The organism is Marinilactibacillus sp. 15R, assembly GCF_001895285.1.
Taxonomy (GTDB): Bacteria; Bacillota; Bacilli; order Lactobacillales; family Carnobacteriaceae_A; genus Marinilactibacillus; species Marinilactibacillus piezotolerans.
In genome coordinates this window covers 807,402-865,072 of the sequence record NZ_CP017761.1, presented here as the reverse complement: position 1 = coordinate 865,072, position 57,671 = coordinate 807,402, and the positions used below count along the sequence as shown (strand labels likewise).

Below are 57,671 nucleotides of genomic sequence, written 5' to 3'. Positions count from 1 at the left end.
TTATTCTATTTTTTCTACTTCATACACTCTTGCTTCATAAGGTTGTAACTTTAAAATAGTCCCGGATTGTTCTTTTTCAGAATAATTAGACAGTAATTTTTCACCTAACTTCCATTCATCAGGTAAATTAAATGTTGTTTCTTCTGCAAATAAATTAACCATTATCAAAAATTGTTTGCTCTGATCTTCTCTTATATAAGCAAAAACTTGCGGATGCTGTGCTTCTAATAACGTATAAGTTCCATATATAAGTGTTTCTTCTTTTTTTCTTAATTGAATCATTGAACGATAATAGTGATAGATAGAATCCGGGTCTTCCCTGGATTCCTCAACATTGATTTCTCTATAATTAGGATTCACTTTCATCCAAGGTTCGTTATCTGAAAAGCCAGCATATGCTGCATCACTCCATTGCATCGGTGTACGTGAATTATCACGACCACTAGACCAGATATAAGTCATGACTTCTTCATATGCTCTGCCTTTAGCCACCTCACCTTGGTAATAATTTCTAGATGCAACATCACGGTAGTCGTCTATAGTTTCATACTTCACATTCGTCATCCCAATTTCTTGCCCCTGATAAATAAATGGGGTTCCCTGCATGAAGAAATAAACAGTTGCCAATGCTTTGGCAGATTTTTTTCGGTAAGTTGTATCGTTTCCCCATACCGAAACAACTCTTGCTAAATCATGATTCTCAATAAATAAAGCATTCCACCCTTTCGCATCCAACGCATTCTGCCATCTGGACAGAGTAGTTTTCAGTCGGCTTAAATCTAACCCCGTTCCCTTAGATCCCCAAAGATCAACATGCTCAAACTGAAAAATCATATTAAAATAGCCTGTATCTTCATTAGCCCAGTCTTCTGCATCTTCAACTGTCACCCCATTTGCTTCACCGACTGTCAGCGCATCAAACTTCTTGATCGTATTTTCTACAAATTCATTTAGAAATTGATCAATTCCTTTCTGATTGAGATGACCATCAAATGATTCTACAAATGCTTCTCCTTTTGGATTAGGTAAATCAGGTAAGCCTTCTTTCTTTTTAATGTGCGAGATTGCATCAATTCTAAAACCGTCGATTCCTTTATCCAGCCACCAGTTGACCATAGCATATAACCTGTCTCTTACTTCTTTATTCTCCCAATTTAAATCCGGTTGTTTTTTAGAAAAAATATGCAAGTAATATTCATTTGTATCTGAATCATGTTCCCATGCAGAACCGCCGAATATAGAGGCCCAGTTATTAGGAGGAAGCCCCTTGTCAGCTCCTTCTTTCCAGATATAAAAATCTCTATATTCATTGTCTTTAGAAGATTTAGACTCAATAAACCACTCATGTTCATCAGAGGTATGATTGATGACCAGGTCCATGATCAACTTCATTCCCCGTTTATGAACGGCTGACAGTAATTCTTCAAAATCTTCCATGGTTCCAAAGTCAGACAAAATAGCTTTGTAGTCGCTAATATCATATCCATTATCATCATTAGGAGACTGATAAATTGGACAAACCCAAATAATATCAATCCCAAGCTCTTGTAAATAATCTAATTTTTCAATAATTCCTTGTATATCCCCTATACCATCTCCATTTGAATCTTTAAAACTTCTTGGATAAATTTCATATGCAACGGCTTCTTTCCACCACTTTCGCTTCTCCATTTTATTCTCCTTTTATTCACACCTGATGTAAGTGCATTCATTTTAATTATTGCTAAATACTTTAATTTATTTTACCTAATATTCATATGAATAAACAACAAGGACCCTTCATTATCGAAAAGGATCCTTATATAATAATTTTACTATTATTAAGTTTTACTGATAATAATATTTTAACTCGCTAATCATATCACTAAGCAATGCTTCTTGATAGGCCGGTTTTTTCCTATCTCTCATTTCATCTTTTAGGCAAGCAAAAATATCCAATGCAAATTGATTTAGTTTTTTCATATCATTTTGATTAATCACTTCTTCGTCAGAACGTGCATTAAGATAAGAAGGGATATCCATTTTCCATGGTTGAGAATTCTCTGGATATCGCATCAATATTCGCTCAGCTCTTCTGATCCCGTCTGGTGTGATATCGCCAGCATACTTAATATTACATTCTTCTTCTACTAATCTATCGAGTAACTCTAATGTAGCTAAGTTAAATTCTCCATGTGTACAAATCATAGGTACATTAGGAACTTCATCTAGAATACTGGAAAAAACGACAGGATTCTCAACAATCCATACCGTCTGATCTTCATTAGCAGGGTAAGCTGTTACGATATTGATCAGTTCCCGCATGGGTACATTCATTACACTGTGTGAATGTGCCGCAGATTCCCACATCGGATGATAACCTTCAATCGTCTCTGCATAAACATTAACGACTGTTGCATAATTAGTTATATCATCTCTTAAAATATTAAATTTCAGGAGCAGGCGATTGATCGCTTCATTGCTTTCAGGTAATTTAACGGGTTCAATTGCATGAAACCTTGTATCTTCAGCAAAAACATGCAGCAGAAGTTTACCTAATGTCGTATGTCGATCAAAAGCATGGGTTTCTCCTACGACAATTTGACTGAATAGAGACAATCGAAGTGGCCTATCAGGTAGCAGCCTTACTGCTTCTGAAAGGTGTAATACATAATCTTCAAAAATAGTTGGCGATTCAGAGACCAACTGATAGATCCACTGACTATCAGATGTTCCTCTTTTCAGATACTGAAACCATCCTGTTAGCAATGCATACTCTTTTTCTAAATATTCAAAGAAATTTTTCATATCTTGATGTGGATAAATAGATTCTTCACTATCAATTTTTAATATATTATGAAAATAAGCTGTTAGGAAATCAGAAAGTGACATATCTAAACCGAAAGTCGTCTGCAGTTTTTCCTCAAACTCACTCAATTCAATAAATTTATTTTCAGCAAAAATAGAAGGATCCATTTCTAAAAATGTTACTACAGGATTTAACTCTTCATCTGTAAACTCAGATACATCTATACGGTCACTTTGTTTTTTAGAAAAATCAAAATTATTTTTAAATAATAGAAATAAGTGAAAAAAAAAATTATTTTCTTTAAAATAATATAGTGCCTTTTCAATTGGGGTACGATTTTTCATTAGATTTTACTTCCTTTTTATATTAATTAATGTTTACTTTAGCTATAAGTGACTATGGATTTAATTCTCTATTTTTATTTTACACTTGATATTTGTATTTAAATTATCAGGAAAGTCGCTCAAGAGCGTTCGAATATTAACAAAATTTGACAACTGATTAAAAAATTCATAAAACAGAGGGATTTCTCTCTAATATTATAACACGTCTATGATAAGATACTTTTATCAGTTATATATTTATATCAAAATTTTTAATTGCTTACCTTATTTTGTATTCTAAAGGAGATTTATTATTGAAGAAATCACTACTTAAATTCGGATCGCTATTCTTACTTTCCTTACTTGTATTCACCTTTGTTTTTCCTTCTTCTACTATATTAGCACAAGAAGAATCTAGAGATGAAGAAGAAATGGTCGATATCATCGTTAGATACAATGAGACAGTTCCTGACGAAAATGAATTAGATCCTGCTTATAAAAACGTACGATCATTAGATATTCTCCCTATCCAGACTATGAGCGTTCCAAAATCTGCAGTTAAAGAAATTAGTAGTCAGGAAAATGTTAAACGAGTTAGCTTCGATCAAGAAATGACAACCTCTGAAACCAACAGATCCCTTTCTGAATATGACTGGAACAATGATTTAATTCATTCTTTTGATGCTTGGGATGATAATCTTACTGGTACTGGAGTTTCTGTTGCAGTAATTGACACAGGCTTTTATCAACATTCAGATATTTCCTTTGCTGGTGGTTATAGTATATTCGGTGATGAAGATCCTTGGACTAGTGATACTAATGGGCATGGTACTCATGTAGCCGGTGTAATAGCGGCTTCTCAACAATCCCCAGCTCGCGGTATAGCTCCTGGAGTCTCTTTGTATGGTGTTAAAGTTTATCCTAGCGGTAAAGCCGGAGAAGATACCCCTACTAGCACCAGCAATCTATTGCTCGGGCTTCAATGGGCTATCAATGATGCTAATGAAGGTCAAGGGGTCGACATCATAAATATTAGCTCAGGATATGAAACATCTAATCAAGACATTTATGATGCTATCTTAGAAGCGGTAGATGCAGGTATACTGGTTGTTGCTGCAAGCGGAAATAGGCAAGATGGCAATAATACTATTGATTACCCAGCTGCTCATGATGAAGTTGTTGCCGTTTCTAGCGTTGATAGCAACTCTGTAATCGCTAGTGATTCAATGATTTCTGCAAAAAACGAGCTTGCCGCTCCTGGAGTAAACATATATGGATTAGCCACTTCTGGAGGATATGAAAATCATTCCGGCACTTCCCAAGCGACACCTCATGTGACTGGAATCGCTGCAATCATGATGCAAAAATCTAAAGGTTCATTGACTGCGAGTCAGATCAGAAGTCAACTACAGAAAGAAGCGCTTGATCTCGGTGTTGAAGGTCGTGATGAAAATTACGGATACGGTCTAGTCCAATATGTCTCTGAAGGAGATTCACAGGACTCTGATGATTCCCAAACTGATAACTCCGGAAATGAATCAGAAGAGCCGAGTGAAACTGATAAAGGCAGTGAGGAAGAAGAACCCGCATCAGATACTCCAGATGATAATGCAGAGAACGAAAATAATAACGAAGAACCTGAAACTGAGAAACCTAGCGAAGAAGAACCCGATAAAGATGACGAGTCTGAAGGTTCTTCAGAAACTGAAGAACCCGCTGATGATTCCGACTCTAGTGATGATCAAGAAGTTGATGTTTCTGAGAATGCCGTGTGGATCCGTCCAGACGTAAATGGAAAGTCTGCTATCTTCACGATTGAAGACCTTGAGTCTGTTGCGGATAATGGTGTTCTGGCTGTTTCATTTGATTATGCGATGGATGACATAGAACAACTAGACTTATCAAAAGAGCAGATCAGCCAGATCAGAGAACGCAACATCAGCATACTGATTGCTAGACCAGATATCGAATGGTTAATTCCAGCTAATAATTTCCAGCAAGGATACGGTAGTGTTCGCTTTACAAAATCACTTGCTACAAAGCCAGCTCAACAAGATCTGGCTAAAAGTGAGCTATATCAATTTGAACTGCTTATCAACGACCAACCCGTTCAGGATTTCGAAGAAGCAATGACTTATCGATTTTTCTCAGATCTAGCAGAAGTTGATCAAGATATGTTGTATCTCTGGAACACAGAAAAAGAGGAATGGACTGAACTTGGAGATACTTATGCAAACGGTGCTTTAGTTGGTAAAATGAGCCAAGTAGGTATACTAGGAGTATTTAGCCCTTCTGCTTTCGATGGCAGTACTAAAGATGAAGAAAAAGAGGAAGAAGAAGAAAATTCTGAAGAAAAAGAAGAAATCACCGCTACGGAATCAGAATCTGATCCAAGTGGAAGTTCAGATGATCAGGAACAAGAAGTAGATTCTACGCAAGCTGGTCTTTCAGAAACTTCAGACGTCCCTTCTCCACTGATTGTGGGAGCTGTCGTTGTTTTACTTTCATTCGGCGGAGGATTTTACTACTTTGGTGGAAAATCAAAACCTTAATAACGTGAAAAAAGCCTTCCAAGAAATATATTTCTTGGAAGACTTTTTTCTATATGGTATTCATTATCTAAAATTATAAGAATTTCTACGTTTCTTTTTATTTCTAAGGAAAAATACAATTGGGTTCAATATACTCAATACAAGAATAGCGAGATAAATATAAAACGTAATCGAATCTCCTTTTAAAGAGAACTCTTCCAAAAACCAATTTTCTGTTACAAGTAATGAACTTGCGAATACTAAATGTGTAACTGAAATCATCAAGATTAAAAACATATTTATTTTTGAATCTCTTCCTCTAGGAATCAGTGACAGAATCAAAAATAGCACTAAAAACCCTAAAATAATATAAAAAATCGGACGTAATTGTGTAAAGACTTCTATATTCGTACCCATTTTCCAGCTCCTTCATTCTTTCAATATTTCCATATTCTCTATTTTACAGAGGAGCGGCAGGAAACACAACATACGTTTCGTACTCTTAAGTTATTAGAGTACAAACCATTCAACTTTATTGTTCTGAACTTGTCCCGCTAGTACTTTGGAACCCTAAATTCCATTCCGGAAAAACTTCTGAAGGATGGATAATTGTGTCAGGGAATTTATTTGATGCTTTATCTGCCTCTTCTCTATTAATATAGAACGTTTCAAGGTAATTTGTGGACTGAGAAGTAAACCCAAGTTCTTCAAATTTTGGATCAACTAGTCTAAAAGACGCTCCCGCCAAGCGACTGGGACCTTCTGTGAATTCTACCTCACCGGTATATCGAAAAGCATATTTATCCCCAATAGCGAAATAATGATTATTCCCTGTTGATCCTAGGTAACGATTTCCGATTTCCTGACTGATTTCTTGTCTTTCATACATATCCAGCTTTTCAAAATCCTCAAGTAAATTCATTCCACGGTATGACTTAACCAATTCTGGGTCTTCCATTATATCTGATCCAAAGATTACCGTTCGATCTCTTATACCTGGATTGATTACCCCAGACTGAGTGATCCAGGATGCATACATAGTATGCTGAAAATATGAGTATCCAAATATGCCTAACATTAAAATAAGGGTGGTAGACAATCCGATTTTTCTATTTTTACTTTTTTTGTCTGTATAGTAAAACACAAAAATCATACTTGTGAATATGAGTAATGCCAGCACCACAAGAATCAGTAAAACCATTGTATAAAATCGTTCACCACTTATCCAAAAATCATACATTGCTTCTTCTCCTATCTAATTCTTGGCTGATAACTTTTCCTTCCAATAATTAGTCAATAATCTACTTCTACGTATTGCTTTGTATCTTCTTCTTTCAAATCTGCAAATAATAACTTTAGATTAACAAATCTATTTACTACCACTTCTTGTATGTAGGAGTTCCTGTAAAAGAAGATGGAACTGTTCCACTTTGAAGATAGATTATCTTCAAACATCTGTCGTTCGCAAGCGTTTCTCTTTCCAGCTGAACGATATCTACTTCATTTAACCCTTGGGTATTTAGCAGAATAAAGAGCAAGCAAAACAACAGATACAACCATATATAATCAATTCTTCTTACTACACTACCTATATTTTGATTTTTTCAATTATCAGTTCTTTTATCATTCAAAGGAATCTTTCGATCAACTAAATGGAAAAATTCCCAATCAATTTATAATTACTACATATTTCTGATAATTTTTATTTTTTTCCTTCTTTCTTAACAATATTCGAGGAGCTTTAATGATTAAATTGTATGACTATTCTGATAGTTTTTTTAATAACCAAGTGTTACAAGCACTATGTTCCGTTCCTTCCAGTGGCTGATTTATTTTGTTAAATCCATATTTCATATAAAGTTTATTTGCTTTATCTAATGATGCAAAAGTTTCAATATACAGCTTCTCATAGTATTGTTTAGCGAATTCCAATGCCTTTTCCATAATTAAATGCGCATATCCATGGCCCTGCTCCGATTCTATAATATACAGCTTTTGTAATTCTCCAATATTTTTATCAGAAGCGAATGGGCCAACCCCACCTCCACCAATGACTTTCCCGTCTTTTTCAAGTACCCAATAGCAAGCATTCGGCTTTTGGTAGACCTCAAATAGATCAAACAAGTAAGGATCATAATAGGCGGTCCCTTTAACTGCTAGACCTTTAGATTCCAAACTCGCTTGCACGATCTCTCCCACTATCTGATTATCTTTCTTTTCAATTTTTCTGATTTTTACTGACATTGTCACCCACTCCTTTAATTAATGATTATAGGCGACTAATTTTACATGCTCAAGACATATTTTTATAGATAAATGTCTCGCTTTGATATACTAATGAATAACAATAACTATCCGGTAACTCCCAATAATCTATGAAAAATTATGTTTCCCAAATTTCTCGTTGCTCGTATGATGATTTCTGTCGATGAAGGTAATATAATCCAATCATTGTCTGGATTAAACAGCTTTATAACAGATCCAGTAAAGCAACGAGAAGTATAAGAAGGCATGTTTAAAAAACTTCGTTTTTTTGAAGTTTTTCGAGATATGTAAAATCACTTCTACAGTATTAGTCCGTGTACTGTAGAACACTGTTCCCGAAAGATAATAAACGGATCCACTTGTCGGGCATTGTTTTTGCATCATCATGGACGAATGGAATCCTCACAGGAACTTCGCCATCTAATGACTGATGTGGACGTAGAAAGTTGAAGCAGGCAGTAAAGCAAGCGACATGAGCACGTGCACCATTTTGAGATTTAAATCCATGGGTACCACGGTAATTGCCTTTGTAAGTCCGGTTCAATCGTTCGATGATTTGTTTAAGGGGCCTATATTGTCTAGATACTTCGTCCTCGTTGGTTAAACCAATGACTTGAGTGATATCGAAGTTCAGGCCGTGTTGGGCCAGGAAATGTTGTGCCAGTTTGTAAATGGGGTTTCCGTCAACGATGAGGTTTAAATCCTCAGGGATTTCGCTAGCTATATAGTGGTCGAGCACATCGTGAATGGCCCTGATTGCTAATTCAGTATTGCGTTTTTCAGACACTCTTTGGGATAAGATGATTTTATTCTTTGCATCGAAGAAGTAACAGATATAGTGCCATTTTTTCCCGACACGGATGTAGGTCTCGTCTCCACAGATCTGATCAGAAAGATCATAGGGGTAGTGTTGAGTAAGGGTGTAAAGTTGAGCCCCTGCTGCTGCCGCGTAGTTTAATATCGTCTGTCTACCAATCTTTACTCCGTGTATGTCGTAGATTAATGCGGCAACCTTAGGTGCAGGAAGGCCGTAATTAACGTGGTAGGTCAAAATCTCACCTAATAATCGAGGTGAGGCATGAATGCGACTTAAGTCAACTGGCGATTCAATCAGTCCATAGGACTTGATGTCCTCGAGTTTTAAATTAAACTGACGATAGACGTATCGTAGCTTTAAGTAGTATGGTGCGACAGTATAGAGTTCCTTTTGCTCCTCACTCAACTGGTTTAACGCCTGAATATAATAAGGACAAGTGTCGTTTTTACACTTGTAGATGTCGAATTCAGACCGTTGTTTAATCTTCTCAAGACACTTCTCACAGTGAGGACATTTGAGAATGACATCTTTAGAGTAATGATTCTTCGAATTAAATAAAGCACAACAGACTTTGCACTGATATTGTCCGTGCACACCATTATTCTTATAGAGATAGTTATGGGGCGCATGACACTTAGCGCAACGTACATTTTCAGGAACTTCAGAAGATGACTTGTGGCGACGAACAGGTTTGATCGGTTTACCTGCTTCCACGGCCTGTTTTAGAAGGTATTTATAGTCCGCCCGTTCAAGCTTTACAACTTTCGGTGGGTCATCAAGGGTCAATTTGTTGTAATCAAGCTTTGTGATATCGGTCCCTTTAGGTGGTCGATCACCCGCATCTTCAAGCCAAGTAATATAATCGTTTAAAAGTTGAATTAAACTGTTTTGCCACTTGATTTTATTAACTAAATACATGATAATCTGAAGTAGATTAGGCATCTCTTTTCACTCCTTAAGTGATGAATGTTTGTTTTAGTGAACTTCATTTTATCAGATTAAGGGGGGGAAGAGGTGCCTTTTTGTATTTTAATTGATAGAGCAACGATAGTTGCATTAAAACAACACGAAAAAACAAAAAAATTGGTAATTACTAACTATCCTACGGGAGGATAAAGATGATTAAATTCGAAAAAGTTTATAAGCGTTATGACGATAAAGCAGTCGTTTCAGACTTTACTTTAGACATTAAAGAAGGTGAATTCTTTGTACTGATTGGCCCTAGCGGCAGCGGAAAAACTACTACATTAAAAATGATCAATCAACTGATTGACTTGTCCGAAGGTTACATACGAATCCAAGGGAAACCGATAAGTGATTTCGATTTACAAGAATTAAGATGGAATATCGGATATGTTTTACAACAAATTGCACTTTTTCCTAATATGACCGTTGAAGAAAACATTTTAATTGTTCCAGAAATGAAAAAGTGGACAAAAGAAGATATGGAAAATCGAGTTGTAGAATTACTGGAAAGTGTAAATATGGATCCAGATAAATACCGGCACAGACATATTTCGGAACTATCCGGAGGGGAACAACAGCGAATTGGTGTTATTCGTGCGTTGGCTGCTGACCCTGACATTATCCTGATGGACGAGCCTTTTAGTGCATTAGATCCTATTACTAGAAATAATCTTCAAAAAGATGTACTTAAACTACAACAAAAACTGAAAAAAACTGTCGTTTTTGTTACTCACGACATGCAGGAAGCAATCAGCCTAGGAGACCGAATTTGCCTGATGAATAATGGAAAAATTGAACAAGTCGGCACAGCTGATGAAATTCTCAAAAACCCAGCAAACGATTTTGTTCGTCAATTCTTGCAAACTGGACTTCCTCATTATCAAGAGAAAAAGATAGTTCAGCATTTAATTGAAGAAAACTATTATAGCACTGAAGATATTGTTACTACAGGTATAATTTCTGCATCAGACCCTGTAAATGATTTGATTATTTTGCTTTCAAAACAGGATGCAGTACATGTAGAAACCTCTAATAAACACGCAAAAATTATAATCACCAAAAATAATTTACTCGACTTTCTTGCTTCCGAAGCAGCTTCTTCAAAGGAGGTTGAGGCATAATGAATAATCTGATAGAAACTTTTCAACAGCGTAGTGGTGATTTCTGGACTGCATTAATCGAACATATGCAGCTTTCATTCATTTCCTTGTTAATTGCAGTACTAATCGCAGTTCCTCTAGGAATCGTACTGATTGAACATAAGAGATTAGCAGAACCGATCATTCAAGTTACAGCTATTTTCCAGACAATTCCTTCTCTGGCATTACTGGGCTTGCTAATTCCATTGCTCGGAATTGGAACCGTCCCAGCAGTCATAGCTTTAGTCGTCTACGCTTTGTTGCCCATTTTAAGAAATACGTATACAGGGCTAGTTGAAATTGATCCTGCACTGAACGAAGCAGCAGATGCTATGGGAATGAGTCGCTTCAAAAAACTTCGTAAGGTTCAGATCCCAATTGCTCTACCTGTTATTATGGCAGGAATCAGAACAGGCATGGTACTTATTATTGGTACAGCTACAGTAGCTGCTCTAATTGGTGCTGGTGGATTAGGTAGTTTGATTCTTTTAGGAATCGACCGTGGAAATAACGCATTAATTATTTTAGGGGCGGTTCCAGCAGCTTTATTAGCAGTCTTTTTTGACTGGTTACTCAGTTATCTTCAAAAAACATCTTTCAAAAAGACAATTATTTTACTAAGTTCTGCCCTCTTGATTTTTTCTGGCATTGTATTTATTCCAATGCTGCTTAATGAAGAAGAGGATATTGTGGTTGCCGGAAAATTAGGACCTGAACCCGAAATTTTAATGAATATGTATAAATTATTGATAGAAGATCAGTCTGATTTAAACGTTAGAGTAGAACCGAACTTTGGTAAAACAACTTTTGTATTTAATGCTCTTCAATCTGATGAAATCGATATTTATCCTGAATTCACTGGAACTGTCTTAGCTACTTTCCTTGATGAAATCCCAGAACCCGGTACTACAGAAGAAGATGTGTATGAAAAAGCGAGGGTTGGGCTTGATGAAGAATATGATATGCGATTTTTAGAACCGATGGAATATAATAACACTTATGCTTTAGCTGTTCCAAGAGAATTTGCTGAAGAAAATAATTTAGAAACCATTTCCGATCTGGCTCCGATAGCAGATGAAATGAATGCTGGATTTACGATAGAATTTAATGACCGTGAAGATGGATACCAAGGAATACAGGATCTATATGGTCTATCGTTTGGCAATGTACAAACTATGGAACCGCAATTACGTTATACCGCTATCGAACGTGGCGACATAAACGTTATTGATGCGTATAGTACAGATAGTGAACTTGAGCAGTTTGATTTAACCGTACTTGAAGATGATCAGGATCTGTTCCCACCTTATCAAGGTGCACCTCTAATGAAAAACAGCTTATTAGAACAACACCCTGAAGTTGAAGACATGCTCTCCGTTTTAAGTGGTCAAATTACTGATGATCAGATGCGTTCTATGAATTATCAAGTAAACGTTGAAGACCGAACAGCTGAAGATGTGGCTAGAGAGTTTCTGGTTGAAGAAGGATTATTAGAAGAATAAAAGAGAGAACCTTCAATATCAAACCTAGTGTTGGCGAATATACGTCCCACTAGGTTTTTCCTTTTTATTAGCCAACTTATATCGATCACTTAACCATAAATGAATCTTAATAGATTTCTTCAAAAAACAAGACTGTTCTTTTCGTAAATATATACAATTCAAGAATTATTATTTTAGCTTAAAAAAATATATCAAAAATTTCACAAACAAATCTGGACTTGAATATATAAAAGATGTATCATGTTAAAATAAGATTAGATAAATTAGAATAGGAAGTGTTTAACATGAGGATACATTATAAATCATTAGTTTCAATGAGTGCAGTATTTCTATTAAGTGCCTGCGGCGGAAATGATGAATCTGCAAATTCATCAAATAGTGATTCAGAAGGAGATACACCTTCTGAACAGGTCGTTCATTATACTGCTCCAACAGAGTTATCTACAATGGATACGGTAATGATTACTGATATTAATAGCTCAAACTATTTAGGACAGGTAGTTGAAGGATTATTAAAAATTGATGAAGAAGGAGATCCTGTCCCAGCTATTGCTGCTGATGAAGGAACTGTTTCTGAAGATGGGCTTACTTATACATATACACTTCGTGACGATGTTGTATGGTCTAATGGTGATCCTGTTACGGCTAACGATTTCGTTTTCGCAATGCAGAAGCTTGTCAATCCAGAAACTGGGGCATCATATAGTTATTTAGCAGAAACGATTGAAAACGCGCCAGAAATCATGGCTGGAGAAAAAGACGTCAGTGAATTAGGTGTTACAGCCAATGGTGATCATGAGATCACTTTCAAGCTGACTCAGCCTACTCCTTACTTTAAATATCTATTAGCCTTTACCGCTTTCTTCCCTCAGAATCAAACTTTTGTTGAAGAACAAGGTGATAGATATGGAACTTCTAGCGATACAGTACTAGCAAATGGACCATTTACATTAGAAAACTGGGATGGAACTGGTTTAACTTGGGACTTAGAAAAGAACGAAGATTATTATGCAGCTGATGAAATAATGTTAGACACGATTAATGTCCAAGTTATTAAAGAAACCAGCACGGCAGTTAACTTATTTGAAGCTGGTGAAGTTGATAACGCTCAGCTGACTGGTGATATTGTACAACAGTATGCTGATGATGAAAATGTTGTCGTCCAGAAGAAAGCGAGAACTTCTTATCTAGAATTTAACTGGGACAATGAATATCTTCAAAACGATAAACTAAGAGAAGCAATAGGATTAGTAATCAATACAGATGATTTAGTTAATACTTTATTGGGTGATGGCTCAACTGAAATCGGCGGATTCTTACCAGCTGACTTTGTAACAAATCCATCTACTGGTGAAGATTTCTCTGAAGAAGCAGGATCTTTCCTATCCTATGATCCTGAACGCGCTAAGGAGTTATGGGAAGAAGCAAAATCAGAACTAGGTGTTGACAGCATTTCTCTTTCTTTCCTAGGAGACGATGATGAAAAAAGCAAGAAACTAAGCCAATATATTCAAGGTCAAATCCAAAATAATTTATCAGGTGTTTCTGTTGAATTACGAAATGTACCAAAGAAAAATCGCCTTGAAATATCAGATAATGGAGATTTCGATCTTCTGTTAACTGGCTGGGGAGCTGATTTCTCTGATGCAATTAACTTTATGGATCTAAAGTATAGTGATTCTCCGTACAATAGAGGTAGATATGCAAACTCAGAGTTTGATGCTTTGATTGATAAAGCAAAAACAACAGATGCTAATGATGAGGATAAACGTTGGGAAGATCTTCAACAAGCTCATCAAATTTTGACAGATGACTTTGCCTTTGTTCCTTTGTATCAAGAAGCTGAAACACAACTACGTAACCCCGCTGTTGAAGGAATTATCTTCAACTCAGTTGGTGTCGAGTTTGACCTAAGTCGCGCAAGTATTAAAGACTAATAAACTAAAAAAGATTACAGAAAGTTTCCTTATAAGGAAATTTCTCTGTAATCTTTTTTAATGGTTCACCTATAAATTTTCTACTTAGCAAATTATTAAAGTTCAATCCAATATTTTCCATAAGATTTCTGTTCTTTTTTTCCTGTTTCATAAAGTTTTCCACCACATGAAAGAATCGTTTTGACACTTCCTTGGTTCTCATCGTCGGCCGTAAGCATTACTCTATCAAAGTTTTTTTCTCGGTAACTATCCAATACTAATCTTAACATTGTGGTTGCTATACCTTGGTTTCTGTAATTAGGAGATACACCGTATCCGATATGCCCACCGATTTCTCTCAGATGTTCATTTAGGGCATATCGACAATTGATTGCACCAGCTATTTCTCCATTTTTCATAAATAGAAAATAGGTTTCGGAAGGAACTCTTCCGTTGTTTTCAATTTCATCGGATTTCAACTTTTTCAAAAAGTCATTAAATGCTTTTCCTTTATTATCAGAAGATGTGGGAACGATTTTTTCAGTTTTCCAGCTTTTTATATACTCAATATAGTTAGCTTCCTCTGTTTTTTCTAGTTTCCTAAGTTCCAATTAACCACCTCAAATACTTTGATTAAATTCATCTTTTACAGCTTCCAATAAAGTTGAATCAGTAATTAAATCAATAGCTGTTTGCGTGAAAGCCGCGATGGTTTTTTCCATACCTTCATATGCTTCTTCAGTTTTTGTGCATTCTCTAAATTCTACAGTATGCGCTGATACAGTTTTCCCATTTGTAATTTCAAAATACGGATTGATAGCCGGAACGACTTGGCTTACATTTCCCATATCCATAGAGCCCATTGAGTCCCGCTCTTCTTCTTGCATTTCAACTCCCAGCAGTTTCATATTCTGATTATACCGCTTGGAAAGTGTCTCATTCGTGATCATATTATGGTAGCTTGCCTCGTAGTGGCCCCACTCCATTGTACAGCCTGCAGCCATTGCACCAGCTTCTGCACACTTAATGACTTTTTCTCTTAGTTCATTCAGATAGGGCATATCCATTGCCCGGACATAAAACTCTGCTCTAGTATAGTCAGGAATGATGTTCGCTGCTTCCCCTCCATCCTTAATGACGCCGTGAACACGTGCTGAGGGGTGCATCTGTTGTCTAAATGAGTTGATATTATTAAACGTATTCAAACAAGCATCTAGTGCATTTTTGCCTTCGAATGGAGCAGCTGCTGCATGAGCGGTTTTTCCATAAAAACGAAATTCGATTGCTTCCATTGCCATAGATGTACCACTAGTATAGTACCCGTCTGAAGGATGTGTACAGAATGCCACGTCAATATCATCAAATGTATCTGCTGCTGCCATTGTTACTTTATCTCCATTGGTTTCTTCAGCAGGCGTCCCTAAAACAACAACTGTTCCGCCAATTTCATCCACTAATTTAGATAAAGCAATTCCTGCTCCCGTATCAGTAGATCCTAATAAGTTGTGCCCGCATCCATGACCAATGCCAGGAAGCGCATCGTATTCAGAAAGATATGCAATGGCCGGTCCTTCTTTTTCTCCTTTATAGATAGCTCTAAAGGCTGTCTCTACTCCTAAATAAGGGTATTCGACTTCAAATCCATGATTTTTCAGAAGTTCTACATGGGCTTTTGATGAAAGGAATTCTTCATGACCCAACTCTGGATGTTCATATATGTATTCACTTAATTCTTGTAGTTCTGGTCGTAAATCCCTAATTATATTTTGAATTTTTTCTGTATATTTTTCAGCCATTTGATCCACACCGTTTCCTATAATTTATTAATCATTCTAGACTTAACAAACCTAATAGTCAATATACAATTATTCTATCTTTAACCTATATTGAAAATTTATACAATTTTTAATCAGAAAACAAATAGATATAGCGATACTAGAAAAATCTGCAGAAATATTATCAAAAATCCAGTAACAATGATCATACCTACTGTTGCATCATGATTCAGTGGTTTAAAGGTCTTGTTACTAAAGAAATAAAATGTTCCGATTGTAGCGGGCCAAGTCGTAATGACTTGTAACAGAAATTTCATCATTTCAAAACTTCCCATCAACTGAGCAACAATCGTTCTGATAACGATCCATAATGTAAATAGTACAAGAGCCAGCCATAACGTGAACTTTATATTTTTTATTACCTTAATCCTCTTAAAAAATTTTATACCATTACTGATTACTATGTTTTTATTATAAAAACCACTATACTGAATATCGCATTAATTTATATTGTTTCTAGAAACTCGCCCACCGTAAGTTACTTAGAATGAATTATGCACTTTAAACTAGCACTTTAATTTCTTAATAAGTTTTTGCTTTTTCATCATTATAATTAAAACTTACCATAAATGGATATAATTGTTAATCAAGTCTATTCAAGGTTATTATGTATATTGCATAGTAATTCATTTATTTTCAATTCATTATTTTCGTATTTAATACTAAAGTTATTAACAAAAAGTACAGCGACCCAGCTGCTGCTTTTGGATCACTGTACTTCATTATATTTTATTATCAGTTAAAACTCGTCTTCTTCATCTATTTCCAAATCATCTTCTTCATCTTTCAAAGACCATTCTATAGTACTTTGTTTACTAGTATCTAATATTGCAGTTATGGCACTTTCAATTGAGGAATCAATCATTTTCTGATTAATGGCTTCCAGCAACATTGGTAAATTAACACCGGTTATAATCGTGGTTTTATTTTGAATTTCTATTGGTAAAGAGCGAATTGCAAGTGTAGATTGATTATACGGACTCGCTCCAAATAAGTCAGTAAAAATAATCACACCTTCATTTTTATTTACCTTATTAATTCCTTTTGTTATCTTCTCTTGTAGTATTGAAACGTCATCTTGTTGTTCTAGACTTATAGGTACTATATCATCAGTACCCCCTATTATCAGTTCTGCAGCATCTATTATCCCTTTACTCATTTTTCCATGCGCAGCCACAACTATTCCAATCATAAATAATTACCTCCTTATTATTTTTTCTAAAAAATCAAATGCCATATTCATATTCGCTTCATTTATTTCTTTCTGTTTTAGACTATCTCTTTCTAACTGAAAAGATTGATCATTTTTTTTCATACTGGTTAAAATCAGTACATTTTTAACATCAGTAATCTTTTTCTCAACTTGAATAATAGGACTATCTAAAACAAATAATTGTTTATTCTTACTGATCTGATACATTGGTTGGTCTGCTCCTACACTGTCTAATAAATAGATCTCTCCTTGGCAGTTTTGAATTAATTCATCTAATCCTGCTTGATTATATGTGCCTGAATCTAATAGAGCGAAAGCCATTTCTTTAGTATGGTACTGATTCATAAACTGAAGTAATAACAGCAGTGACGAGGTATTTCTAACTGAATTATTTTTTTCCGGCCAACCTGTTGATATTTTTTTTAAAATAATAAAGTAAAAAGCGTAAAATAAAGTAGTGAGTATAGAAGGTAATGATACAAAGTTATAGACTTGATAAATTGGTATTCCCACAAAAAGCGTAAATAATAGACCAATTCCTAAAAAAATAATCGATTGAATCGCTATTGATTTCACTGTATTTTTTTTATTCAACTTATATTCATTTAAATGATAGGATTTGTGTTGTGATATGGGCGTATCATAATAGGTACAAATTATTTTTTTTGCTTTTTTTATATTCCCAACATATATATTCTTCCCATAATTATTTTGTCCAAATGGATGTACATACGCTTTTTTGCCTAACTTTTCTAAGTCAAACAATATACTATCTATAAATTTCCCTTTTTGTTTGTCCGTTTGTCTTGTACCTAATATATAGTTGTATCTGATAAACCAATCTTTCTGTAGCTCTTCACTCTCCATATACAATCACCCTTTTTTACATCTTTATATACCAAATTTTGCTAATACATCTTTTAAACTAGTTTTTGGAGAAGAAGGCGTTGCTTGAAAATAAATATTTTCAACTCCATACTCTTCATTCAATTCCTTTAGTTTTAATGCGTCTTCTTTATTTAAATAAACAGATTTAGTTACTAAAATATCTTTTTCAGGGTTCTTTTGTGCAATTCCACCGATATTTATTTCTTTCATCGGAATTCCGTATTTAACTAGTTCATACATTGTGTTTACTGTTTTAGCTATTAAAATACTACTATATTCTTTAAACTCGAATTCATCCCAGTAATATTTACATTTTTCTAAAGTCATTACCACTGTTTTTTGTCCCGTTCGACTTCCAGCACTTTTGTATAGGCTTTTCATAAATTTATCTTTTGCGACAACATCATCTACTACAAATATTGAATTTACATTGTTCCTTTTTGAAAGTGTCACCATCACCTGTCCATGAATCAAACGTTCATCTACTCTTGCTAAATTTACTTCTCCCATAATTCTCTCCCATCCTCTTTCATAATATAGTTACTTTTTACAAAATACCGACTGCAGCCAGTACAATCAAAATTCCTGTTAGCCATAGTAACGCACGAGTAACCTTCAATCCTTTTTTACTGTAATAATAGTAAACACCCAAGACTACAACCAGCGGTAACAACCCTGGGACTATAGAATCTAAAGTTTCTTGTAAAACAAAAGGCCTTCCAGAAATTTCAAATGATAATGAAGAGGAGACTTGTACATAGTTTCCAGCAAGTATCCCCATCATAAATAATCCGAGAATAGATAACAATTCGATAGCATTCTGAACTCCAGCACTTTCCATCAAACTGGTAGCATTTCTACCTGTTGAGAAGCCTTGTCGTGCAAAAAATAACCCAATCAGAACTTGATACAATGCAAACCCAATAAAGGGGAATAATGAACCAAGGGGATTCCCATTTTGTGCCCAGGGAATAGCAATAGCAATAAAAATATACTGAATTGTCCCTGAATCGATCGAATCTCCTATACCTGCTAAAGCCCCCATCAACCCAGCTTTAGTGTTATACATCAAGTCATCTGTCATCGTAATTTCTTTATGCTCATGTTCTTGTTTTGCCCGTTCCTGCTCCATCGAAGACATTAATCCAGTAATAATGCCTCCACCCCAAGTTAACTGAGTATTAAAGAAGAGTAATTGTCTTTCATAAGCATCTCTCAATTTGTCGTCATCTTTATATAATTTTCTTAAAACAGGCATCATCGCCCATAATAGCGATGGTGCCAAATATCTTTCGAAAGAATGTGGGATTTCATTAGCGAAATGCCAGCGTAAATAGGCTTTTGATACATCTTTATGTGTAATTTCTTCGGGATTGTTTGTAGTGTTTGATAATGTAGATTGATTATTATCCATTTTTTCCATCCTCTCTTAGATAATATTAAAAGTCATCGTCGTCTTCGTCGTCATCAAATTCATTTGTCACAGGGGTATTTGTAGTAGTAGCTGCACTTGTATTGCTTTTTGCTAAAACAAATATAGCCGCTATTAATGTTCCAATAATTGCATAAGTAACCATTGTAACGCCTAAATCTTGAAAAATAACACTCATAAAGTAAGCAGCTAAAAAGAAAACAATGTACTCTTTACGCCCAATGACATATATAGTTGTTGCAATACCAATGGCAGCTAGTCCTCCTCCAACAACTTCTAGAATGTGTAATATAACTGTCCCTTCTAAAGCGGCTATGACGTCAGCAATAACTGGCGCGCCCCAAAATAGTGCGATAAAAACTAAAGGTACAAATAATAAAAGTGATGCAATCGTTGGATAAATTATAACGCTTCTCGTTATTCCTGAATGATCTAGCTGCGCAACTGCTCTGTCTGTTCTTTTTCCAAGGAATGTATTGATAAAAAATCTAAACTGATATAGATAGGTTCCCAATAATCCTACCGGCACTGCAATAGCAATGGCTGCTTCAGGCTGTAAATTCCCGAGTAATGCTACTGGTACTGCAATTGCCGCTGCAATTGATGGCTCTGAAGGCATGGTACCCCCTGGAGAAAATACTCCCATATAAATTAACTGAATAGCTGCAGTGACTATCATAGCATCTGCCACATTTCCCATTACGATACCCACAACTAAACCAGTCATTAATGGAGAAAATCGCAGCATTAATGTCGCTCCGCCTAAAAAGGAACGAGACATTACAGCTCCTACCCATAGAGCAATTATTAAGCTTTGCCAAACTGTTAGCGTTTCCATAATTGTTTATCTCCTCACTTGTTAATATAATTTTCTAATTCGTTCAATGCCTTGCTTAATTTTTCTTCATTTATTTCAATTGGAAGTAAATGTACTTTTTTCTTTTTATTAATTAAGTAAATAATTTCTTTCTGTTTTTCTTTTGATAAAGGGTAAACATTCATTTCAGTTAAACTCTTCGGTAAATTCAAACTGGTATAAAAGGGAATCAACTCATCAATCACTTCCCATTCCCCTTCAAGAGCTAATTGAAACAAGATACCATATGCTACTTTTTCTCCATGTAAAAAATCATGTAATTCAGGTAAAGAAGCAGACAACGCGTCATGCATCGAATGCGCTACAGTGTTTCTTGCATATTTGCCTCCTAACCCTCCTACCAGTCCAGCAATTCCTATCACTATTTCAGATACATGTAAGAATTCTTTTGATGCTACTCCATTTTTCATATCTAAAATAGCTGTATTTGCTTCTGATAATATTTTATTTTTACACATTAAAGCAGCATACCTAGCCATATCTGCAAAAGGTTCCTCAATAAATTTTTGTTGTTCTAAAATCATATCTGATTCATACCATTTAGCAAGGGTATCTGCAATTCCAGCTATAAAATAATTTACAGGTGCATCAATAACTAGCTTGGGATTAATCAGTAAAAAAACTGCTTGTCTATTTACATGTTCAGTTTTACCTTCTGCTAGTCCATTTTCTTTATACATAACAGATAACGGAGTCCAAGATGCACAATTGCTAGCAAGTGTAGGAATAACTCCAAAAGGCACATTAGCTAAATGACAGGTATATAAAGTTAAATCAGCCAATTTGCCTCCGCCTACTCCTATTACAAAATCAATATTTTTTGAATTAATTATGTTCGCTAATCGTTCACCTTCTGAGTAACTACATTCCCCACTATATTCTTGATAGTATAATTCATACTGATCAGGAAAAACTTTTTTTAAAAAAGGTTGAGCTTTTGTCCATGAAATAGTCCCGTGAATAATGAGTATTCGTCTAGGTTTATATTCATTTAAAATATTTGGAATAAATTCAAAAGCATCTTCATTATATCTATAAAATTGAGGCCCAACTTTTACACTCAAATCTATACTCATATCACACTACTCCATTCAAAATTCCATTCTCTTTCTGTACAGCACAATAAGGTAATTGATTGTTCAAGATATCCTCACAATCATTCACACACTTTGTTCCCATACCTTCGAGACACTCCAATGTATAAGCGGAAGTATGCGGAGTGACGATAACGTTTTCAAATTTTAAGTAAGCATGGTTAGATCTTCCAGGTTCAACCTCTAATACATCTGTTGCAAACCCTGCTATTTTTTTAGATTTTATTGCTTCTACTAGGGCCTGTTCATTAATTAATGCTCCCCTGGCAGTATTGGAAATAAAGACATTATTTTTCATTTTGCTTAATTCTTCAGTAGATATCATATGGAAATTATCTTTATTTAAACTAGCACATAAGCAAATAACATCTGATTCTTTAAGTAACTTATCTAAATCGACTTTTTTTGCTCCAAATCTCTTTAATTCTAAGTCTGTTTTATATGGATCATATCCTAAGACCTCACATCTATAGCCATAATGTAGAATTTCTGCAACTCTACTACCAATATTCCCTATTCCAATTACCCCGACCGTTTTATCACTCAATCCTCTTCCAGTAAATTCCGCCCGGTTTTCCCACTTATCTTCTAAAACATTTTTATAAGATTCTGTTGTGCGGCGCATTACCGCTAATAGGTTTGTAATATTATTTTCAGCAACTGCATCTCTCTCTATTAAAGGGGGAACAATGCTAACTATAGTATTGTGCCTTTTAGCTGCTTCTAAATCTATATTGTTAAACCCTATCCCATGTCTGGTTATTAAATTCAAATCATCTTTATTTTCAAAAAATTCACTAGTGAAGAAAGGCGTTACACTAGCTATGATTATGTTATATCCTTTTAGTTTTTCAGCAAGGTCTTTCCCTTTAATATCGCTCTCAAACTCAAACCGTTTGACTTCTCCTAATTTTTCCAATCTCTTAAGATGCTCAGGAAAAACCCTTCCAAAGCTACTGGAATTTACGATAGCTATTTTATTACCCATTTGCTTTCCTCCTTACTTTTCAATGACCTTGTGTCCACCAAAACCATTTCGCATACTTGCTACTACTTTTGCTGAAAAACTATCATTAATTTTTGTTGAATTCCTAGCAAATAAAGCATTAGAAATCGCAGGAACTGGAATCCCTAAGCGTAATGCTTCTTCAATTGTCCATTTACCTTCTCCACTAGCATCGACGATTCCTTTTATCTTATTCAGTTTTGGATCTTCAGAAAAACTTTCTTCTATCAATTCAATTAACCAAGAACGGATAACAGAACCATGATTCCAAACAGAGGCCACTTCTTTATGATTGAATTCAAACTCACTCGCTTCTAAAATATCGAATCCTTCTCCAATAGATTGCATCATTCCATATTCAACTCCATTATGGACCATTTTCAAATAATGGCCGCTCCCAGCTTTACCAGTATATAAATATCCTTTTTCACATGAAATTTTCTTAAATAATGATTCCACTTCATCAAATACTTCTTTATCCCCTCCAATCATTAGACATGCTCCATAACGAGCACCTTCCATTCCTCCGGAGGTTCCACAATCTAAAAATCTTATACCCTTTTCTTTAGCAATACTATAATTATTCATACTATCTTTATAATTTGAGTTTCCACTATCAATCAAGATATCTTCAGGACTTAGCAAAATACTTAAATCATTTACTAGCTGATTCGTTATTTTCCCCGCTGGAGTACTTAATAAAATTATTTTTCTTTTTTCAAGAGATTCAAATAGTTCTTCTAATGAATCAACTATATGTAATCCTTGTTTTCTGCCTATTTCTTTTACTTCATCCGACAAATCATAACCAACGCTATCTACATCACTCTCCTTTAAATTCAACAAAAGGTTCATGCCCATCTTGCCTAATCCTATAATTCCTATTTCCAATTCGGCTCCTCCTTTATTTAATATAAATACATAATACATGAAATATTATTTATTGTAAACACTTACAAATAAAAAATATTTTTTATTTGTGTTTTATAGTATACTTTCCTTATGATATATATTAATTAACAAACTTATTCTATTAATGGAGGCCCAAATCATGTCACACAATTATTTGCAAAAGCTTTTGTTTCCAAGAAGAAAACATTTTAATGATACTGAAAATTTAATAGCCGACCATCTTCTTAAATTAGGAGGAGACGTTGTTAACAAAACTTTGAGTAGCCTTTCGGAAGAAACAGGCGTATCAGAAGCAACAATATTTAAATTTGTTAAAAAAATTGGATTTGAAGGGTTTCAAAATTTTAAAATTTCTGTTGCTTCCAATTTTAGAGAGAACGTCCCTCACGAAGGTGACTTAACCGCTTTTACAGACATTAGCAAAAATGATAGCGCTCTAGTTATGGCTCAAAAAGTGGTCAACTCTAGCCAAGTATCTTTAGAAAATCTAATTAATTCTCTCAATGAAAAAGAACTATTGGATGCTTTAAACATTATTAATTCCTCGGAGACTATTCACTTTTTTGGACAAGGCGCTTCTTCCGTAGTAGCTTTTGATAGTTATCACAAATTTTTACGAACAAATTTTCAATGTAATTATATTTTTGATTACCACATGCAACTCAGCTATGCTACTAAACTTACCCAAAAAGATTGTGTATTTCTATTTTCACATTCCGGAAAAACCAATGAGACTATTGAAGTGGCTAAAATTTTAAGAAAAAATGGTGTAAAGATCATATCCCTTACCGGAAATCCAAATTCTAAATTAGTAAAGCTTTCTGATATATCTTTTGTCATTTATTCTGAGGAATCTACTTTCAGATCTGAAACCTTAACTTCTCGAATTCTCTATTTGACGTTGATAGATATTTTATATGTTAATGTTATGTATCATAATGAAGCTGAAAATAAGAAGTCTCTTGATAAGATAAGAAATGCATTAAATGTGACAAAAACTGGAGGATGATTTTATGGTTATTAAGGCAATCGTATGTGATATGGATGGCACACTGCTCAACTCAGATAATAATATAGATCTACAAACTTTAAACAAATTGAAAGAACTGCAAAAAACGGGAATTCGACTTATACTAGCTAGCGGCAGAAGTTATATACGACTACTACCCCATGCACGTAGTTTAGATATGAATATTTATGATGGAATAATTATTGATGTAAATGGCACTTCAATTTATGATGTAGGTTCGAAGAAACGAAATAGACTTGGAATTTTAGAATCAGATCAGATTAGAAAAATAAATGAATTCTTTTCTCTATTTAACGTAGAAATTCAATACAGCCAAGATGATACCATATATACGTATTTACCCGAAAATATTTATAAGCTTAAAAAAAATATTCGTGGAGAAATGAAACTGCCAGAAGATTACCCATGGATGGGAGGAATGTATGGGTGGTTATGTGATACCCGAGATGGCTATCCTAATCAATATATGATTCGGAATCTGAACGACTCTCCTAGTTTCTGTAATAAAATTTCTATTGTTCAAGATCCTCACTATATGACATTTTTAAAAGATACTATAGCAGGTCATTCTTTTCTTACAGACTACGAGACCGTTTTTTCTGATGAAAGAAAAATGGAAATTACAAATAGACACGTAACAAAAGGCAATGCCTTGAATCTCTTTCAAAAAAAATATAATATTGGTAACGAAGAATTATTGGTTTTTGGGGATAGTGAAAATGATATTTCGATGTTTAAAGACAAAAAATATTCAATAGCTATGAAAAACGCATTACCTTCAGCTAAACAAAAAGCAAACTTTCATGCAGATGACCACAATAATGCAGGTATTTTTAAGATGCTCACTCAGTTTGAAAAAGAGGGGCTATTTCAAAGCCTTTCAGTTAAATAACCCTTTATCTAAAAAATATTGATAAGACAGATGCGATTACAATATCAAGGGAGACGAATATTATTGAAGCAAGCCACAACCAGTCTATCGTTTCTTCTAATCTTGACCGTGTTACATTAGCTGACTTTGAAATTTGTCTCTCTTCATTAAATTTTATCCCTAAAAGTATGAGCACAAAAATCGAACTAATCGTTACTGGTTGTAAAAGCCTTCCTCATTAAAATAGGCATAAATGATTAAAGCAATCCATACCAGTATCGTAAGACCTCTAAGTACATACCCTTTATCCATTAGACTACTCCTCTTCTCTAATAGCAATGAGACTTATTTGCTTAAATTCGTTATATTTTTTTAGTATTCTATACTTCCTTTTACTAGTAGAAAACGATAAATGAATATTCAAATTCTTTCTACATAAATTCCTGAACAATAAAAATATTTACTTATGTATAAAATATACTATAAAACATAATAAAATGTAACTGAGACAAAAGTCTTCATTGTCTAAAATTTGAAGTGTCGGAAACCAAGAACACCATGAAATCAAAATTTGATTTTGATTTCTAGCTCGTTTGCTCTCAGTCTCTATCTTTATTGTTACGCAGACCAATTTCTCTAAAAATAGATACTTTGCTTAAGTATAGAAATCTGACTGAGATGAGCTGCTTTTATCTGGTAACTGAATGGAGATCTCTTAGTGGGTTGATTGATATGCTGCTTCTATCTGGAAACTGAGTGGAGATCTCTTAGTGAGTTAATTGATATGCTGCTTTTATCTGGCAACTGAGTGGAGATCTCTTAGTGGGTTGATTAATATGCTGCTTCTATCTGGCAACTGAGTGGAGATCTCTTAGTGAGTTAATTGATATGCTGCTTTTATCTGGAAACTGAGTGGAGATCTCTTAGTGAGTTAATTGATATGCTGCTTTTATCTGGAAACTGAGTGGAGATCTCTTAGTGAGTTAATTGATATGCTGCTTCTATCTGGAAACTGAGTGGAGATCTCTTAGTGAGTTAATTGATATGCTGCTTTTATCTGGAAACTGAGTGGAGATCTCTTAGTGAGTTAATTGATATGCTGCTTTTATCTGGTAAAGTTCATTTAACTGTGTAAAAACAAAAGCCGCATGCAGATTAATCCAGAACCAAAACAAACAGATACAAGAATGAACTGAGAATAGTCTGAAATTCGCTTAATTAAAGAAGTACCCGCGAACTGAATTTATTTAAGCTGAAAACCATCGAACAGTGGTGTAGTTATTATGAAAGAGAACCGACGACTTGCATAGGGATTTTGAACTTTAAGCTTCTCATTACTTCCGTTTTTTTCTACGTTAATATTATGGCTTTTTAAAATTTCAATCTATGTAACGGCGCATGAAATGATCTAAAATATTACGTTTATAACTTAATCATTTATTATCAATTTTAGATTTAGCTAATGAATTATCCATTATCATTACAAGTGTATAGAAAAAAACAAAGAGCCTGGGACAAAAGCCTTAACAAAATAATGAGATCCGCTGAAAATCTACTTGAGATTTCAGCAGATCTTATTTGTTTATGTAAGAAAAAGGAGCACGGCTTTGGATATAATAAAGTCATCACAACAAATCATAGAAAGGATGCTCCTTATGTATACTCAATATACCATGGACCAAACTGCCTTACCATTAGAAATGAACTGTTACTTACCAGAAAATCATATCGTCTACTCTATTCATCAAGTTGTGGAAGATTTAGATGACTCGCAATATCACTTAATTGAAAACGACTTTGGTCGCCCGGCTTATCACCCGAAAGTTTTACTCAAAACACGACTACTTACCTATTCAGACGGGATCTTTCCCTGTCGAAAAATCGAAAAAATGATGCAAAAAAATATATCGATGCAATGATTAGCAGGTCAAACGTTAGTATCTTACCGTACACTCAATCGATTCAGGGTATCCGAGAAAACTAAAGACATTTTACAAGATCTTTATTGTACTTTTTCTTCGGTTAAAAGAAGAACAATCGTTTCAAGGTAAAGCATTATTTATAGATGGTACAAAGTTTGAAGCAGATGCCAGCCAATAAATATAGCTTTGTATTGGAAGAACTCTGTAGATCGATTCTACTCGAATTTAAAAGAAAAAGAAATTCAATTCTATGAAGAAGAGATCGCTCCACTCATCAACCAAGCGATTGAAAGGGATCAAAATCAGGGTTTACTAAAGAAGAAGGCACTCAATTTACAGTAAATGTAAACTTGATGTAGAACCAACTTTCGGATAGGTGAAGATCAATTTGACATTCAATCGATCTTCATGGTCAATAAACAAGAAGAAACCCTGAAAGAATTGTAAAAATTCAATTCTTTCAGGGTTTCTCTATACTTAAAGATTTTCAAAGACTTTTGTCCCAGCGCCTTAGAAATTATACTATTTTGGTGCTATAGATGCTTCGTAAATTGATTTAATTGCATCTGATAGATGTTTATCGAATTCTTCTTCTGTCTGGTCCGCACTTAAATCTTGTGATAAAGCACGAGAAAAGCTTGCAATCAATCCTTTATTTTTAGAAAGTTTTTCGTTTGCTTCTTCTCGGCTATATCCACCTGATAAAGCAACTACGCGTAATACATTAGGATGTTCACTGAATTCAGTGTATAATCCAGCATTGGTTGGAATGGTTAACTTCAACATAACTTGTGTGTCTTCATCCAATTGATCCAAGTGTGATTTGATTTCAGCTTTCAATAATTCTTCTGATTCCACTTTATCTTCACTATAGACATCTACTTCAGGCTCTATGATTGGCATCAGTCCCGCTTTAACAATCTGCATAGCAACTTCAAACTGCTGATCGACAACCTTTTTAATGCCTTCTTTATTTGCTTCTTTGATGACAGAACGCATTTTTGTTCCAAAAACATGATGGTCAACGGCTCTTTTGAGCAATTGGTCCAAATCTGGCATTGGTTTCATGATTTGAACACCTTCTGCCTCTTCTGCTAACCCTTTATCAACTTTAAGGAAAGGAATGATTCCTTTTTCTTCCCACAAGAAATCTGCAGTATATTTATCATCAATCAAGCGATCCATTGTGTTTTCAAAAAGAATCGCACCTAATATATATTCGGAAGTAAACGAAGGACTTTTTATGACCCGTGTTCTCATCTCGTGAACTAGAGTAAACATTTCATCATCTGTGGAGTATGCCGTTTCCGGAACACCATACGCTTTTAATGCTTTTGGCGTACTTCCGCCACTTTGATCCAGCGCCGCAATAAACCCTTCTCCAGAACCCATTCGTTTCAATTGTTCTTTATTCAATTAAACCATTCCTTTCGTATAATAAACTTAGTATATCTTTACTCTTTTATTATAACGCTCCTACATTAGATTGTTAAAGGAAATCACTTTATTTTCTCTAAGTTATTTCTGAATATACGCCGTACTTCCTGTCGCTGTCTTTTCAACAATGATATGTGCAGGAATGCGTGTCTTTAACTCGTCTACATGAGAAATAATACCAACTAATCGACCTTTCTGATGCAGATCAAGTAAGGTCTGGACCGCCATATCCAATGAATCAGAATCCAACGTTCCAAATCCTTCGTCCACAAATAGAGTATCCACGCTGACGCCGCCATTCTGGTTTTGAATTACATCACTTAGTCCTAACGCTAACGCTAGTGAAGCTTTAAAGGTTTCCCCTCCAGATAGCGTATGCACACTTCTTGTTTTTCCAGTGTAATGATCAAACACTTCCATATCCAATCCTTGTTTCCCGGAACCTTTTCCTTTCTCTAGTTGACGCTGCAGCTCATAGCGGTGATTGGTCATTTGGCTGAATCTTTGATTGGCTGCAATCAGAATTTCTTCAAAATAGATGCCTAAAACATACCGTTCAAATGAGATATAATCTGTCTCTTTGGATCCATTGGCCAGGGTAGAGAGTGCTCCGTACAGTTGATATTCTTTCTCCACTTGACTGCTTTGTTTCTGATAATCTTGAATTGCTTCTGTAGCTCGTTTGTTCTGTGAAGATGAGGTCAGCAGCTTATCTCTTTGTGTTTCACACTCACTCGCTTGGGTCTTGATTTGAATTATTTCTGCTTCATATACTGATTTCTCTTTGATTGGACCAACTGTTTTCAGGTTTTCCTCTATTTGTTTTATTCTATCCTGATTGACCAGCACAGCCGTTCTATATTCTTCTATTTCTTTGACAAACGTTTCTTTTTCTACTTCTTCCAATAAATACTCTGCAAAAGCTTCGCCCAATTGACTAGTTTCCTTTAACTGCTTGAATTTTTTTATCAGCTGTTCTTTTTTGGCTGTCGTTTCTACCAGTTGAGATTCAGTCAGCTCAATAGCTGTTTTAGTTGAAGCTAATTCGCTTTTCAGTATACTCATATTGTTTTGAAGTGTTTTATGAGTGGTTTCCGTTGTTTGTATATACTGCTCTTTTTCTTTTATAGCTTGCTGGATAGCCTGTTTAGATTCAGCATTCAGTTGTCCTTTTAGCTTGGCTTGTTCTTCTGTTAATTCTTGTTTTCTAACTGTGGCGAAATCGATAGTAGACTCACATTTTTGGAGATCTGTCCTAATACGACTTTCTTCTTTGCGCAACTCCTCCAGTTTTCGTTTCAGATCTGCTTCTTCACCTGCTTGCTTTTCTCCTGTTTCAAGTTCTTTCTTGAACACCTGTAACTGGTTTTGAAGTTCTTGCTCTTCTGCTACACCTTTATTGAATGCTGCACCTGTTTCTGAAGGATCGATTTCTAAACGAGCAGAACGAGATTGGATATCTATTGTAAGATTTTCCAGTTTCGCTGAGACTTGTGTAAATCGAGTATTTGTTTCTTTTTCTGCCAGCTCCAATGCTTCCAGTTCCTCTTTTGTCAGGCTTTCTTTACCTCCCGTTGCTTTAGCTGGATGATGGACAGATCCACACACAGCACAAGGTTCACCCTCAACTAGTTCTTTAGCCAGAACACTCGCTAAGTTTGAGTAGTAAGCCGCTTTTCCTTTGACGAGTTCATGATAAGCTTTTTCTTTTGCTGCTTTTACTTCGATATAAGTTTTGTTTAATTCGACCTCTTCTTTTTGAAGAGCACAAATCCTATTTAATTCTTCATTGCGGTTACTTAATTGTTGAAGCGTTTCTTTAGAAGTTGAAATGGTTTCTTTCAGGTCTTCGAGTTTAATCTTTAAGTCTGCGATCAGCTTTAAGTCCGTCTCTGTTTTTTCAGTTGTTTTTCCCACTTCCTCTAACGCTTCTTTCAAAGTTTCGCATGTTTCCTGTTTCTCTTGAATTATTTCTTCTTGTTGTTTGATCAATTGCTCTTTTTCTTCTACTTGATCAAAGACTTTCCATTCATCATTTAGTTTCGTAATTTCAGTTCGAACAAGTGCTAACTGATTAAGTTCTTCTTTTACAGCTTCCAGTTTTGCTGATTCTGTTTTTTCTTTTTCGATTAACTCAGCTTGCTTTTCTCTTAATTCTTCAAGCTGAGTCGTTTTATTTTGGATCTGTTGTTCTGTTTCATCCACTGTCGTCTTAGCTTCAACTATTTTTTGAGCTTCAGTATGCTTTTGGACTGCTGATTCTTTTTGTTTGATGGTGTCTTCTCTGGTATTCAATTCATTTTTCTCATTTGTATATTTTTCTTGCTGTTCCAACCAGCCGATGACTTGTTCATGTAATTTCAGTTCATTTTGATAGTGAGAAATTTTTTCTTTTACTGCTGATAACTCTTTTTCTTCTTTATCGATACTCTCTTCCAGAACGGCCAATGTTTTTTCCACATCATACTGTTCAATAGCTTTCTCCAGAACTTCATTATCTTCGATCGCTATACTCGAAAAAGCTTGTTTTATAGCCTGTGTATGGCTTTTACGCTGGTCTTCCAGAATCTTGGTTCTGGTTTTTAGCTTTTCTTGAAACTGCTCAATCTGCTTAGTCTGAAAAATATTTCTGAAAATAATTTCTTTGTCGCCACTGTTTGACTCAAGCATCTTTTTGAACGATCCTTGCGGCAGCATAACAATTTGTCTGAACTGGTCATACGTCAGTCCTAAGATTTCTTGGATCTCATCATTGGCTTCTTTTACTTTGGTCGTGACTTTACCGTCTTTGTGTAATTCCACATTTGATTGAATCTGTTTTGTTTTTGAACGTGATCCAGGACCGATTTGTGTTGGTTCACGGCGAATAAAGTAGCTTTTTTCTCCTAATTCAAATTCAAGTTCGACGTAACAGAGATCTGTATCTTTAGCGAACTGTGATTTGAAAGTATCTTTCTGGCGAGAATCTCCGCTTGCCGAATCAAACAAAGCATAAGCAATGGCATCAAATATCGTTGTCTTACCTGCTCCAGTTGGTCCGCTGACCAGAAATAAAGAAGACTGGGCTAACTGAGTAAAATCTATTTCAACTTTGCCTTTATAAGGACCAAAAGCATTCATGACTAATTTTAATGGGCGCATCAGTTTTCTCCTTTCTGGACTTCATTCATTACTAGTTCTACAGCAGACTTTTGATTTTCGTCCATCGTATCTTGTTTGTAAGTCGTATAAAAATCTTCAAACAGCTCTACCATGGACTTTTTCTGAAGCGTTTCTTGTGTCTGCTTCGCTGTTTTTGAATCATTTCTTTCGCGACCAACATACTCTAATCCCATTGCAAAAGGATAGCGTCTTCTCAACTGATTCATCGCATCCATCACGTAATTTTTATCTTCAAGCTCAAAAAAAGTATAATGACTAGATTCACTTTGCATTAATTCTTCAAATGTCCCACGCAGTACCTGCATATCTCGTAACGGTTCGATTTCAATCGGCTCTACTTCCAATTTATCTTTCTCGATTTCAACGATCCAGCTTTTCTTCTTATGAGGAACTTCAGATTTTGAGTATTTCAATGGCGATCCACTATATCTGACTTTTTCCCATTTCACTTTCTGGGCTTTATGCAAATGTCCTAGCGCAACATAATCAAAGTCTTCAAAGATGCCAGCATCCACAAATTCCGCTGTACCAATACTTAAGGGTCTTTCTGAATCAGAATCTTCTACTGACTCTTTTGTCTGATTCACAATATATCCATGTGCAATCAGAATGTTTGTTTCTTCTAAGTTCATACTTGCTTTCATTAATTCTATTTGGGCTTTAGTAGCATCTTCCAAATCTTTGATATCGTCTTGTTCCAGCAACTGTCTGACAGTAATATGATCGGCAAAAGGTAATAAATAGAAATTCACACCATTGATTGTTACTTTTCTCGGTGTTTTTTTAACCATTCCCTCAATAAATAAATTGCTCGTTTCAAGTAGCTCTGCAGCATATTCTAACCGTTCGTTACTATCATGATTACCGGCTATCGCTAACACTGGAATACCTGCTTCTTTGATTAATCTGGTAATGATTTTATTTGCCAGTGTCACAGCTTCTTTCGGTGGAATTGCCCGATCATATAAATCTCCTGCCATAATCAATACATCAATTTTCAATTCTTTTACTTTATCAACTAACTGATTTAAATAATATTCTTGATCTTCCAACATAGAAAATTCATTAACAATTTTTCCGATATGCCAGTCTGCTGTATGTAAAATCCGCATGTCCAGTCTCCAATCTCTACTCTATAATTATTTTCATTTTAACAAAAACCTTCATTTATAGAAACATATATTTGGTTTACTATTTTATTTAAAATAGGTACTTTATATACTAATGTCTTCCCATAGCTGGTTAAAAAGGTTAATCTAAAATATATAAGATTATTCTATTACTTGATATGGAGGAAACCTCTATGACACAAACGATTTTATCAGCAATTGCTGTTTATATATCTACCAGCATTGATTATTTGTTTATCTTAATGATTATTTTTTCTCAAAGCTATACTAGAAAAGGGCTTTTTCAAATTTATGGTGGTCAATATATTGGGACTGGTATCTTAGTAGTTGCGAGCTTATTCGCAGCTTATGTATTAAATTTCATTCCTCAATACTGGTTGATCGGACTGCTTGGATTGATTCCAATTTTCTTAGGGGTTCGTATCGCCTTGCTGAAAGAAAGCGAAGAAGAAGAGGGGAAAGTGGTCGAGAAACTGGAAAAACGCGGATCTACACGCTTATTTTGGGTTGTGACTCTACTAACCATTGCTTCTGGCGGTGATAATTTAGGAATTTATATTCCTTACTTTACTTCTCTATCCTTTTCAGAAATTATAGTGATACTGATTGTATTCTTCATATCAACCTTTCTTCTTTGCCAGATTAGTTACAAATTAGCAGAAATCTCTTTTGTATCTGAAACGATTGAAAAATATGAGCGAATCATTGTCCCGGTCGTATTCATTGGACTTGGACTATATATCATGTTAGAAAATGGCACTATTAATACTTTACTGTATATATAAGAAATATTTCGATTGTTACTTTAGTGGTATCCGACCAATATACTGATATAATAAAAGTGACAATTCTCGTAAGTGAATCGTTCAAACTTTTTACATGAGAAAGGTGGATTAAACCATGGAAAAGTTAAAAAACATGAAAATCCCCGAGACGGAAGACGACTACGGAACATTTCAATTAGATGCGATGGGTGATTTATTTTTTAAATATAAAATAAATTTTAACGGAGAACCAAAACTATTACCTGAATTACTAATGGATGATTCTGTTTATATAAATAATACTGAGATCCAATTAGATCCTGACTCTATTTTATTTAAAACAGCTCAAAAGGATTTAACCAATTATTTTGAAGTACATGGTAAATTGGGATAAATAAAACTAACACTAGATTTGGGATGCTTTTGAAATCCTTATAACAAAGTATAAAAAATCAGATGATTACGAGGTATAAAATGAAAAATATCAAGATGACGATTGAGTACGATGGTGGTAGATACTTAGGTTGGCAAAGGCTCGGCGATTCGGACAAGACCATTCAAGGAAAAATAGAAAATATTCTAACCAAAATGACCAGTTCCGAAATTGAAATTGTAGGTTCAGGTCGCACAGATGCAGGTACTCACGCCAAAGGACAGGTAGCTAATTTCAAGACATCAATCGATATGGATCTCCCTACAATGCAGGAGTATCTGATTCGATATCTTCCTCAAGATATCATCGTCAAAGAATTGGAAGAAGTTCCAGAAAGGTTCCATGCCAGGTATCATGCCGTCGGGAAAAAATATAGCTATTACGTCTGGAATAACGTTGTTCCTTCTGCTTTTGAGCGCAATTACAGCTTCCATTACTCTGAACAATTGGATTTGGACAAAATGAATAAAGCCTGTGAAAAATTAATAGGAAGACACGACTTCATCGGTTTCTCTGCTCTTAAAAAATCCAAAAAATCAACTATTCGAACCATTGATGAAATTTCTATCCAGAGAGCAGACAATTTACTGCACTTTACGTTTATAGGGGAAGGCTTTCTATACAAAATGGTTAGAATTCTTATGGGAACACTCCTAGAAATCGGTTCAGGAATTACAGATTTGGAAGTAATTGACACTATATTTGAGAGTGGCATTAGAAGCGAAGCCGGGATGACCGTACCTGCTCAAGGCCTTTTTCTGGATGAAGTATATTATAATTAAAAAGCGCAAGTAATTTTCAAATACTCCATCTATAATATGTACCAACAGAAACTAATCTATCAAAGTAAAAACCAATCATTTGATTTGACGAAAGCTATTCAAAGAATGATTTTTATTAACTAACTAGGCATTATATCCAAACATAACAGCCCACAATAATAAATATAACGATATCAATATAATGATTACGCCTAAAATTATACTCATTAGCGCTGTAGATTTGCTTTGCTTTCTGACTTTTGTTCCAGTCACTATAAGCATGATTCCTCCGAATAATAAGATAAGCTCAAATAGTAAGATTGGCCATTTGATTTCTAAAGTAGTTTTCAAAACATAGATAATTTCCATAAGTTGCCTCCTGATTTCAGTATGCTGAATAGAGTTCCATAAAGTTAAGATTGACCAATTATTCATTTATTTTAAAATATATAATGGATATTCTGATAAAATAAATTATAGCGCTCTCAAAAATAAATGAGATAAAAAAGGAGTCTCGAACTTATGTCAAAGATTAAAAATATGCAGTTCCCCAAAAGTGAACAGGATTACGGTACATTTCAGTTAAATGCCATGGCTGATTTGTTTTTCAAGTATAAAATTGAATCCAACGGTGAACCAAGGTTACTGCCGGAATTCTTACTTGATGATTCTGTTTATTTTAACAATAAGGGACTTTACTTGAATCCTAATTCAGTTCTATTCAATGCTGCAGAGAAAGATTTGAACAACTACTTTGAAAAAAATAAAATCTAATTCCTTAATGAGTTACTTTAACTTCACTCTGACAAAGTCTCTTTTCTCTAAAATTAGAGGAAAGAGCTTTTTTATTTTTTAAACAGAACTTTTTTATCTCAAATTTAAACTACTATATTTTAAAAATATTTGCTATAAAGGCGTTGCTTAAAAATCCACTTGGTGATATACTCAGTTTATAATAATTACAATGTAATAAAAAATATAAACTGGAGGCGGAATTATGATTATTGACTATAAAGACCACGGAAAAGAACCTTACGTAATTAATATTGAAGATGCCACAACTAAAAATTCGAATTATCGTACAACCATTTGGACTGGTGAAAAGTTGCAGGTAACTGTAATGTCTATAGAACCAGGCGATGATATCGGGTTGGAAGTGCATCACGGGATCGACCAATTTATTCGTATTGAAAAGGGCACTGGATTATGCAAAATGGGCCCTACTGAAAACAATTTGAATGTTGAGGAAACTGTATCTGATGATGATGCTGTTTTTGTACCTGCTGATATGTGGCACAATATTGAAAATATTGGAGACGAACCCCTTAAACTTTACACCATTTATGCTGGCCCTGATCACCTAGAAGGAACGGTTCACCCTACTCATGAAGACGCCAAAAACGATCCAAACGAACACTGAGGTACACTAGGATGAAACAAAAGCCCTGCACCCGTATGGATGGTCCACTGGTGCAGGGCTTTTTTATAAAGGAGAGAAGTGGTATGAGTGATTCATTGTTTCAATTAGAGAAGGTTGGTTTTCAGGCAAACGGAAACCAAATCCTTCAAGATATCTCTTTTACAGTAAACAAAGGGGAAGTGATTGTTTTTTCTGGTCCTTCTGGAAGTGGAAAAAGTACCCTTTTGAAATTAATTGGTACGCTGCTTTCCCCAACTTCCGGAAAAATTTATTATCGAGGTACGGATCTGCAAAAAATCGATCCTGTGGAGTATAGAAAAGAAGTCTCTTATTTCTTTCAAAACGCTTCTCTATTCGATGAGACAGTTCAAGAGAACTTGTCTTTTCCTGCCCGCATAAGAGAAGAAGGATTTGATCGGGAACGTGCAAAAAAATTGTTAGAACGAGTTCAAATACCTGAAACTTACTTATCGAAAGAGGTCAAGGAACTATCAGGAGGGGAAAAACAACGGGTTGCATTGGTCCGAAATTTGATGTATCAACCGAAAGTGTTGCTCCTGGATGAAGTTACCAGTTCATTGGACCAAGAAAACAGAGCGATTGTCCTTGATTTAGTCCGAGACATGATGAAAGACCAACAAACTACGGTGTTGGCCGTCACTCACAACCAGGAAGAAATCGACCAAGCTTCTCGTCTGATTACTATCAAAGGTGGAAAAATGGAGGAATCGAAATGACAAATAATTTGGAAATCAGTAATCTTTCTTTGCTTTTATCCTCTGTCCTCTTGATAGTTGCCTTGTTGATTGATTACAAAGAGAAATTGGGATTAGGAAACGACATTTTTATTGCGGGAATTCGCGCTGTCATTCAATTATTCCTTATTGGATATGTATTGAGCTACGTATTACGAGTGGATAACAACTTTCTCACTTTAGCGATGGTTTTGTTCATTGTGTTCAACGCTTCTTATAACGCCCATACACGCAGTGAGGGGATCAACCGCTCTTTTAAAATTTCAACGACGGCTATTGGAGTAGGAACAGCCTTGTCCTTACTCATTCTTGTTTTTTCAGGAGTCATTGACTGGACCCCTTCCCAAATCGTTCCAATTACAGGCATGATTGCCAGCAACGCCATGACTGCGATTGGAGTGACCTATCGGTCTTTGAATTCAAAATTTACGGACCAACGCCAACAGGTATTGGAAAAATTGGCATTGGGAGCCAATAAAAAACAAGCGTCCATGAGTATTGTAAGAGAAAGCGTCAAAACGGGCATGGCTCCTTCTATTGACCGAACAAAAACGGTTGGACTTGTCAGCCTACCAGGTATGATGTCAGGGTTGATTTTTGCGGGAATTGATCCTGTTCAAGCGATTCGTTACCAAATTGTTGTGATGTTTATGTTGATTTCAGTTACTGCGATTTCTTCATTTATTGCTAGTTATATGGCTTACCGTGAGTTTTATAACAATCGCAGTCAATTAATTATATGATTTGGGATGATACACTACTCTTAAAACCAGTGGTTACAATTTTATGTAGTTAAAAGAAGACCTCACGAGAATAATTGCAAAAAGAACTTCATTTTTTAAGGAAGAAGGATATTTTTGTCATCGAATCTTTGGAACGACGGTTCTGTTGCAAAGTTTTAAATAAAGAATAAAATCCCTTACGGTATCTATGATTTAAGCTGGGATTCCCAATAATACCTTGATTTCAGTACAGACCGAAAACCCGAAGAGAGTGCCTTCTTTTCGGGTTTTCTTATATAATCCTCGAATGGCTTCCATGCCTTTAATCGTGGTAGAAGCAGTGCGTAAACTTCGATAGAATTTATTGCGTCTCTTTACTGGACGATGGTCTTGTTCAATCAAATTATTCAGGTATTTAATGGTACGATGTTCTGTCCCTTGATAAAAGCCGTATTCTTTTAGTTTCTTAAAGGCACTTGTAATAGAGGGGGCTTTATCTGTGACTACAACCTTCGGTTCATCAAACTGCTTCACTAACCGCTTAAGAAAAGCATAGGCTGCTTGTGTGTCCCGTTTTTTACGTAACCAAATATCCAAGGTTAAACCATCTGCATCGATGGCTCGATACAAATAATGCCATTTTCCTTTAATTTTGATGTACGTTTCATCCATTTTCCATGAATAAAAGGATTTTTTATTTTTCTTTTTCCAAATTTGATAGAGTAGTTTGCCATATTCTTGCACCCAACGATAAATCGTCGTATGAGAAACGTTAATGCCACGATCATATAAGATTTCTTGAACTTCACGATAGCTAAGGTTATAACGAAGATAGTAGCCCACGGCTACAATAATCACATCCTGCTGAAATTGCTTTCCTTTAAAATGATTCATCGTCATTCCTCCTGCTATCTTTTTCTATTATTCTACCTTATTTGATAGTAGATTTAAAACTTTGCAACAGAACCGAATGACGAATATCAAGACCGGGGTATGAAAAAATGGGCGGGCTTTTTCTTATCTGAACACACAGCTGAACAGGAAAAAATTCAAAAAGGATTGGCTCACATCAATTCCCCAAAGCCCCAAATGTCCGAACAAGAGATTGGCGAGGTGCTTCAAGTGGCTAGATTAAAAAATAAGTCCGTTGCCATCCAAATCGAGGCCATCGATAACGAAGGAAATTATTACGATTAATATGCCACTGATGACGGTGATTTGATTTTTCTTTCCTAAAATACACCTTTGCATGATTTTTTCCTCCTGTTTGTTGTTTGTAATGTAAGTCTACTGGATTGAATCAGATTAAGAATTGATCCTCATCAAGAAGTGGTTTTCCTTCGAAAATAGTTTTTCACTGCGCGGTCTTTTTTGTTTTACTCTTTCGTATAACTCTATGATAGCTCCTTTATTGTTTTTAATAATTGATGACAATCAAGTTTGAATAAACGATTTTTAGCATGTATTTAAAATAGATAAAGCTGATAATTTCTGTTCAGAAATTATCAGCTTTTTTGACGATTTAGGCTTTCGCCAAGGGTAAGCTTCATTCCCTACAGATACAAATTTAAAAAGCTGTAGATATTCGCTCACCCTTTCAGCTAATATCATGATGCAGTCTAATAAGCACCACTTAATTCCGCTTTTGTTTTTTCGGACCCTAACAACCGCAAGCCGTTTAAGATGACGAGGATTGTGGAGCCCTCATGGAATAGTACTGCTAAAGGAAGTCCCAGAACGCCGAACATATTTAAAGTAATCAAGCTGACAATAACAGCGATGGAGAAAATGACATTTTGAATAATGATTTTATTTAATTTCTTGCTTAGCTGATAGCTATAAAACAATTTAGACAAATCATTCTTCACTACAACGACATCAGAGGATTCCATTGCGACTGACGAGCCACTTCCCATCGCAATTCCGATATCTGCATTCGCTAGCGCGGGCGCATCATTAATCCCATCGCCAATCATCCCAACAACTTCTTCTTTTCCTTGGCTTTTTAAGACAAAATCTATTTTATCTTCCGGTAACATGGAAGAAATATAGTCATCTACCTTTACTTCCTTTGCAACCTGTGCCGCAACCTTTTCGTTATCTCCCGTTAAAAGATAAACCTTGATGCCCTCTTTTTGGAAATCCGCAACCGTACTCGCTGACTGCGGACGAATTCGATCCCGGAGTGAGAAGTAACCGACGACTTCATTTCCCTTCGCTACAAATATGGTCGTATCGCCTTTTTCCAGTAGCTTTTCAAACTGATCAAATTTATCATATTGCTTAAATGCATCCGGTTTTCCAACTAGGATTGCCCCTTTTTTAATTCCCGAACCAGCAATTTCTTCAATCGATTCCGCTTGATTCACTTGTGCTAAGTTAATCTCTTTAAAGGCAGAAACAATTGCTCTTCCGATTGGGTGACTGGATTGTTGCTCCATATAAATGACTTCTTTTAACAGCTCTTGGTCCAAATGATAATCGACCACTTGGAAGTCGCCATACGTCAATGTTCCGGTCTTATCTGTATACAAAATATTCATTGTACTTAACGCTTCCATTGCGGCTCCACCTTTAAATAAGATACCGTTTTTGGCTCCATTACTTATCGCGCTTAACGTAGCCGGTGTAGCTGATGCCATCAATGCACATGGACTAGCCACTGTTAAAAGTACCATTCCACGATAAAATGCTTCTTCTAATGGTAGGCTTAGGAAATAATATAGAAAGAAGATGAAAATAGGTATGATAATTAAAACGCCAATCACGTACTTACTTTCAATACGGTCTATAAACTTTGCGATTCGAGAAGGTTTGTTTTGTGCTTCTTCAACCATCCGGATAATATTGGAAAACATGGTTTGATTCAGTGTCTTGTTTACTTCTATATGAAAAACATTTCCTTCATTAATCGTTCCGGCAAAAACTTCCTCCTTTAACTCTTTTTCTACTGGGACAGACTCACCCGTTAAAGCCGCTTCATTCACGATTGCATTTCGGTCGATCAAGCCATCAATAGGGATTTGACCACCTTTCGATACCACGACAATGTCCCCAATAACTAACTCTTTCGTAGGGGTAACCACTACATCCCCATTTTCTTTTAGCACTTGGGCTGTGTCGGGTACTTGCGCCATTAATTCTGAAATCGCGCTGGTGGATTTGTTCGTTGCATAATCTTCCAAAACTTCTGCAGCAGCAAAAATCAATAGCAACGCCGCTCCTTCAGACTCAAAATCAATGATTACTGCACCAACTGCTGCCAAAACCATTAATAGGTCGACATTTGGTGAGCGATCTTTAATCGTTTCAACAACAGCATGTTTTGCCGCATAGAAGCCTAAAAAGAAAATTGAAATATAAAATAGTATGGAACTGTATGCATCATTTAGTGGGATAAAGATAAACCCTAAGATTGTAAATAAAACACCGACAACTAAAAATTGTCCTTGCCTACTTTTTGTTAGATACTCAACCATTTCTAAAACCTCTTTCATATTTTTTGTTTTTTTGCTTACCAATTATTACAAATCCATTTCATCTCATCTTTTCACTCCCCTTTATTTAGAAATATATATATAAAAAAGGGCACACCTATAGAACAGAATTAACTGTCCCACAGGTATGCCCTTATTATTTACATACTCTGCTGCCGCAAAAATTGCAGCCCGGCTGCATGGACCTTTTATATGTCCACCGCCTGTTCAGATCACAATGAATATAACCAACAAAATCTGTTATATTCCAAAGCTTTCATTATTTAGTTTTAATATGCTTCATTGATTCTCATGTGACTATTATAACAAATTTTTTTTGAATTTCAAATCGCTTTTCCATTATTTGAACAGGGTAGAATAGCAATCGCAGCCATAAGCTTTGTGGCGGATCGAAGTCTAGGAAATGTATGCTTCCTTAGTTAGTTCATAAAGTTTTATTTCCACTTTTTTAAATAATTTTTGATATTCTTCTCCCATTTTTTGGTAAATTTCTAATAATTGCATCAATTCTTTTTTTTTAATAAATCACCCATGTGTTCACTCCTGTTCTCCCTCTGTTGTTTTGAATATTCATAATACTTTAAAGGGTTCTGTTGCAAAGTTTTAAATCTACTATCAAATAAGGTAGAATAATAGAAAAAGATAGCAGGAGGAATGACGATGAATCATTTTAAAGGAAAGCAATTTCAGCAGGATGTGATTATTGTAGCCGTGGGCTACTATCTTCGTTATAACCTTAGCTATCGTGAAGTTCAAGAAATCTTATATGATCGTGGCATTAACGTTTCTCATACGACGATTTATCGTTGGGTGCAAGAATATGGCAAACTACTCTATCAAATTTGGAAAAAGAAAAATAAAAAATCCTTTTATTCATGGAAAATGGATGAAACGTACATCAAAATTAAAGGAAAATGGCATTATTTGTATCGAGCCATCGATGCAGATGGTTTAACCTTGGATATTTGGTTACGTAAAAAACGGGACACACAAGCAGCCTATGCTTTTCTTAAGCGGTTAGTGAAGCAGTTTGATGAACCGAAGGTTGTAGTCACAGATAAAGCCCCCTCTATTACAAGTGCCTTTAAGAAACTAAAAGAATACGGCTTTTATCAAGGGACAGAACATCGTACCATTAAATACCTGAATAATTTGATTGAACAAGACCATCGTCCAGTAAAGAGACGCAATAAATTCTATCGAAGTTTACGCACTGCTTCTACCACGATTAAAGGCATGGAAGCCATTCGAGGATTATATAAGAAAACCCGAAAAGAAGGCACTCTCTTCGGGTTTTCGGTCTGTACTGAAATCAAGGTATTATTGGGAATCCCAGCTTAAATCATAGATACCGTAAGGGATTTTATTCTTTATTTAAAACTTTGCAACAGAACCGAAACAGGTGTGAATTATCTACAGTCTTGGGTAGGTGGCGGAAGTAGTATTACACCGTTACTGGATGAACGTGGGGAAGTTGTTATTGATATTACCCCGCAAATGTAAAAAAGAGAGTTGATTGCTTTGATTTATAAAACCGTTTACAGTAAAATTAAACGATATAGTACTATAATTTTTATAATTAAAATTTTAATCAACTATCTCAATTGATAAAAGGAGTGAACGCTTTGTCAGAAGATAAAAGCAATCAATATAATGCACCAACAGAAGTGAAAGAAATTGACATAGTGAATACTTTTGAACTGGAAGAATTAGCAAAAGAAGTTATGCCAAGTGGTGGATATGGATATATATCTGGCGGTTCCGGGGATGAATATACAAAGAAACAGAATATAGATTCTTTTAACCACAAAGGCATTTTACCTAGAGTATTAGCAGATGTCGAAAATCCAGATACAAAGACCACTATCTTAGGACATAATATCCCAGCCCCTTTTATCATGGCACCTATTGCGGCACACGGGCTAGCACATGCAACAAAAGAAGCCGGAACAGCTAGAGGAGTTTCAGAATATGGAACGATTATGTCAATCAGTGCTTACTCTGGCGCAACTTTTGAAGAAATTGAAGAAGGATTGAAAGGATCTCCTAGGTGGTTCCAGCTCTATATGAGTAAGGACGATGAATTGAACAAACTGATTGTTGATGAAGCAAAAAAAGATGGAGCAACTGCCATCATCTTGACCGCCGATGCTACTCTGAGTGGGAATAGAGAAACCGATATTCGAAACAAATTTGTCTACCCATTTGGTATGCCGATTGTTTCTCGTTATTTATCTGGCAGCGGAGAGAATATGTCGCTGAATAATATTTATGCACAATCTAAACAGAAAATCAGCCCGAAAGATGTTGAGTTTCTAACAAGTTACTCTGGGCTGCCGGTTATTGTTAAAGGGATTCAGACACCTGAAGATGCCCTGCTGGCTATTGGTGTAGGAGCTTCTGGAGTATGGGTGTCTAATCATGGCGGACGTCAGTTAGATGGTGCACCAGGATCTTTTGATACACTCGCAGAAATTTCAAGAGCTGTCGGAAATCGCGTCCCAATTATATTTGACAGTGGCATTCGTCGCGGAGAACATATCTTTAAAGCGCTAGCGAGTGGGGCAGATATCGTAGCACTCGGTCGTCCGATGCTTTATGGATTAGCATTGGGAGGTTGGAAAGGCGTGCAGTCTGTCCTCGAATACTTCGAAACAGATCTGAAACGCGTAATGCAGCTGGCTGGAACGCAGACAATAGAAGACATCAAACATGCTAAGTTATTTGATAATGCTCGATATAAATAAGTAATAGAAACTAGACTAGTTGATCCTCCTTAAGATGATAGGGGACAGCTAGTCTAGTTTTTATATACTCATTTTCAAGAATCGAATCGATCATTTAGCAGTAAAGTTTCGGATTCAATACGCTTAGCCTGGTTTTTTTCATAGTTTGCCACAAAAATACAACCATATAAAGTGTTTAAGATATAATCTATAGCGATTTGAGATGAAAAAGTTGAAAGTTTTACAGATTTACTTTCACTTTTTGCAACAGGAAGAATTAAATCAGCCAGACTAGCAATGTGAGAATCAGGATTTGCAGAAACAACAATAATGCAGGCATGATTTTTTTTCAAAATATTTGTAATAAAGTAATTATTTTTACTTTCTCCACTATACGAGAGAATAATAGCACAGTCTTCTTTCCCGAAATTAGCCGCTAAATGGCGGTTTTCTCCCGGAAGAACAGATAACTGAACAGGCATATCGATTTTCATCATTTTATTCTGGAAATTCAAGGCTGGAAGATAAGTATCTCCATACGCAAAAATACCAATTCTTCTTGCTTTAAGTAGAAGATCAACAGCTTCTTCCATACTTTCATTTGAGTTGATTGAATGAGTTTTCTGCAGTGATTCTGTAAATAATTCTAAAATCTTTTTTTGTATTTCTTTGTAGGAATCGTCTTCTGTAAAGGGGAAGTCAGGATTTACATTTGTTATAGCGTTATATTCTTTTTGCAGTTCTGCAGACCACTTGATTTTAAAGTCTTTATATCCTTTTAGACCTATTTTACGACAAAAACGAACAATAGTAGAAGTTGAAGTGAAAGTGTTTTGTGATAAAGATTGTATAGAATAATCCAAGACTTTTTCGCGATTATTTAATATGTAATCAGCCAGTGCTCTTTCTGAGTCGTTAAATCCAATTTGTTTTTGAAGTGCAGTTAAAATCATCATAATAGACCTCCTGATTATATTTTGAATGATTCCCTATTTCTTGTCAATCTATAGATCATGAAAAGAAATTCCACATTTATCTTCGTAAAGGACAAAGTTTTTGAATAAAATGTCTACTTTTTAAGATTTATTTACTTATGTTTTTTTTAATGGTTAAATGATATTGAATAAGCAACGCTAAATGTAAGTAAAAGATTTAATCTGAAAATCAGCGGGTGCTTAGTAAAATAGAAAAATATATAGGAGGAACTACTTTTATGTTAACTATTGCTTATATCGGTAATGGAAAGAGTGCCAATCGCTATCATATTCCATTTTCAAGTAAAGTTGAAAATATCAAAATCAAGAAAATATTATCCCCGGAAGATCAATCTCCTTGGGATGCTTTACCAGGGGTAGAGTATGTTAAAGATATTAACGAAATATGGAATGATTCTGACGTTCAGTTAGTGGTTATTTCTACACCCCCACAAAGTCATTATGATTTAGCTAAAGAAGCACTGATCAATGGAAAAAATGCATTAGTAGAAAAACCTTTTTCTGAAACTTCTGAACAAGCGAAAGAGTTATTTGCTTTAGCAGAAGAAAAAGGGTTATTTATTCAATGTTATCAGAATCGTCGCTTCGATTCCGACTTTTTAACTGTGCAAAAAGTAATTGAAAGTGGCGTACTAGGTGAAGTTTTTGAGATGGATATGCATTTTGACTACTTCCGACCAGAAGTACCACAATCTAGTGACACATTCAGTCCATTAGATAGTTTCTTATACACTCATGCATGTCATACTGTAGATCAAGTTATATCTTATTTTGGTAGCCCAAACAAAGTGAATTATGACGTCCGCCAACTTTTGGGAAGTGGTCGAATGAATGATTATTTTGATTTGGACTTACATTACGCTGGCAATTTGAAAGTATCTGTAAAATCAAGTTATTTCAGAATGAAAGAACGGCCAAGTTTTGTTGTCTATGGTACAAAAGGAACTTTTATCAAAGAGACAAAAGATCGTCAAGAAGAACACTTGAAGTTATTTTATATGCCTGACAATAAAGACTTTGGTGTAGATCTCCCCGAGCATTACGGTACTTTATACTATATGGATGAGGCAGGACGATACCATGAAGAAAAAGTGGTGTCAGAAGTAGGAGATTATAGCCGTATTTATCAAGGAATATACGAATCATTAGTAAATGGGAAAGAAAAAATAGTGAAGGACGAAGAAACAATCCGTCAAATTGAGATTTTAGAAGAAGGTATTCGTCAAATGGATCTCAATAATCAATAATTTTAGTCAGAAGTGATTTCTTAGTAATAAAAATGACAGAATAAAACCGTTTATCCGTAAGCGATGAATAGCTGAGTACCTACAAATAAAAATCGGACACCTCTATAATAAGAAATGTCCGAAGAGTATAATATACTGAATGTCTAGCGACATTCCATCTGCACCTTTGGATTCCATGGCAAATAAGCCTCCAAAGGTGTATTTTGTCGATTTGGAAGATAAGTTAAGAGGTAGTCCAGATATTTTCGTGGATGTAATCCGTTGGATTTGGCCGTCTCGACGAGACTCAAAATAGTCGCAACGGCATGAGCACCCTCAAAAGATTTTGAAAACAGCCAGTTCTTTCTGCCCATAACGAGTGACTTGATGCCACGTTCGGCTAGATTGTTGGATAGCACGAGACGGCCGTCCTTCAGAACGTTCATCATTCGCTCTTTCTGATTCAGCGCATAGTTGATCGCTGTGCCAAGTTTGCCATGCGCAGTTAGGGATTCACACCAGTCAAAAAACGCCTCAAGCTTTGGCTTCACTAGTTCTAAGCGCTGATCATACCGTTCGCTAACAGATAAGTCCTTGAGGGACTTATCCAACGCAAATAACTCGTTACACAGCGTGACTCCCTTATGAGCGACACTCTTACTGGAATAGTTCTTTGGACGGGCGTCATAGAACTTCCGTCTGATATGCGCCAGACAGGCAATCATCGTCATCCCTGGAAGATTGTTGTACCCGGAGAATCCATCACTATGTAGATAGCCAGTGTACTCCTCTAAGAAATCTCTAGGGACAGAGCCACTGCGTGATGGACCAAGCTTGTAGATATGTATGGCACGTTCGCTGTATTTGCCGGTACTGAATAACCACATATAGGACTTTTGTCGGTCTTTGTCATTCAGTACTTTGAATGTCGTTTCGTCGGCGTGTAGAACCTTCTGGTTCAACAGTTCTTGTCGCATTACAGCCACCAGTGCTTCGAAATAATACTGGGACGTTTTAATGTGCCAATTCGCAATGGTATGCCGAGGAATCGGATAGCCAAGTAGATTCCAATAAGCCTCTTGTCGGTAGGCTGGGACTTTTTGCTCGAACTTCTGATACATCGTTTCTGCTATCAGCGACGCAGAGGCGGCTGTATTATTTAAAGGAAGTCTTGGGATTTCAGATTTTGCAAACGGCGTCCGTGTCCCGCTTTTTTCGCAGTTCGCGCAGGCATATGTTTTTTGGAAATGTCTGTGGTTTTCAACTCTTGCCGGGATAAATTTCACTTCCTGACGGATGAGTTGTGTACTGATTTCTTTCATTGCTTCCTTACATGTTGGACACGTGCAAGATTCGATTTCATGAATGTGATCAACAGTAGGAAGAGAAGACAACTGCTTGTCTTTTAAACCTTTACGTTTTTTGCGACGGCTAACGGTTGTGACTATAACTTCTTCTTCGTCGCTTTGGTCACCAGTCTGCTCTGGTTCGCTAAAAAGGCGCTCATTGAAGAGATTGCCTTGATTGGGATCATCTTTCAACGTTTCCTTCTTTGGGCCGTACAATTTCTGAGTTAAGAATTCGATTTGTTCTTTCTGTAAGGAAAGCTCATCATCTTTTTGAGCGATAATGGTCTTCAGTTGTTTGTTTTCTTCTAACAGCTGATCTAACTTTTCAATAATCACTTCAAACTGTTTTTCGCTCTTGATAGACATGTCTGCTTCTCCTCACATAAATAGTACTTAAATTTTACACTAGTCAGAAAAAGAAAACGAGAGAGCCATTGATTTTTTCATCAATTTCTCTCTCATTTCTTAGGCTATACTTCCTTTAACCGCAGGTTTTATGGAGACTTTTTGATTAACAGATAATCCTTCAAGCAGCCAACGCAGCTGTTGCGCACTTAACTTTTGAATCTCGTTCTGGTTACGCGGCCAATTCAATTTCCCATTCTCTAAACGCTTGTATAAGAGAAGGAAGCCGTCGCCTTCCCAGTAAAGAGCTTTGAACCGATCCTTCTTTCCACCACAGAAGAGAAAGAGGGCCTCATGATAAACATCCATATCATATTCTTCTGTGATCGTCGCAGCTAATCCATCAATTTGACGGCGCATATCCGTCTTTCCACACACGATAAAAATATTCTCTACTTGAGTAAAATCAACGAGTTTCATTGAATGACATCTCCGCGAGGAGAACTCTCAATGTCGAGGGTTTGATCCCCTCGTAAATAAGTAGCTCTGTCTGACTATTTTTTAAATGTGCCACCATTTTCTGTGAATGGAACTTCGAAATGTGTCGGCGATCAGTTTTATCGTCATGTAGGGTTATCGGTATGATAGACTGTTTATTCTTTTCCAAATTAAAAACCTCCTGTGTACTTAAGATATCTCAAGTTTAACAGGAGGCCGCTAGGACTCACAGGTACCTAGCTATTCATCGCTTACGTTTATCCTTTGTAGAAGGGATAAACGGTTTTTATTCGGCACTTTTAAAAGTTAATGTTCATTTGGATCATTTTCTGCATCCTTATGTGTAGGGTGAACCGTTCCTTCAAGGTGATCTGGACCAGCATAAATGGTATACAGTCTGAGCGGCTTATCACCGGTGTTTTCGATGTTGTGCCACATGTCCGCCGGAACAAATACGGCGTCATCATCCATCACTTTTTGTTGAACATGTAAGTTATCTTTAGAAGGCCCCATTTTACACACGCCTTCTCCTTCTTCAATACGGATAAATTGGTCAATGCCTTCGTGCACTTCCAAACCGATGTCATCGCCCGGTTGAATGGACATTACGGTGACTTGCAGTTTACTGCCTGTCCAAATGGTCGTCCGGTAATTATCATTTCCTGTGGTGGCGTCTTCAATATTAATGATATACGGCTTCTTCCCATGATCCTTGTAGTCTATTTCCATCTTCCATTCCTCCTAGTCTTTGTACTGAAACAATGATACCTACTTCTTATTTATAATAATTCTAATTAATGATACCACATCTAAAATTCTATGCAAAAAAATTAGCTTTTTGGAGAGCGATTCTAAACAAAGACCATATAACGCGCAATTACAATTGGTACCCCTTAATCCTCAGCACATAAAGGAAAAAATATGGAATCAAAAAATAACCGATATGTACTCTGGTTATGACTTGAATCAGGGAGAATTTCAGAGACGACACATCATACTTTTTTAGTTTGCACTTGTAAACTAACTAGCATACATTAAGTTTATGCTCACTATCAAGCGTTGTCAATCCTTTAGACTCTTATCAATTTCGAAAGAAAGTAGCAAGGTTATTGATTGTGACTGTAAAAGTGGGGTGTTCCTATAAGCACATTAAACTATCTTCTCTAATTTATCATGCTATTTAAATTCTGTTTTTTCATGAGAATTTTTGTCCAAAACTTGTTAAAATGATTTTAAAAAATACTTACATACACAATCCCCAAAAGACACTAATGTCATTTCAGTCAAAAAAGATACCGCAGAAAATTTCCACCTGAGATTCAATACGATATTACTCTCTTGACAGCCAGCTTAATTCCTTAGTTGAATAGATTATTAAAGTGCACAAAAAAACAATGCGGCGTTTGTTATATTTTCTGGTATAAGCGACGGTGCTATAAACTTTTTTGCAGATTAAAAATCATATGAATTTAACGGTTCTGTTGCAAAGTTTTAAATAAAGAATAAAATCCCTTACGGTATCTATGATTTAAGCTGGGATTCCCAATAATACCTTGATTTCAGTACAGACCGAAAACCCGAAGAGAGTGCCTTCTTTTCGGGTTTTCTTATATAATCCTCGAATGGCTTCCATGCCTTTAATCGTGGTAGAGGCAGTGCGTAAACTTCGATAGAATTTATTGCGTCTCTTTACTGGACGATGGTCTTGTTCAATCAAATTATTCAGGTATTTAATGGTACGATGTTCTGTCCCTTGATAAAAGCCGCCATATTCTTTTAGTTTCTTAAAGGCACTTGTAATAGAGGGGGCTTTATCTGTGACTACAACCTTCGGTTCATCAAACTGCTTCACTAACCGCTTAAGAAAAGCATAGGCTGCTTGTGTGTCCCGTTTTTTACGTAACCAAATATCCAAGGTTAAACCATCTGCATCGATGGCTCGATACAAATAATGCCATTTTCCTTTAATTTTGATGTACGTTTCATCCATTTTCCATGAATAAAAGGATTTTTTATTTTTCTTTTTCCAAATTTGATAGAGTAGTTTGCCATATTCTTGCACCCAACGATAAATCGACGTATGAGAAACGTTAATGCCACGATCATATAAGATTTCTTGAACTTCACGATAGCTAAGGTTATAACGAAGATAGTAGCCCACGGCTACAATAATCACATCCTGCTGAAATTGCTTTCCTTTAAAATGATTCATCGTCATTCCTCCTGCTATCTTTTTCTATTATTCTACCTTATTTGATAGTAGATTTAAAACTTTGCAACAGAACCTACTTTAGTTATTAAACTTATTATATATTATTCATACTTATTAATCGATAATATAATAGTTAGTCATAAAAGCTTTTAGTCCATGATTTAAAGACTATTTTTCCAAAAAAGTAGATTAAAAAGAAAAATTCTTCAAGAATTCTAGCTAAATAGAATTTTTGAAGAATTTTTTTAATTTATAATACTTTGTCTAAAAAGTCTCTAGTTCGTTCGTTTTCAGGGTGGTTAAAAATTTGTTCCGGTGTTCCTATCTCAACAATTTGTCCTTCATCCATAAAGATTATACGGTCAGCCATTTCTCTAGCAAATCCCATTTCATGAGTAACAACAATCATCGTCATTCCTTCTTGGGCTAGTTTCTTCATAGCTCCTAGTACTTCACCAACCATTTCCGGATCCAGTGCACTTGTCGGTTCATCAAATAACATAATATCAGGATCCATAGCTAAAGCTCTAGCAATGGCTACACGCTGCTTTTGACCTCCAGAAAGTGAGCTTGGGTAAGCATCAGCCTTGTCTTCCATCCCAACACTTTCCAAAAGTTTCATGGCTAACTTTTCGCCTTCACTTTTGGAAATATTCAATAACTGTCTGGGCGCTAAAGTAATATTATCCATAACAGATAAATGTGGGAAAAGGTTAAACTGTTGAAACACCATTCCGATATTTTCTCGAACTTTATTAATATTTTGAGCAGGGTCAGTTAAATCATGATCATCTACAATAACTTTCCCCCCACTAACCTCTTCTAATAAATTCATACAGCGTAAAAACGTACTTTTACCTGAACCGGAAGGACCAATAATTACAACAACTTCTCCTTCTTTTACTTCAAGATCCAAACCTTTCAATACTTCTAAGTTACCAAAACTCTTTTTAAGTTGTTCTGTTTTGAGTTTAATCATTTGTAATGAGTCTCCTTTCAATCAGATTCGAAAGTTTAGTTAATAGAGTTATAATAATCAAGTAAATTAATCCTACAATAATCCACATTGAACCAGACTGATAAGAACGAGCAATAATAATTCGACCTGTTTGGGTTAGCTCTACAATTCCAATCACTGCCAGTATAGATGTATCTTTCAATGTAATCACAAACTGATTAATCAATGAAGGAATCATAATTTTAATTGCTTGAGGGACTACAACTTTGCGCATCGAAAGCCCATACGGCAAGCCTAAACTACGAGCAGCCTCTAACTGACCCTTATCGACAGCTGCAATTCCGCCTCGTACTTGTTCAGCAATATATGCAGTTGTATTCAAACTTAAGGTTATAATACCTGCCGTGAAAGCTGTAATTTGTACTCCTAATAATTGAGGAACCGTAAAGTACATGAAAAATGCTAATACAATCAATGGTATCCCACGTAAAATCGTCACATAGATATTCGCTATAAAATTCAGTACTACACTTGGAGCGGCACTGAACAAGCCAATAATCGTTCCCGCAACAAGTGCGATTGCAAAAGATACCAAAGTAAGTACCAAAGTACGACCCAGTCCTTGTAGTAAGTTCTCATAATTATTTTCTATCAACCCGAAAAATCCACTGCTTGTTGTTCCTTGTACATTCTCGCCCAAATAGGTTTCAATTATATCATCATATGTTCCATTTTCTCGTATATTAACTAAACCGGCATTAAATTTTTCAATTAATTCAGGGTTCAATCCTTTATTAACTGCAAATCCATATGAATCTCCTTCTTCCGGCTCAGTCGGTAAGCGTAATGGCAAATCTTGTTGAATGGCATAAGCCATAACGGGATAATCTTCAATAACGGCATCCGAGTGATTTGCCAAAACGTCTTCATACATTCCTGAAGAGTCTTCAAACTGATTAATCTCAAAAGTATATGTTTCTTGAAGCTCACTTGCCAATTCTGCTCCAATTGTTCCAACTTTTACAGCTACTGTTTTCCCTTCAAGATCTTCATAAGAATTAATTTCTTCATTATCTTCACGTACCGCCATGACTGGTCCGGCATCAAAATATGGCTCAGAAAAATCAAACGCTTCTTCACGTTCCGGCGTGATACTCATCGCAGCAATCATTCCGTCTACTTGATTAGACTCTAGAGCTTGTAGTCCTGCACTGAAATTCATTGGTCTTAGTTCAAATTCAAATCCTTGATCTTCAGAAATGGCAGTAAGTATATCAACATCTATCCCCACATACTCTCCATCTTCATTCTCATATTCAAATGGTGCAAAGGTAGCGTCAGTTGCAATAATATACGTCTCTTCTTCTGCATTGACATCTGCGGGAAATAAAAACACATTTAAAACTAGAGTAGCTATGAACAGCAACCCCAATGCTAATTTATTTTTCCTGTAAACCTTCATTATATCCATCCTTTTCTATTTCCAATTTATGACACGGTATCTTTTAAATTATACAGTAATTATAAGGATGAAAACACCATTATCTATTACTCGTTATATTTTCATATGATTATTAATTAAAAATGGATAAATACTTAATTTTATTAAGTATTTAATTTTAAATTATAGAGATTTTTTCTCACTAATAACTACTAGGTTTATCACGACATATTTAAATTTAGTCTAGTATATATTTTACAAACAGCTGCTAATCTTCATGACAAAAATCTATTTTTTCACAATAAACCGTTTGAAATCCAGGAGTACATATTCCATTTCACTTATAGTTTAATGACATATATTAATTTTCTTCACCTATAATTACTCTCGGCTTTTTTAAAACATAAAATAAAAGAAGACTATTGCAAAATGCAATTAGTCTCCCATGTTTTTAATTGAACTATAAAATAATAATTCCTATTTCTTTTTTTTCTTGCCTATTGATTTAAAAGCACGCTTAAGTACATCAAAAAAACTTAGAGAATGTACCATATGCTTTGGATCAACGTATACTTGTATAGCGCGAAGAACTGTCTTAGGATGCTTTGATGAAAACGTAAACGTTCCAGACCTCTTTGTTTCAATTGCGTAGCGAGGAATCCATCTTCCTTTAAACATAACTGAAGCAATAACATTCTCCACTTCTTCCCATGGAATTTGAATAAATTTACGCGTATCACGACCATTAAAAAATTCAAATCCGTTGTCTCCGATCATAATTTTTCCATAATCAGTTAATCCTGTAAAAGCGGTAGCATCTATTACCAAGTCAACTTTTGTATTAATTGATTCAACCATTCTATCCGCTCCAATTCATTAATTTTATTCTATTATACGTTGATTCAAGTACTTATATCAACGCGAATTTTATAATTAAACTAGAAAAAGATATTTGAAAAACCACACGTGTTCCCTTAAAGTAGTTTGTACCACCAAATCTACAAGGAAGAAGGAACACGTATGGCTCACAAACAGTTTACCATGGATGATATCATCCTCATAGAAAAATATTATTTGGCAGATGTAACGACTTCTAGAATTATTGAGATCATGGGCAAAAAACAGCCGGTTTATGATGTGATCAATTTCTTTAAGACTGGGAAAAATTCAAAAGAATTCTGGGAACAGAGAAAGACAAAACAATCGCGTTGTGGTCGTAAACGTTTAAAACTTTCTGTTGAAGAAGAAGGTCATGTCGAACATCTGCTTCGTCAAAAGTGGTCACTTGATATGATCGCCAATCACCATAAAGCAGATAGTACCTTTCTTGCTTTTTCTATGGGGGCTACTACTCTTTATCGCCGGGCAAGAGAAGGGATGTTTGATAAACACCTTCTTCCAATGAAAGGAAAACGCAAACCTAATGGGCACAAGGAGAAACGCGGAAAACAAGCCTTCACTCGGAATATTGCTCAACGAAAAATTGACCACCCTAATGTAGAGAAAGAATTCGGTCATCTTGAAGGCGACACGATCGTTGGATTGAAGCACAAAAGTGCAGTCGTTACTTTTGCAGAGCCCTTGTCTAAGATGATTTTCACATTCAAACCGGCGAGTCGCAAAGCCAAAGATGTAGGAAGGGTCATCACTGACTGGCTCAATCATTTACCGGCACATTTCTTTAAATCACTCACCTTTGATTGTGGAAAAGAGTTTTCAAACTGGAAAGATATTTCTAACGCGAACGATATTGATATCTATTTTTGTGACCCTGGAACTCCTTCACAACGGCCATTGAATGAAAATTCAAATGGTATTCTTCGAAGGAACGGACTGCCCAAAGAAATGGATTTTAACAAGGTAAGTGAAACATTTATTCAATCCATGTCTGATGAGAGGAATCGAATTCCAAGACGGTCTCTCGGGTTCAAGACACCCATGCAAGTATTCGTAGAAGAAATTCACAATAATTTGGGACAAGCTATTTCTCTTGCCTCCCTCCAGAAATGGGCGGAAAGAACATTTTGTCCGTCAGCTGTGTAATCTAACACAGCGAGTCAGCGACTACAAGAGAAGAGCACTCTTTCCGTCACTGACACGCCGTGTTTTAACGTTTACGCCGACCGACAGAAATGACTTTCCTTATACTTGCATTTATTCATAAAGGGAACATGAAGGAGTATAAATATTTTCTAGTTTAATTTGACAAATGACACAATAAAAAAAGTGACTGAGAAAAAGACTCAGCCACTTTTTGTATACGAATTAGTGTTGATTCATAGCCTTAAAATCTTTTATAAAAGACCGATCAAGTGTCCACCGATTCCGACTACAAATAAGCCAAGAATAATAATGATCGGGCTGACTTTTTTCTTAAGCAAGTACATACATAGCAATGTTAGAAGTAATGGAGCTAGTCCTGGTATCAATTGATCCAAGTTATCTTGTAAAGTTGTAACTTTTACAGGTGAAAGGGATAAACCAGAGTTTACTTGTTCAATGGCTTGTCGAATTCCTTCAGCTCCTGATGGTAGACTATCCCAATCTATATATGCTCCTTCGTCTAACTGAACCCTGGAAACAACCGGTTGGAAATTAATGGATACCCACCGCTGTACCAAGGAAGCCAATACGAACATACCTAGTATTGATGCCCCTTTTGTAATGTCTTGCAATAAACCACCTGAAAGGTCATCAGTAATTTTAGAGCCTGCTTTGTAACCAAATTCTTGTGTATACCACATGAATCCCCAACGAATAAGGTTCCAAGCTACAAAGAAAATGATTGGTCCTAAAATACTTCCACCCATTGCTAATGATGCTCCTAGAGCACCTAACATAGGACGTACAGTAAACCAGAAAACAGGGTCACCGACACCTGCCAAAGGTCCCATCATACCAACTTTAACCCCTTGAATTGCAACATCATCTACAGGAGCCCCGTTTGCGCGTTCTTCTTCAAGAGCTAAAGTAACTCCAAGTATTGGTGATGCAATGTATGGGTGAGTGTTGAAGAATTCTAAATGACGTTTTAATGCTAACGAACGATCCTCTTGAGTTGTGTATAATTTTTTGATCGCTGGAATCATTGAATATGCCCAACCGCCATTTTGCATACGCTCATAGTTCCAAGAACCTTGGATAAACGTAGAACGCCATGCTACGGATAAGCGATCTCTTTTAGATAACTGAATTTTTTCTGCTTCCATGTTTTCTCCTCCTTCGGGATTAATAATCGTTTAATATATCTCCTAGTGGGTCACCGGAGTTGCTTCCGCCACCATTTGAAGAACCGCCCATTTTAGAAAGGTTCAAGTAAATTAATGCGATTGCTACACCTAATGCACCAAGAGCAATTAGCGTTAATTCAGTCATTGCGGCTACTACGAAACCAATAATGAAGAATGGCCATACTTCTTTTGTTGCCATCATGTTAATAACCAATGCATAACCAACCGCAACGACCATTCCACCACCGATAGCCATACCATCTGTTAACCAAGCTGGCATAGATTCTAGGAAAGATTGAACTGTTGCTGCTGGGATGAATAAAAGTGCTCCTGCTGGAATCGCAATACGAACACCTTGCATAATTACAGCTACTATATGAAGAAGCTCAATTCTTCTAAAATTACCATCTTCAGCTGCGCTATCCATTAAATGTACAATAGGCACAGCTAATGTACGAACAACCATTGTTAAGAAAAGTCCTGCTACTGCAAGTGGAACTGCAATTGCGATCGCTGCCGGAACTCCGTCAACGCCTTGTCCACCTAATACTAAAATAATTGCTGATGCAACTGATGCTAAAGCAGCATCTGGTGCTACGGCTGCTCCAATGTTTGCCCAACCTAATGCGATCATTTGAAGTGTTCCGCCAAGAATAATACCTGCTGTTAAATTACCTGTTACTAACCCGATTAATGTACATGCTACTAGTGGTTGGTGAAATTGGAATTCATCTAAAATTCCTTCCACACCTGCTAGGAAAGCAACAAGAATTACTAAAATAATTGATATAATAGACATAATAGGCCTCCTAATTAAATTAAATTTATTTTATTAGTTTATTATTTACGTGCCAATTCATTTTTTGCTTTTTTCATAATTTCGTTCATATTGCCACGACCATCATTTGGTACTTTACGTACATCAAATTTGATACCTTTTTCTTTAAGTTTTTCAAAAGCTTCTACATCATTTTGGCCCATAGAAAGCACATTACTTACAACTACTTTACCAACTGAATGAGCAAGTGAGCCAACATTAACTTCTTCAATATCTACGCCGCCTTCAACTACTCTAAGAACATCTTCGGGGTTTTCAAATAATAATAATGCCTTAGTATTCCCGAAACGAGGATCTTTAGATATTTCAATCATTTTATCGATTGGAATAACATTTGCTTTAACTCCTGGTGGTGTAGCTTGTTCGATTAATCTCTTACGAAGATCGTCTTTTGAAACTGTATCGGAAACAACAATAATACGGTTTGGCTGTGTTGTTTTTGTCC

General features: G+C 35.7%; 54 protein-coding genes and 1 riboswitch (1 of these 55 only partly in view). Of the genes, 20 read left to right on the top strand and 34 right to left on the bottom strand.

The window, feature by feature from the left end:
- Complete coding sequence (locus BKP56_RS04235; RefSeq protein WP_072693859.1) at nt 1-1,671, bottom strand: glycoside hydrolase family 13 protein; 1,671 nt, start codon at nt 1,669-1,671, stop codon at nt 1-3.
- A gap of 156 nt (nt 1,672-1,827) precedes the next feature.
- Nucleotides 1,828-3,132, bottom strand: coding sequence for a TIGR02679 domain-containing protein (locus tag BKP56_RS04230; protein WP_072693854.1), 1,305 nt, complete (start codon nt 3,130-3,132; stop codon nt 1,828-1,830).
- Between the two features lie 293 nt (nt 3,133-3,425).
- On the opposite strand from BKP56_RS04230, the gene BKP56_RS04225 reads away from it, so the two are divergent.
- The gene (locus BKP56_RS04225) at nt 3,426-5,663 is read left to right on the top strand and encodes a S8 family peptidase (protein ID WP_072693853.1); all 2,238 of its coding nucleotides are present in this window, start codon (nt 3,426-3,428) and stop codon (nt 5,661-5,663) included.
- A 63-nt stretch (nt 5,664-5,726) separates the two neighbouring features.
- On the opposite strand, the gene BKP56_RS04220 is transcribed toward BKP56_RS04225, so the two are convergent.
- From BKP56_RS04220 to BKP56_RS04205, 4 genes are all read right to left on the bottom strand, one after another.
- Nucleotides 5,727-6,059 carry a hypothetical protein gene (locus BKP56_RS04220; protein ID WP_072693852.1) on the bottom strand — a complete coding sequence of 111 codons (333 nt, stop codon included), beginning with the start codon at nt 6,057-6,059 and terminating at the stop codon, nt 5,727-5,729.
- Between the two features lie 115 nt (nt 6,060-6,174).
- Nucleotides 6,175-6,882: a hypothetical protein gene (locus BKP56_RS04215; protein ID WP_072693851.1), complete on the bottom strand. Its 708-nt coding sequence runs from the start codon at nt 6,880-6,882 to the stop codon at nt 6,175-6,177.
- 521 nt (nt 6,883-7,403) lie between these two features.
- Entirely contained in the window at nt 7,404-7,886 is a 483-nt protein-coding gene (locus BKP56_RS04210; RefSeq protein ID WP_072693850.1) for a GNAT family N-acetyltransferase, read from the bottom strand.
- Between the two features lie 328 nt (nt 7,887-8,214).
- Nucleotides 8,215-9,666 (bottom strand): DDE-type integrase/transposase/recombinase, encoded by a 1,452-nt coding sequence (locus BKP56_RS04205; protein WP_072693377.1) that lies wholly within the window; start codon nt 9,664-9,666, stop codon nt 8,215-8,217.
- A 176-nt stretch (nt 9,667-9,842) separates the two neighbouring features.
- Here BKP56_RS04205 and BKP56_RS04200 point away from each other — a divergent pair, with 176 nt between their 5' ends.
- The 3 genes from BKP56_RS04200 to BKP56_RS04190 all read left to right on the top strand — a co-directional run bounded on the left by BKP56_RS04200 (nt 9,843) and on the right by BKP56_RS04190 (nt 14,268).
- Nucleotides 9,843-10,811 carry an ABC transporter ATP-binding protein gene (locus BKP56_RS04200; protein WP_072693849.1) on the top strand — a complete coding sequence of 323 codons (969 nt, stop codon included), beginning with the start codon at nt 9,843-9,845 and terminating at the stop codon, nt 10,809-10,811.
- Nucleotides 10,811-12,331 carry an ABC transporter permease/substrate-binding protein gene (locus tag BKP56_RS04195; RefSeq protein ID WP_072693848.1) on the top strand — a complete coding sequence of 507 codons (1,521 nt, stop codon included), beginning with the start codon at nt 10,811-10,813 and terminating at the stop codon, nt 12,329-12,331. The genes BKP56_RS04200 and BKP56_RS04195 overlap by 1 nt, the downstream gene beginning before the upstream one ends.
- Nucleotides 12,332-12,615: 284 nt before the next feature.
- Nucleotides 12,616-14,268 carry a peptide ABC transporter substrate-binding protein gene (locus BKP56_RS04190; protein ID WP_072693847.1) on the top strand — a complete coding sequence of 551 codons (1,653 nt, stop codon included), beginning with the start codon at nt 12,616-12,618 and terminating at the stop codon, nt 14,266-14,268.
- Nucleotides 14,269-14,363: 95 nt separating this feature from the next.
- On the opposite strand, the gene BKP56_RS04185 is transcribed toward BKP56_RS04190, so the two are convergent.
- The 11 genes from BKP56_RS04185 to gnd all read right to left on the bottom strand — a co-directional run bounded on the left by BKP56_RS04185 (nt 14,364) and on the right by gnd (nt 23,522).
- The gene (locus tag BKP56_RS04185; RefSeq protein ID WP_072693846.1) at nt 14,364-14,858 is read right to left on the bottom strand and encodes a GNAT family N-acetyltransferase; all 495 of its coding nucleotides are present in this window, start codon (nt 14,856-14,858) and stop codon (nt 14,364-14,366) included.
- A 9-nt stretch (nt 14,859-14,867) separates the two neighbouring features.
- Nucleotides 14,868-16,043: a M20 family metallopeptidase gene (locus BKP56_RS04180; protein ID WP_072695956.1), complete on the bottom strand. Its 1,176-nt coding sequence runs from the start codon at nt 16,041-16,043 to the stop codon at nt 14,868-14,870.
- Between the two features lie 113 nt (nt 16,044-16,156).
- Nucleotides 16,157-16,342 carry a hypothetical protein gene (locus BKP56_RS04175; RefSeq protein ID WP_072693845.1) on the bottom strand — a complete coding sequence of 62 codons (186 nt, stop codon included), beginning with the start codon at nt 16,340-16,342 and terminating at the stop codon, nt 16,157-16,159.
- 479 nt (nt 16,343-16,821) lie between these two features.
- Nucleotides 16,822-17,274: a PTS sugar transporter subunit IIA gene (locus BKP56_RS04170; protein WP_072693844.1), complete on the bottom strand. Its 453-nt coding sequence runs from the start codon at nt 17,272-17,274 to the stop codon at nt 16,822-16,824.
- A gap of 6 nt (nt 17,275-17,280) precedes the next feature.
- Complete coding sequence (locus BKP56_RS04165) at nt 17,281-18,162, bottom strand: hypothetical protein (RefSeq protein WP_072693843.1); 882 nt, start codon at nt 18,160-18,162, stop codon at nt 17,281-17,283.
- A gap of 24 nt (nt 18,163-18,186) precedes the next feature.
- On the bottom strand, nt 18,187-18,693 hold the full coding sequence (locus tag BKP56_RS04160; RefSeq protein WP_072693842.1) for a PTS system mannose/fructose/N-acetylgalactosamine-transporter subunit IIB: 507 nt from the start codon (nt 18,691-18,693) through the stop codon (nt 18,187-18,189).
- A 37-nt stretch (nt 18,694-18,730) separates the two neighbouring features.
- Nucleotides 18,731-19,597, bottom strand: a complete 867-nt coding sequence (locus BKP56_RS04155; RefSeq protein ID WP_091895677.1) for a PTS system mannose/fructose/sorbose family transporter subunit IID — start codon at nt 19,595-19,597, stop codon at nt 18,731-18,733.
- 25 nt (nt 19,598-19,622) lie between these two features.
- Entirely contained in the window at nt 19,623-20,453 is an 831-nt protein-coding gene (locus BKP56_RS04150; RefSeq protein ID WP_072693840.1) for a PTS mannose/fructose/sorbose/N-acetylgalactosamine transporter subunit IIC, read from the bottom strand.
- A 14-nt stretch (nt 20,454-20,467) separates the two neighbouring features.
- Nucleotides 20,468-21,568 carry an iron-containing alcohol dehydrogenase family protein gene (locus tag BKP56_RS04145; protein WP_072693839.1) on the bottom strand — a complete coding sequence of 367 codons (1,101 nt, stop codon included), beginning with the start codon at nt 21,566-21,568 and terminating at the stop codon, nt 20,468-20,470.
- Nucleotide 21,569: 1 nt separating this feature from the next.
- Nucleotides 21,570-22,574, bottom strand: coding sequence for a D-isomer specific 2-hydroxyacid dehydrogenase family protein (locus BKP56_RS04140; RefSeq protein ID WP_072693838.1), 1,005 nt, complete (start codon nt 22,572-22,574; stop codon nt 21,570-21,572).
- A 12-nt stretch (nt 22,575-22,586) separates the two neighbouring features.
- Nucleotides 22,587-23,522 (bottom strand): phosphogluconate dehydrogenase (NAD(+)-dependent, decarboxylating), encoded by a 936-nt coding sequence (gene gnd, locus BKP56_RS04135; RefSeq protein ID WP_198033985.1) that lies wholly within the window; start codon nt 23,520-23,522, stop codon nt 22,587-22,589.
- A gap of 121 nt (nt 23,523-23,643) precedes the next feature.
- On the opposite strand from gnd, the gene BKP56_RS04130 reads away from it, so the two are divergent.
- The 3 genes from BKP56_RS04130 to BKP56_RS13755 all read left to right on the top strand — a co-directional run bounded on the left by BKP56_RS04130 (nt 23,644) and on the right by BKP56_RS13755 (nt 27,324).
- Entirely contained in the window at nt 23,644-24,513 is an 870-nt protein-coding gene (locus BKP56_RS04130; protein ID WP_072693836.1) for a MurR/RpiR family transcriptional regulator, read from the top strand.
- Nucleotides 24,514-24,517: 4 nt separating this feature from the next.
- Entirely contained in the window at nt 24,518-25,426 is a 909-nt protein-coding gene (locus BKP56_RS04125) for a Cof-type HAD-IIB family hydrolase (RefSeq protein WP_072693835.1), read from the top strand.
- Between the two features lie 1,652 nt (nt 25,427-27,078).
- Nucleotides 27,079-27,324 carry a transposase gene (locus tag BKP56_RS13755; RefSeq protein WP_198033984.1) on the top strand — a complete coding sequence of 82 codons (246 nt, stop codon included), beginning with the start codon at nt 27,079-27,081 and terminating at the stop codon, nt 27,322-27,324.
- A 525-nt stretch (nt 27,325-27,849) separates the two neighbouring features.
- On the opposite strand, the gene BKP56_RS04115 is transcribed toward BKP56_RS13755, so the two are convergent.
- The 3 genes from BKP56_RS04115 to BKP56_RS04105 form a co-directional block, all read right to left on the bottom strand.
- Nucleotides 27,850-28,743 (bottom strand): fructose bisphosphate aldolase, encoded by an 894-nt coding sequence (locus BKP56_RS04115; RefSeq protein ID WP_072693833.1) that lies wholly within the window; start codon nt 28,741-28,743, stop codon nt 27,850-27,852.
- Between the two features lie 102 nt (nt 28,744-28,845).
- Nucleotides 28,846-31,905 carry an AAA family ATPase gene (locus BKP56_RS04110; RefSeq protein WP_072693832.1) on the bottom strand — a complete coding sequence of 1,020 codons (3,060 nt, stop codon included), beginning with the start codon at nt 31,903-31,905 and terminating at the stop codon, nt 28,846-28,848.
- Complete coding sequence (locus BKP56_RS04105) at nt 31,905-33,038, bottom strand: exonuclease SbcCD subunit D (protein ID WP_072693831.1); 1,134 nt, start codon at nt 33,036-33,038, stop codon at nt 31,905-31,907. The genes BKP56_RS04110 and BKP56_RS04105 overlap by 1 nt, the downstream gene beginning before the upstream one ends.
- Nucleotides 33,039-33,229: 191 nt before the next feature.
- On the opposite strand from BKP56_RS04105, the gene BKP56_RS04100 reads away from it, so the two are divergent.
- The 3 genes from BKP56_RS04100 to truA all read left to right on the top strand — a co-directional run bounded on the left by BKP56_RS04100 (nt 33,230) and on the right by truA (nt 35,035).
- Entirely contained in the window at nt 33,230-33,841 is a 612-nt protein-coding gene (locus tag BKP56_RS04100) for a CadD family cadmium resistance transporter (RefSeq protein ID WP_072693830.1), read from the top strand.
- 115 nt (nt 33,842-33,956) lie between these two features.
- Nucleotides 33,957-34,214, top strand: coding sequence for a hypothetical protein (locus BKP56_RS04095; protein ID WP_072693829.1), 258 nt, complete (start codon nt 33,957-33,959; stop codon nt 34,212-34,214).
- A gap of 80 nt (nt 34,215-34,294) precedes the next feature.
- Nucleotides 34,295-35,035, top strand: coding sequence for a tRNA pseudouridine(38-40) synthase TruA (truA, locus tag BKP56_RS04090; protein WP_072693828.1), 741 nt, complete (start codon nt 34,295-34,297; stop codon nt 35,033-35,035).
- 123 nt (nt 35,036-35,158) lie between these two features.
- Here the strand turns inward: truA and BKP56_RS04085 are convergent, their stop codons facing one another.
- The gene (locus tag BKP56_RS04085) at nt 35,159-35,383 is read right to left on the bottom strand and encodes a hypothetical protein (protein WP_072693827.1); all 225 of its coding nucleotides are present in this window, start codon (nt 35,381-35,383) and stop codon (nt 35,159-35,161) included.
- Nucleotides 35,384-35,536: 153 nt separating this feature from the next.
- Here BKP56_RS04085 and BKP56_RS04080 point away from each other — a divergent pair, with 153 nt between their 5' ends.
- The 4 genes from BKP56_RS04080 (at nt 35,537) to BKP56_RS04065 (ending at nt 37,932) form a co-directional block, all read left to right on the top strand.
- Nucleotides 35,537-35,788, top strand: a complete 252-nt coding sequence (locus BKP56_RS04080) for a hypothetical protein (RefSeq protein WP_072693826.1) — start codon at nt 35,537-35,539, stop codon at nt 35,786-35,788.
- A gap of 223 nt (nt 35,789-36,011) precedes the next feature.
- Nucleotides 36,012-36,434, top strand: coding sequence for a cupin domain-containing protein (locus tag BKP56_RS04075; protein ID WP_072693825.1), 423 nt, complete (start codon nt 36,012-36,014; stop codon nt 36,432-36,434).
- Nucleotides 36,435-36,517: 83 nt separating this feature from the next.
- Nucleotides 36,518-37,171 carry an ABC transporter ATP-binding protein gene (locus BKP56_RS04070; RefSeq protein ID WP_002307505.1) on the top strand — a complete coding sequence of 218 codons (654 nt, stop codon included), beginning with the start codon at nt 36,518-36,520 and terminating at the stop codon, nt 37,169-37,171.
- Nucleotides 37,168-37,932 (top strand): ABC transporter permease, encoded by a 765-nt coding sequence (locus BKP56_RS04065; RefSeq protein ID WP_072693824.1) that lies wholly within the window; start codon nt 37,168-37,170, stop codon nt 37,930-37,932. The genes BKP56_RS04070 and BKP56_RS04065 overlap by 4 nt, the downstream gene beginning before the upstream one ends.
- A 192-nt stretch (nt 37,933-38,124) precedes the next feature.
- On the opposite strand, the gene BKP56_RS04060 is transcribed toward BKP56_RS04065, so the two are convergent.
- A complete protein-coding gene (locus tag BKP56_RS04060) occupies nt 38,125-38,805 on the bottom strand; it encodes an IS6-like element IS1216 family transposase (protein WP_001015311.1) in 681 nt (226 codons plus the stop codon).
- Nucleotides 38,806-38,904: 99 nt separating this feature from the next.
- Here BKP56_RS04060 and BKP56_RS04055 point away from each other — a divergent pair, with 99 nt between their 5' ends.
- Nucleotides 38,905-39,108 (top strand): hypothetical protein, encoded by a 204-nt coding sequence (locus BKP56_RS04055; RefSeq protein ID WP_072693823.1) that lies wholly within the window; start codon nt 38,905-38,907, stop codon nt 39,106-39,108.
- A gap of 422 nt (nt 39,109-39,530) precedes the next feature.
- Here the strand turns inward: BKP56_RS04055 and BKP56_RS04050 are convergent, their stop codons facing one another.
- The gene (locus BKP56_RS04050) at nt 39,531-41,390 is read right to left on the bottom strand and encodes a heavy metal translocating P-type ATPase (RefSeq protein WP_002337545.1); all 1,860 of its coding nucleotides are present in this window, start codon (nt 41,388-41,390) and stop codon (nt 39,531-39,533) included.
- A gap of 130 nt (nt 41,391-41,520) precedes the next feature.
- Nucleotides 41,521-41,629: riboswitch (NiCo riboswitch) on the bottom strand.
- A gap of 439 nt (nt 41,630-42,068) precedes the next feature.
- On the opposite strand from BKP56_RS04050, the gene BKP56_RS04045 reads away from it, so the two are divergent.
- From BKP56_RS04045 to BKP56_RS04040, 3 genes are all read left to right on the top strand, one after another.
- Nucleotides 42,069-42,749, top strand: coding sequence for an IS6-like element IS1216 family transposase (locus BKP56_RS04045; protein WP_001015311.1), 681 nt, complete (start codon nt 42,069-42,071; stop codon nt 42,747-42,749).
- 63 nt (nt 42,750-42,812) lie between these two features.
- Nucleotides 42,813-42,911, top strand: a complete 99-nt coding sequence (locus BKP56_RS13975; protein WP_232226926.1) for a DUF6440 family protein — start codon at nt 42,813-42,815, stop codon at nt 42,909-42,911.
- Nucleotides 42,912-43,033: 122 nt separating this feature from the next.
- A complete protein-coding gene (locus BKP56_RS04040) occupies nt 43,034-44,155 on the top strand; it encodes a lactate oxidase (protein WP_072693822.1) in 1,122 nt (373 codons plus the stop codon).
- A gap of 74 nt (nt 44,156-44,229) precedes the next feature.
- Here BKP56_RS04040 and BKP56_RS04035 read toward each other — a convergent pair whose 3' ends face one another.
- On the bottom strand, nt 44,230-45,090 hold the full coding sequence (locus BKP56_RS04035; RefSeq protein ID WP_072693821.1) for a MurR/RpiR family transcriptional regulator: 861 nt from the start codon (nt 45,088-45,090) through the stop codon (nt 44,230-44,232).
- A gap of 257 nt (nt 45,091-45,347) precedes the next feature.
- Here BKP56_RS04035 and BKP56_RS04030 point away from each other — a divergent pair, with 257 nt between their 5' ends.
- On the top strand, nt 45,348-46,376 hold the full coding sequence (locus BKP56_RS04030; RefSeq protein WP_072693820.1) for a Gfo/Idh/MocA family oxidoreductase: 1,029 nt from the start codon (nt 45,348-45,350) through the stop codon (nt 46,374-46,376).
- Between the two features lie 143 nt (nt 46,377-46,519).
- On the opposite strand, the gene tnpC is transcribed toward BKP56_RS04030, so the two are convergent.
- From tnpC to BKP56_RS03985, 7 genes are all read right to left on the bottom strand, one after another.
- Nucleotides 46,520-48,070, bottom strand: a complete 1,551-nt coding sequence (tnpC, locus tag BKP56_RS04025; protein WP_083540463.1) for an IS66 family transposase — start codon at nt 48,068-48,070, stop codon at nt 46,520-46,522.
- Nucleotides 48,071-48,169: 99 nt separating this feature from the next.
- A complete protein-coding gene (tnpB, locus tag BKP56_RS04020; protein ID WP_072693819.1) occupies nt 48,170-48,529 on the bottom strand; it encodes an IS66 family insertion sequence element accessory protein TnpB in 360 nt (119 codons plus the stop codon).
- A gap of 324 nt (nt 48,530-48,853) precedes the next feature.
- Nucleotides 48,854-49,276 carry a cupin domain-containing protein gene (locus BKP56_RS04010; protein ID WP_072693817.1) on the bottom strand — a complete coding sequence of 141 codons (423 nt, stop codon included), beginning with the start codon at nt 49,274-49,276 and terminating at the stop codon, nt 48,854-48,856.
- Nucleotides 49,277-50,075: 799 nt separating this feature from the next.
- Nucleotides 50,076-50,759 (bottom strand): IS6-like element IS1216 family transposase, encoded by a 684-nt coding sequence (locus BKP56_RS04000; protein ID WP_072693816.1) that lies wholly within the window; start codon nt 50,757-50,759, stop codon nt 50,076-50,078.
- A gap of 250 nt (nt 50,760-51,009) precedes the next feature.
- Entirely contained in the window at nt 51,010-51,738 is a 729-nt protein-coding gene (locus tag BKP56_RS03995; protein ID WP_072693815.1) for an amino acid ABC transporter ATP-binding protein, read from the bottom strand.
- Nucleotides 51,731-53,179, bottom strand: a complete 1,449-nt coding sequence (locus tag BKP56_RS03990; protein WP_072693814.1) for an amino acid ABC transporter substrate-binding protein/permease — start codon at nt 53,177-53,179, stop codon at nt 51,731-51,733. Before BKP56_RS03990 ends, BKP56_RS03995 begins: the two co-directional genes overlap by 8 nt.
- Before the next feature lie 456 nt (nt 53,180-53,635).
- Nucleotides 53,636-54,016, bottom strand: a complete 381-nt coding sequence (locus BKP56_RS03985; RefSeq protein ID WP_072693813.1) for a DUF956 family protein — start codon at nt 54,014-54,016, stop codon at nt 53,636-53,638.
- A gap of 162 nt (nt 54,017-54,178) precedes the next feature.
- Here BKP56_RS03985 and BKP56_RS03980 point away from each other — a divergent pair, with 162 nt between their 5' ends.
- A complete protein-coding gene (locus tag BKP56_RS03980) occupies nt 54,179-55,201 on the top strand; it encodes an IS30 family transposase (RefSeq protein ID WP_072693812.1) in 1,023 nt (340 codons plus the stop codon).
- A 251-nt stretch (nt 55,202-55,452) separates the two neighbouring features.
- On the opposite strand, the gene BKP56_RS03975 is transcribed toward BKP56_RS03980, so the two are convergent.
- The 3 genes in view from BKP56_RS03975 to BKP56_RS03965 are tightly spaced (at most 41 nt apart) and all read right to left on the bottom strand, a layout consistent with a single transcriptional unit that may run on beyond the window.
- Nucleotides 55,453-56,367 carry a PTS system mannose/fructose/sorbose family transporter subunit IID gene (locus BKP56_RS03975; RefSeq protein ID WP_072693811.1) on the bottom strand — a complete coding sequence of 305 codons (915 nt, stop codon included), beginning with the start codon at nt 56,365-56,367 and terminating at the stop codon, nt 55,453-55,455.
- A gap of 19 nt (nt 56,368-56,386) precedes the next feature.
- Nucleotides 56,387-57,187, bottom strand: coding sequence for a PTS mannose/fructose/sorbose transporter subunit IIC (locus tag BKP56_RS03970; RefSeq protein WP_072693810.1), 801 nt, complete (start codon nt 57,185-57,187; stop codon nt 56,387-56,389).
- Between the two features lie 41 nt (nt 57,188-57,228).
- On the bottom strand, nt 57,229-57,671 hold the 3' portion of the coding sequence (locus BKP56_RS03965; RefSeq protein WP_072693809.1) for a mannose/fructose/sorbose PTS transporter subunit IIA. It continues 550 nt past the right edge of the window; 443 of the gene's 993 nt are visible here — the last part of the coding sequence; its start codon lies off the right edge, out of view — the gene reads right to left on this strand; its stop codon occupies nt 57,229-57,231.

Coding starts and splice junctions, on each gene's coding strand:
- BKP56_RS04235 (WP_072693859.1), bottom strand. CDS start 1,671: ATGGAGAAGCGAAAGTGGTGGAAAGAAGCCGTTGCATATGAAATTTAT.
- BKP56_RS04230 (WP_072693854.1), bottom strand. CDS start 3,132: ATGAAAAATCGTACCCCAATTGAAAAGGCACTATATTATTTTAAAGAA.
- BKP56_RS04220 (WP_072693852.1), bottom strand. CDS start 6,059: ATGGGTACGAATATAGAAGTCTTTACACAATTACGTCCGATTTTTTAT.
- BKP56_RS04215 (WP_072693851.1), bottom strand. CDS start 6,882: ATGTATGATTTTTGGATAAGTGGTGAACGATTTTATACAATGGTTTTA.
- BKP56_RS04210 (WP_072693850.1), bottom strand. CDS start 7,886: ATGTCAGTAAAAATCAGAAAAATTGAAAAGAAAGATAATCAGATAGTG.
- BKP56_RS04205 (WP_072693377.1), bottom strand. CDS start 9,666: ATGCCTAATCTACTTCAGATTATCATGTATTTAGTTAATAAAATCAAG.
- BKP56_RS04200 (WP_072693849.1), top strand. CDS start 9,843: ATGATTAAATTCGAAAAAGTTTATAAGCGTTATGACGATAAAGCAGTC.
- BKP56_RS04195 (WP_072693848.1), top strand. CDS start 10,811: ATGAATAATCTGATAGAAACTTTTCAACAGCGTAGTGGTGATTTCTGG.
- BKP56_RS04190 (WP_072693847.1), top strand. CDS start 12,616: ATGAGGATACATTATAAATCATTAGTTTCAATGAGTGCAGTATTTCTA.
- BKP56_RS04180 (WP_072695956.1), bottom strand. CDS start 16,043: ATGGCTGAAAAATATACAGAAAAAATTCAAAATATAATTAGGGATTTA.
- BKP56_RS04175 (WP_072693845.1), bottom strand. CDS start 16,342: ATGATGAAATTTCTGTTACAAGTCATTACGACTTGGCCCGCTACAATC.
- BKP56_RS04170 (WP_072693844.1), bottom strand. CDS start 17,274: ATGATTGGAATAGTTGTGGCTGCGCATGGAAAAATGAGTAAAGGGATA.
- BKP56_RS04165 (WP_072693843.1), bottom strand. CDS start 18,162: ATGGAGAGTGAAGAGCTACAGAAAGATTGGTTTATCAGATACAACTAT.
- BKP56_RS04160 (WP_072693842.1), bottom strand. CDS start 18,693: ATGGGAGAAGTAAATTTAGCAAGAGTAGATGAACGTTTGATTCATGGA.
- BKP56_RS04155 (WP_091895677.1), bottom strand. CDS start 19,597: ATGGATAATAATCAATCTACATTATCAAACACTACAAACAATCCCGAA.
- BKP56_RS04150 (WP_072693840.1), bottom strand. CDS start 20,453: ATGGAAACGCTAACAGTTTGGCAAAGCTTAATAATTGCTCTATGGGTA.
- BKP56_RS04145 (WP_072693839.1), bottom strand. CDS start 21,568: ATGAGTATAGATTTGAGTGTAAAAGTTGGGCCTCAATTTTATAGATAT.
- BKP56_RS04140 (WP_072693838.1), bottom strand. CDS start 22,574: ATGGGTAATAAAATAGCTATCGTAAATTCCAGTAGCTTTGGAAGGGTT.
- gnd (WP_198033985.1), bottom strand. CDS start 23,522: ATGTATTATGTATTTATATTAAATAAAGGAGGAGCCGAATTGGAAATA.
- BKP56_RS04130 (WP_072693836.1), top strand. CDS start 23,644: ATGTCACACAATTATTTGCAAAAGCTTTTGTTTCCAAGAAGAAAACAT.
- BKP56_RS04125 (WP_072693835.1), top strand. CDS start 24,518: ATGGTTATTAAGGCAATCGTATGTGATATGGATGGCACACTGCTCAAC.
- BKP56_RS13755 (WP_198033984.1), top strand. CDS start 27,079: ATGGACCAAACTGCCTTACCATTAGAAATGAACTGTTACTTACCAGAA.
- BKP56_RS04110 (WP_072693832.1), bottom strand. CDS start 31,905: ATGCGCCCATTAAAATTAGTCATGAATGCTTTTGGTCCTTATAAAGGC.
- BKP56_RS04105 (WP_072693831.1), bottom strand. CDS start 33,038: ATGCGGATTTTACATACAGCAGACTGGCATATCGGAAAAATTGTTAAT.
- BKP56_RS04100 (WP_072693830.1), top strand. CDS start 33,230: ATGACACAAACGATTTTATCAGCAATTGCTGTTTATATATCTACCAGC.
- BKP56_RS04095 (WP_072693829.1), top strand. CDS start 33,957: ATGGAAAAGTTAAAAAACATGAAAATCCCCGAGACGGAAGACGACTAC.
- truA (WP_072693828.1), top strand. CDS start 34,295: ATGAAAAATATCAAGATGACGATTGAGTACGATGGTGGTAGATACTTA.
- BKP56_RS04085 (WP_072693827.1), bottom strand. CDS start 35,383: ATGGAAATTATCTATGTTTTGAAAACTACTTTAGAAATCAAATGGCCA.
- BKP56_RS04080 (WP_072693826.1), top strand. CDS start 35,537: ATGTCAAAGATTAAAAATATGCAGTTCCCCAAAAGTGAACAGGATTAC.
- BKP56_RS04075 (WP_072693825.1), top strand. CDS start 36,012: ATGATTATTGACTATAAAGACCACGGAAAAGAACCTTACGTAATTAAT.
- BKP56_RS04070 (WP_002307505.1), top strand. CDS start 36,518: ATGAGTGATTCATTGTTTCAATTAGAGAAGGTTGGTTTTCAGGCAAAC.
- BKP56_RS04065 (WP_072693824.1), top strand. CDS start 37,168: ATGACAAATAATTTGGAAATCAGTAATCTTTCTTTGCTTTTATCCTCT.
- BKP56_RS04060 (WP_001015311.1), bottom strand. CDS start 38,805: ATGAATCATTTTAAAGGAAAGCAATTTCAGCAGGATGTGATTATTGTA.
- BKP56_RS04055 (WP_072693823.1), top strand. CDS start 38,905: ATGAAAAAATGGGCGGGCTTTTTCTTATCTGAACACACAGCTGAACAG.
- BKP56_RS04050 (WP_002337545.1), bottom strand. CDS start 41,390: ATGGTTGAGTATCTAACAAAAAGTAGGCAAGGACAATTTTTAGTTGTC.
- BKP56_RS04045 (WP_001015311.1), top strand. CDS start 42,069: ATGAATCATTTTAAAGGAAAGCAATTTCAGCAGGATGTGATTATTGTA.
- BKP56_RS04035 (WP_072693821.1), bottom strand. CDS start 45,090: ATGATGATTTTAACTGCACTTCAAAAACAAATTGGATTTAACGACTCA.
- BKP56_RS04030 (WP_072693820.1), top strand. CDS start 45,348: ATGTTAACTATTGCTTATATCGGTAATGGAAAGAGTGCCAATCGCTAT.
- tnpC (WP_083540463.1), bottom strand. CDS start 48,070: ATGTCTATCAAGAGCGAAAAACAGTTTGAAGTGATTATTGAAAAGTTA.
- tnpB (WP_072693819.1), bottom strand. CDS start 48,529: ATGAAACTCGTTGATTTTACTCAAGTAGAGAATATTTTTATCGTGTGT.
- BKP56_RS04010 (WP_072693817.1), bottom strand. CDS start 49,276: ATGGAAATAGACTACAAGGATCATGGGAAGAAGCCGTATATCATTAAT.
- BKP56_RS04000 (WP_072693816.1), bottom strand. CDS start 50,759: ATGAATCATTTTAAAGGAAAGCAATTTCAGCAGGATGTGATTATTGTA.
- BKP56_RS03995 (WP_072693815.1), bottom strand. CDS start 51,738: ATGATTAAACTCAAAACAGAACAACTTAAAAAGAGTTTTGGTAACTTA.
- BKP56_RS03990 (WP_072693814.1), bottom strand. CDS start 53,179: ATGAAGGTTTACAGGAAAAATAAATTAGCATTGGGGTTGCTGTTCATA.
- BKP56_RS03985 (WP_072693813.1), bottom strand. CDS start 54,016: ATGGTTGAATCAATTAATACAAAAGTTGACTTGGTAATAGATGCTACC.
- BKP56_RS03980 (WP_072693812.1), top strand. CDS start 54,179: ATGGCTCACAAACAGTTTACCATGGATGATATCATCCTCATAGAAAAA.
- BKP56_RS03975 (WP_072693811.1), bottom strand. CDS start 56,367: ATGGAAGCAGAAAAAATTCAGTTATCTAAAAGAGATCGCTTATCCGTA.
- BKP56_RS03970 (WP_072693810.1), bottom strand. CDS start 57,187: ATGTCTATTATATCAATTATTTTAGTAATTCTTGTTGCTTTCCTAGCA.